Below are 57,671 nucleotides of genomic sequence, written 5' to 3'. Positions count from 1 at the left end.
AGTGTTTAAATGCTTCATTTAAAAAATGAACAGCATCGGCATTGGACTGCAGTGTAGCCACGCTATCCTTTCCTCCAGGTATATATATGGCGTCATACAGCACCGATGCTCCCGTTAAAAAGCTCTCTTCAACAGGGATCTTCTTTTTGTCCGTGCCCGTAACCTGCCCGAGCTTAGGTGCGATAACATCGACAATTCCACCTTCAGCACGGATCGCATCTGCCACGGCCTGAAATGATTTCGTATCTACTCCATCGGCAGCAAGCACGGCGATCTTTCGACTCTTGATCGTATCTTTTATCGTATTTTGCATACTTAAAGCCGCCGATTTTTTTAATTGCTCCTTGACTTGAATAGGCTCATAATCGGAAGGATCAGCATCTGCTGGGAGGCTTTTATTAATCGGCTTTTCAAGTTCTTCTTGCACCTGCAATCCCAGGGCAAACGCAACTTCAGCTGCCAACCCCTGATCGACCAACGATAGTATACCGATCATGCGCTGCCTTACCGAAACGGCCTTCACTTTACCCAGCTCAAAACTGAACGCATCGACAAGATGATTTTTTTCCGGCTCAGACTGGCTATTATAAAACAGCCTTGCTTGACTAAAATGGTCGCGGAAGCTATCGCTCCTAGCTCGCACTTTTCTGGCATCAATACGTTCTTGATAGCTTTTAAAACCACCATCTGCCTCGCCAACCTGCGCAGGATCATTATTCCCCAATGAATTTGGTCCATAGCTCGTTTTACCTCGATCAATCCTTTGTCGCATAAATCCGTCACGCTGGTTGTTGTGCGAAGGACAGATGGGCCTATTAATCGGAATTTCATGAAAATTAGGTCCGCCTAAACGAATAAGTTGGGTATCTGTGTAAGAGAACAATCGGCCTTGCAACAACGGATCGTTTGTAAAATCAATTCCTGGCACAATATTGCCAATATGAAAGGCAACCTGTTCCGTTTCGGCAAAGAAATTATCTGGATTGCGATTTAAGGTCATTTTTCCAATAGGCTGAACAGGCACCAACTCTTCAGGAACAATTTTCGTTGGATCTAGTAGGTCGAAATCATACTTAAATTCGTCTGATTCGGGAATGACCTGTACGCCAAGTTCCCATTCCGGAAAGGCACCGCTTTCAATGGCGTCCCAGAGATCCCTTCGATGAAAATCTGGGTCTTTACCGGATATATTTTGGGCTTCATCCCATGCGACTGAATGCACACCAAGCAGTGGTTTCCAATGAAACTTAACAAAGTGCGATTCACCATTGGCATTGATCAACCGAAAAGTATGAACACCAAACCCCTCCATCATGCGGTAACTACGCGGTATTGCTCGATCACTCATCAGCCACATAATCATGTGCGTCGACTCGGGCATTAAAGAAATGAAGTCCCAAAATGTATCATGGGCAGAAGCCGCTTGTGGAATTTCATTGTCGGGTTCGGGCTTGACAGCGTGAACAAGATCGGGGAACTTCATTGCATCCTGAATAAAGAATACAGGCATATTATTACCCACCAGATCGAAATTACCTTCTTGTGTATAAAATTTGACGGCAAAACCACGAACGTCGCGGGCAAGATCCGTCGACCCCCTCGAACCAGCAACCGTAGAGAAACGCACAAACACTGGGGTTTCAGTTTCGATATCATTAAGAAAACCCGCTTTTGTCCATTCAGCTAAGGGCTTGTATAGTTTGAATACGCCATGCGCGCCCGAACCTCTTGCGTGTACAACACGTTCGGGAATGCGCTCGTGGTCAAAATGTGTGATCTTCTCTCGGAGAATAAAATCTTCCAAAAGCGTAGCGCCCCGGTCTCCAGCACGCAGCGAATTTTGGTCATCATTGATCTTGACTCCCTGATCAGTGGTCATTTGCTGTCCTGTGGCGTCCGCCGTATGTGGTCTTAGGGCGTTGACCTTTTTATTTTCCACTGGATCAACTTGTTCAGTCTTCAATTCTTTTTTTTTCATTATAATCGATTTTTGGGTTTAAACATCGTTTGTTGTATAAACTTTGAAGAAAATTCAGCTATAACTTTTGCATATCCATCTGGACGGGCAATATTCACCATTTCATATAGGAACTTTTCCAATCGACTAATCGTTTGTTTTAATTCTAAAAGTGTTCTTAAATTTTCTCTCCAAGAAGATCGGATGGCCCATTAATAAGGGAAAGTATAGACTGGATGAACCTTGTTTAAAGTAGGTAGGGCGGATAGCAACTCTACCGCTGTTAAAGGTTGCTGCTACGTTCAAACAAAAAAAGGAGCTTTAGGGCTCCTTTTTTTGTTTATCGAATTTTTATATGTCTATCAGACTTTAAATGTTATACAAAAAGTTGTACCTATATTAAGCTCGCTATCGACGGTGACTTTTGCCTCGAGACGATCTACGATGCGTTTTACAATAGAGAGCCCAATTCCCGAACCTTCAAATCCCTGCGAGTTCGGCAAGCGTTTAAAAATATCGAATATATTACTATCATCCTTAATATCCATTCCGATACCATTGTCTTTAATATAGTAGTTAACGAAATGTCCCTGCTTTTCACTATATACCTCGACTCTCGGGCGATCTTTTTTACTGCTATATTTTATGGCATTGCTGATCAGATTTAAGAACAACTGGTATAACAGTGTTCTTTCCCCTAAAATCGGCAAAGTTTCTCCCAAAACAAACTCAAGATGGGCGCTTTCAAACTGCTGCTTACAGCTTTCGAGAATGTTAAGGATTTTATTCCGTGGATCGATCAATTCCGTTTTAAAGGCAACATAATTCGATTGCGTTAGCTGATACACCTTGTCCATCATTTCAGTGATCAGCGCGGTAGCATCCATAATATTTAGTGCCATTTTGCGTAACATATCCTTCGGAAGATCATCTTTCATCAACATCATCTGGGCAGCAAGCTTTATCGATGAAAGTGGATTTTTAAGATCATGGGTTAATGTATAGCCAAATGTATCCAAGGCATTGTTGGACCTGACAAGTTCTTTATTGAGCTGAGCAATCTCTCCGCCGCGCTGGGCAATAGCTTGTTGGGTTATTTGTGCGACTTTCTCCATAAAAGAAAGCTCGGCACTTTTCCACTGGATAGACTTGCCTTTCATCTTTTCACGCCAAGCTTCAAAAGATGTCCGTGGAGATGGAAATTCAACTTTCTTTTCAGGATCGTAATGATATATTTTTTCGGGTTTTCCAGCCCATACATCTTCGTAAACATGTTCTCTGCGGAATAAATAGATGTGCCATTTATTGCTGGGAAGGATATTTATCCGCAAAATGCCAGGCAATATAACCGCTTGCGGGGGTTCACTGTCACCATAGACAAAGTTTGATGTAAAAAATAAATCATTTTGCCCCTCTTCTTCTATAAAGCGATCGATCTCACGCAACTGCAATTCAGTGGGTACATCGCCCCAACTTTTAGAACCCCGGTCGTGCTTGATCATTAGTCCATCTGCGCCCGCAATTTCTAGAATTTGTGGTGCAAAGCGTTCAAGCACAATTCCAATATCGCTATTAACTAATAACTCAGACTTCAGATCACGTTCCATAACACCCATAATGGTTTGTGCTACCAGGTTTTCTTTTTGATGTTCTGAAAGATAGTAGTTTATAGCGTATTGCGTTAAAAAAGCGCATAAATGACGTTGGGCGAGATCAACATTCAAAGGCTCGCTATTCTGGCACGCCACCAAGCCCCAAAGTTTTCCTTCGATAACGATAGAAAAACTGGCACTGGCCCGTGCTCCTGCGTTTTTAAGATATTGTAAATGTACTGGAGATAATGCTCTGAGGCTACAGCGTGTCAAGTCTACCTCAGCAGCCTCCAAACCCTGTATACCAATAGTCGGACCATCAACATCAGCTACGTGGCGCGCAAGAAACTTCACATAGAGTTCGCGTGCTTGCGCCGGAATATCAAATTCCGGATACCGGTAGCCCATCAATGGGGTCATTCCATCTGCGATGGACTCTGCAATGACCTGTCCGCTATTGTCCTCCTCGAAACGGTATACCATAACTCGGTCAAAACCAATGATCTGACGGATCAGTACAGTCAATGATTGCCAAGCATTGCCATGACGTTCTTCAAGGTACTTCGCATAATAAAATAATCGCGTCGCTTTTAAATGATTTTCATTACAGATTTCTATTTCAAGGTATGTCCGCTCGTCGTACTGGTAAATACTCAGGTAATAGTCTACATTTTTAATGCGGATACGCTCCACAAAACGTGTAAAGATCTCTCCTCTAATTTGCGTTTCAATCTCTTTAAGATTCAACTCCTTTTCGGACGATAGCAATGGTAATAGCTGAGCAATAGAGCGTCCGAGGATTTCCTTCATGGGAATATCAAGGACGATAGTTAAGTTTTCACTTGCGGCAATACATCCGCTCTCATCAAAAATACAAAGGAAACCGAAAGACTGGATCTTACCGCATAGGTGGATTTTCTCTTCGTGACACTCCAGTTGACGCATAGTTTGCTAGTTTTTAATCATTTAATTCGCTAATAATAGGAAATTCTCGAAAGAGATAATTTGCCATACATCATAAATCTAGCACCCCTCTTCAAACATGTCATATCTTAGGCTAAGATAAAAAAAAATTGCGACGAATAACAGAACAAACGTTTGTTTAAAATTTATTCTGAATAGCTGATCGTTCAAACCACTGGTATTCAAAACCATAAGCAATTGTTCCTTTTAAAAATAAAAAAGCTAGGTTGGAAAGGACCTAGCTTTTAAAACTTTCTTCACGACTGGACAAGCCGTATTTAAATAAGGAACAATACTTTTAACGAAGTTGTTTGAATAATTTGTTTTTATCTTTTAATAGCTTTCATTCCTGAAGATCAACTCACTTAAATCTTTCCAAAACGATCTATTTCGAAGTGTAAGCATACCCTGACCATGGTAATAAGGAACAGCCCTGCACTGCAACAGCGTCAGTCTCTGCCAAAAGGTCGGCGTCCGGTACACTGGTATCAAATGACAAGGTCCATTGCACAGCTGCTGGTAGATTGACATGTTGTAAATGAGCTGAAAAGTTCATCAGGATAATCATTTGCCTCTCCTTTTGTTCCACATAGATACTAAGTACCTTCTTATCACAGAGGCACTCAGTCCTGATATCACTTCGTTGCATATTTTTTAACAACGGATTGCTTTTCCGAAATGCGATCAACGATTTATAATAGGACAACTGTTGCTGATATGGTTGCCTGTTCAATTCGTCCCAATCCAACACAGCTTGCCTAAATATTGTTTCATCCTGTGGATCGGGAACCTCGTGATCTGTGAGAAAATCTTCAAACTCCCGCTTGCGGCCCTGCCGCACCAGCTCTACCAGCTCTGGATCACTGTGACTGATAAAATACGGAAAAGGTCGCGCTGTCCCCCATTCTTCGCCCATAAATAGTAGAGGAAGATAGGGTGACATGAATACAGCAAAAGTCATAAGACGTGTTATTTCTCTGGCGTAAAGCGAGGCCGCACGATCACCCAGCATCCTATTGCCGACCTGATCATGATTCTGACTGAAAACAATGAAGCGATCGCCTGGAATACCCGCCGTATCTGTTCCAAAAAATTTCTCGCGATGAAAAGAATAGTTCCCATCAAAAACATAGGCCTTCTCGTAGGCTTTTGCGAGATCTTCCACGCCATTAAACTCCCGATAATAACCTTTCTTCGGCTCACCTACGGCTACGCGTAAGGCATGGTGAAACTCATCTAGCCACTGCGCATCCATCGCAAAGCCATTTTTTGCCAAGGGGTCTAAAAATCTTCTGTCGTTAAGATCGCACTCAACAAAGAGATATCGATTTTTCCCTGTTTTAGCGATCACATTATCCGTTTCCGCACGGATTTCCTGAAGGATGTGAATTGGACTAAAATCCTTGATCGCATGTACTGCATCCATGCGCAGCGCATCAATGTGAAAGTCTTCAAACCACATCCGTACATTGTTGATTACCAAATCCCGCTGTCCGTGACAGAAACGGTCGTCATAATTGAGTGCATCGCCCCAGGGCGTTCGATATTTCTCAGTGAAATAAGGACCATACTGCGCAAAATAATTTCCTTCGGGGCCTACATGATTATAGACCACATCGAGAATTACAGCTATACCAGCCTCATGACAGGCATTAACTAGCCGTTGTAATTCGGAAGCGCCACCATAAGAATGCTGTACCGCGAATGGAAATACGCCATCATAACCCCAATTTCTTTCTCCGGGAAATTGAGCGACCGGCATGATTTCTATAGCAGTTATTCCCAAATTTTTCAGATAAGGAATCTTTTTGATAACTCCATCAAAGTCATGGGACGACGAGAATGTACCTACATGAAGCTCATAGATGATAAAATCTGATTGTTGCGGCGGCTGATAGTCTTGATCGGTCCATGAAAAAGTGAGGTCTACAGCTTGAGACGGTCCATGAACACCTTCCGGTTGTGAACGAGAAAGCGGATCAGGGTATTCGTTGTCGTCTACCCGTATTTCATACAAATCGCCCGCACGAATTAAATCACTTTCGGCATACCAATAACCGTAGGCTTGCTGCTCTAGCGGTATTTCGACACCCATATTATAAAGCATGCAATAGACATTCTTTGCATTTGGCGCCCATACGCGAATCTCCCATAGCGCACCATTGTATTGAACTCCTAATTGTCTAATTCCTGTTTTGCTCATAATCCAGTGGTCGCTCTATTGTGATTGAAATAAAAGAATCGAGCGCGAGGGAACTAAAACCGTATCCCCAGCTGGAAACTCCCCAAAATTACCTATCCTATCGCTATTCGTATCTATGATCTTATTCCAGGAAGCCCCATAGATTTCACTAGGGAGTTTATAGGCGACATCTTCCCAATGAGCATTAAATAAGAGGTAAAAATTGGCATCCACTATTTTATTACCAGCGATGTCTACCGATCGAATTCCCTGACCATTGAGAAATACAGCAAGGGAACGGGCATAATCCTCCTGCCAATGATGATCGTCCATCTCAGATGCATCTGGGAGAAACCATACGATATCCTCGACACCCGTACCACGAATAGGTATACCTTGAAACCATTTGCGGCGGCAGAATACAGGGTGTTCACGGCGAAAATGAATTAATTTTTTAGTAAAATCCAATAAAGTTCCATCCACGCTGGTCCAGTCCAGCCAAGAGATCTCATTGTCCTGGCAATACGCATTATTGTTGCCTTGCTGTGTTCTGCCCAGTTCATCGCCAGCAACGAGCATAGGCACACCTTGCGACAGGAACAAGGTCACCAGCATATTTCGTTTTTGTTTTTGTCTTAGCCTATTTACTGTAGCATCATCTGTCGGTCCTTCGGCCCCGCAGTTCCAGGAGCGATTGTGACTTTCACCATCTTGATTATCCTCGCCATTGGCTTCGTTGTGCTTATCGTTATACGATACGAGGTCATGAAGTGTAAATCCATCGTGGGCCGTAATAAAATTAACGCTGGCCGAAGGTGTTCGATTATCCCCCCTATACAAATCGGAGGATCCTGTAAGGCGATTGGCAAATTCAGCAATCATGCTGTCTGCCCCGATCCAATAATCGCGGATACAATCACGGTATTTTCCATTCCATTCGGCCCAGCCGGCAGGAAATTCGCCAACTTGGTAGCCCCCTTCTCCGATATCCCAAGGTTCCGCAATGAGTTTAACCTGTGAAATTATGGGATCTTGATGAATAACGTCAAAGAATGAACTTAATTTATCGACCTCGTGTAACTCCCGTGCCAATGCTGATGCCAAATCAAAGCGGAACCCGTCAACATGCATTTCCTCAACCCAATAGCGCAGACTGTCCATAATCAGACGTAATACATTGGGTTGACGTGTATTTAAGGTATTGCCAGTTCCGGTAAAATCCATATAATACCGTGGATCTTCCGCCAAGCGATAATAAGAAGCATTATCAATCCCTCTAAAAGACAGTGTTGGCCCCATTTCGTTACCTTCGCCGGTATGGTTGTAGACAACATCGAGGATCACTTCGATACCGGCATCATGTAAGGCCTTGACCATTTTTTTAAATTCCATAACCTGCTCACCATGTGTACCTGAAGCGGAATAGCGCACATCGGGAGCAAAAAAACCGATGCTATTGTATCCCCAATAGTTATTGAGTCCTTTGTCCTTTAAATGACGGTCAGTCAAAAAATGATGGATCGGCAACAATTCGACGGCAGTAATACCCAGTTCTTTCAGGTAATTTATAGCAACAGGATGTGCCAAAGCAGCATAGGTTCCTCTTATTTCTTCGGGAATGTCAGGATGTGTCGCTGTAAAACCTTTTACGTGGGTTTCATAAATCACACTCTGATGCATCGGTACCCGCGGCGGCCTGTCGTTCCCCCAATCAAATTTGTTATCAATAACAACAGCTTTGGGGACAAAAGGAGCGCTGTCCGTTGTATCGAAGCTCATATCGTCCTCCCCTATAGTGTACGCGAATAAAGCATCATCCCATTGTACAGTACCTGATATTGCTTTTGCATACGGATCAATCAACAATTTATGGGGGTTAAAACGGTGTCCCTGCGATGGATCGTGCGGACCATATACCCGATAGCCGTAGCGTTGTCCTGGCTTAATTCCCGAGAGATAGATATGCCACACTTGGTGCGTCTTCTCGGTTATTTTAAATTTTGCGACTTCCTCCTCATCGGAACTAGTATAGAGGCAAAGTTCAACAGCTTCAGCATGTTCGGAGAAAAGGGCAAAGTTAACCCCTTCCCCATCGTAAGTAGCTCCTAATGGATAAGGGCTTCCGGTATAAATTTTTGTTTCCATCTGTATGTTTAACGGTTGTATAATTTCGTGTAGTAAGCTAATTTCTCCTGGTGGTTTGCTGCAAATGCCCCTTTTTGCATACGCCATACCCAATTGCCAGCTGTGCTAGCGGGACGGTTCATGCGGCAAGATCCATCAAGATTCAGGATATCTTGCATCGCGATAATGACGCTGTCTGCAACGGATGCGTAGAGTGAACGTATGAGGACATCATTTAGATTTGTATTTTCAACGATTTGCCCATAGTAATTATTGATCCTTTCTTTGCCCGCTCCATCGAGATCTTGATTAAACCAAGACAGCGAAGTATTATTGTCGTGGGTGCCCGTATAGGCGACAGTATTGCGGTTATATTGATGCGGGATATGAGGTGAATGGGGCATATCGTTGCCAAAAGCAAATTGTAATACAGCCATTCCCGGAAAATTATATTCGTTACGTAGCTGATATACCTTAGCGTCTATGTCACCAAGATCTTCGGCGATAAAAGGCATATGATCCAACGTAGTTTTCACATGATCAAAAAAATCCGACCCTGGCCCTACAACCCAGCTTCCATTTTTTGCGGAAGTTTCTTCGTGGGGCACTTCCCAATAGGAAGAAAATGCTCGGAAATGGTCAAGCCGTAATGTATCGAACAGCGTACAGTTGTGTGACAAACGTTCCACCCACCATTGATAACCATCTTTTTGAAGTGAGCTCCAATTATAGGTTGGCATCCCCCATAATTGGCCGTCGGCGTTGAAGTAATCGGGTGGTACCCCCGCAACATGATTTATAGTACCGTCTGCTTTTAAAGAAAAGTACTGCGGATTGACCCATACATCGGCAGAATCATAGGCAACATAAAATGGGATATCGCCTATAAACCTAATCCCATAATCACGCGCAAAGTTTCTTAACGCACTCCATTGCCTAAAAAACAGGAACTGAAACCATTTTTCCTGTTGCAATTCATCTGCAAATCGAGTGGCGAAATCTTCCAGCGCTGCGCTATCGCGAAGCTTATAAAGCGCTGGCCATTGATACCATGGAAGATCGTCATGTCTATTTTTCAAAACTTTGAAGAGTGCATAATCATCAAGCCAGGAAGATTCTCGATCTATAAACTCGGAAAATTCATGCGTAGGCTGCGCTGGAAGACGATGGAATGCCTTTTCAAGGAGCCGATATTTTGAGCTGTTTATTTCCGCGAAATCTATTGTTTGCAAGCTCTTCTTTTTCAAGATCTTCAATTCATCCTTATTCAGCAAGCCAAATTTTAATAATTCCTTTAAATCGATGAGTAAGGGATTTCCAGCCCTGCTGCTTAAGGTGCTATAAGGCGAATAACATTGTGCTAAGTCTGTAGGCCCCAATGGGAGGATCTGCCACCAGCTTTGGCCACCACGTTGGAGCTGTTTAACAAAACGGCGAGCTTCATTCCCGAGATCTCCGATCCCATAAGATGACGGTAATGAGCTTATATGCAACAATACACCGGAACTCCTTTTCTGAGTGGAATCTTTATATTTTAAGATCGCCATGGGAAGATCCTTAAAAATAGCATTGATGGAAACTTCTGTGCCTTCGCCACTGCTATCCATCAAAATATGCTGCCAAGTCACTGAACGATGAGTTAAGAGCTGAACTTTTGTATCGGACCAATCAAATGAACAGGGCACAAATTTTGAGATTTTACCAATAGCGGCAAGATGTAGCGGTAAAATCACCACTAACCACTCATCCCCTGACCTACGTGCGAAAGCCAATATATGTTTCCGATATCGACCAGTCACCTTCAGTGGAATATAGCTGCTATCCGGTGCAAGTGTATGATCGTCCTTTCTCAGTTTCACCAATTCCTTTACCAACCAAAGTTTTATTCTTCCATCGTATCTATTTCGCCATAAAAATGGAATTCGCTCTTCTTTGGCTGTCTCTTCGATAGTGTCGAGGAGACTTTTACTTAATTCATAAGCTATAGGTCGTCGGTTGTCGGGATCAACAAAGCTATAGTTCCAAAGTTCTGATCCCTGATAGATATCGGGTATACCAGGACAAGTAAACTTTAAAATTTGCTGAATAAGTGAATTCAATATCCCATAATCAGCGACTGCCTCAATAAATTGATAAAAGCTCGTAAAAAAAGGACGGTCTTTGTCCAGCAAAAAAGAAGCGAAGTCCCGAACTGAAGCTTCATAAACTAAATTTGGATTCTCCCAGCTTGAGCGTTCTTTACCTTCGCGAAGGTATTTAACCAAGTAGTCCAAAAAACGTTCTTCAAATGATGCTGTATTTGCCTTCGCATCCTGTTTCTCCATTGGATAAGAGGAGACCAAAGACTGGTAGATGAAATATTCATCATTTGGGTGCGGAAGGTCCTTTCGATATTCATTCCAGACCACATCCTGCCAAATGCGCAGTTGTTTTACCCACTTTTGCGCCATAGCAGTCAGGACCAAAAGACGGCTCCGTGAATCCTCCCCCCGCTTGGTGTCGTGTGTTGAACTGGCGTTGATTGACAGTCGCCAATCTTTTTGCCGATCCTGCATAAATCGGTGAAATTGCTTGATACTAAGCCCTAAATTCTGTGGATGGTCACCCACTTCATTATGTCCAATAAACCGGTTGTAGGTGTACATCAAGGTATCTTCCACCCCTTTTGCCATTACCGGCCCTGTCAATTGCATGCAGCGGAGAAAGAAATCCACCAAAGCAGTTTGGTTCGGCGATTGATAAGCTACCTGCGCTTGCTGAAACAGATTTCGGAATTGATCGACCAGCTCTTGGTCGAGCTCGGGGTTCTTCATCAACTTGTCAAAAAGTGAAGACACAAGTTCGAAGTTCGTTATTGACAATGGAAAGCAGTCGTCATAAAGCCGATAGACCGGAAAAAGTGCAATAAAGGACTTTAAAATGTCCTTTAGCGCATCCCGCTTCTCTTGGTCAGCAACACCTAGAAGCGATGCTAACGATTTGGCAAGATTGTCGACCTCTCCCTGCATCTGATCTGTAAGAATCTTACATTTTTTTGCATATTGATCTTTTTTAATTGATAAGTTTTCGCCAGTAACTTTGCGATAATAGTTATTCAATATTTTCTTTCCTGACTGGCAGGAACATACATTATTACAAACTGATAAAAAATCATAGCCCGTTGTTCCCTGTATGGGCCATTCGAGCGGGAGCTTCTCTCCTTTCTCCAGTATCTTTTCAGCGACGATATACGTTTTCGGACCGATATATTTTCTCAAATTGTAGAGGTAGGCTGTGGGATTATAAAGTCCATCGATATGATCAATGCGGAGTCCATCAATCAGCCCCTCGTCAACGAGTGTTTTGATTAGCTCATGAGACTGCTTGAATACTTCTTCGTCCTGCACATTTAAACAAATTAGTTCGTTGACCGTAAAAAAACGTCTATAATTTATTCGTTGATGTGTATGCCACCAAGGACAAAGCTCATAATTCTGACTAGTTACCAATGCAAGAATACGATCCGGGTCAGCATTAAAGCGTTGTAGCATAGACGTAAGTATATCATCCGAAAGATCTTTAAAGAGGTGGACACGCAATTGCTTCCACTCTTCGTTATCTCCATTGGCTTGAGCGGTATTTATCTGAACCAAAAGGCCGCTAAAATCGGCTTGTGTGTCCCGTAAATAATCGCCCAATATAAAGCCATAGGATTCTGGTGAAATTGGATAAACATTTCCTAGATAAGAAAGTCGAAGACTATCATCGGAAGAAACGACTGTAATTTCATTGTCTGATATTGCTTCATCCAAAGTCTTTGCTAATACAGGTACCATTAATTTTCCCTGCTCAAATAAATTCGAACTATAGCAGGTATCAAAAAAACGGCTAAATGTTGATGACTGTCCAAATTCCAGCAAATCCATGAGCCATTCGTTCGCTGGATGAAATGCCATGTGATTTGGAACGATATCCTGAATCCATTTGATATTGGATTCTCTTAATTGTTTCTTAATAGCCCTGAGCTCGTCGAGTGTGCCTAATTCTGGATTTATCTGATGCATATTAACACCGTCATAGCCATGGACACTCCCCGGCGTTGATTGTAAAATAGGTGCAGCATAAATCGTATCTATACCTAGATTAAGCAGGTAAGGAATTATGGCTTTAAAATCAGCAAAGTTAAACGCTTTATGAAATTGAATTCTGTAGGTTGTATTTGGCTTATTAATGGATACATTTCTATTCGTCTGCATAGCGCTGGATTTCATTTTAGTTCAGAACGCCAGCCAGCCATTTTAGTTCAATCGTTTTTCAAAAAAGGGAAGTTGAAATGAGATGGAAGGGTGTTGAAAATAATAAGGCAAAAAAATAATTTAAAATTAAAACGAATCTTTCTGAGCTGCGTTCTACCTGTACTTCTTCAATAATTGCAGTTTAAATTATTATAATATGAAAAAAATAGGAATTACGTTTTCCGCTTTTGATCTGCTTCATGCAGGTCACATTAAGATGCTCGAAGATGCCAAAGAACAGTGCGACTTTCTGATTTGCGGTCTGCAGACAGATCCAACTCTGGATCGTCCAGAAAAAAACAAGCCGACACAATCGGTATTTGAACGCTATATGCAATTAAAGGCATGTAAACATGTGGATATGATTATCCCTTACGCTACTGAGCAGGACCTAGAAGATGTTTTACGTTCATACAAAATACATGTTCGCATTTTGGGTGATGAATATATGGATAAGGCTTTTACAGGCAGACAGTATTGCGAAGAAAAAGGGATACGACTTTATTTCAATAGACGGGAAAACAGGTTCTCGAGTTCGTCTTTGCGAAGAATAATTGCATCGAAGGAAAACACTAGTAAGGGCGCCGTAGTCAGTATAAACGATGGGGCTAATTACGCGTTAAAGCGCATAAACGCATAAACTAATAGTAAAAATATGATTATAGGTATTATTTTCGGCGTATTTGACATGTTGCATGTAGGCCATATCGTTGCGCTACAGGAAGCGAAGAGTCAGTGTGATTATCTCATTGTGGGACTTAAAACTGATTCAAATGTACAGGAAGCTGATGGCCAGGACACGGCTCAGACCATGGTCGAAAGATTCATCAAATTGGAAGGCTGTCAGTTTGTTGATGAAATCATCCCTTTTGAATCGGATCACGACATTACAGATATGCTTCAGTCACTACCTGTCCACAAATTCTTTATAGGTGAAGACTATAAGATGGTTGATTTTTCAGGCAGAGATTATTGTATTTCAGAGGGAATTGAAATTTGTTATACCAAGAACAAAAACCGATTTTCAAGTCAGTCGCTTCGAAAAATTGTGAGTGAAAAAGAAATTGAGAAGGCGGAAAGGAGTTTTGGTGCAAGTTTAAAATGCCATTCCGCAAATATTATTTCAACTACACCCCAATAAAGGAGCAATGAATTATAGATACTGCAGGCTTGTAAACAACAACAATATCGTTCGTTATGGAAAAAATCAATATCGGTATTATTACGAGTTTGAGAAAGCAGTTGTTCGCCTATCGCATCCTTTTTTCTGAACATATACAAAGTCCCGCAAGGGTTGTCCTGGAAGCAGCATCTCTTGAATCTATTAGCAGCAATTCTCTCATTCATGAAAAGCCTGAATTGCTGCTGCTCGATTATCATTTGGTATTTAAAGATACCGCCCTTTTCTTTTCGCTTCTAAATAATCGCTATCCAAACCTGATCGTTATTGTTCTTGTGGATCAAACTCAGCTAAAAGAAGCGAAGCGATGTCAACGGTTTGTTGATGCCTATGTAGCCCCAAACATAGAGATTCTCCAGCTTTTTACACAGATTAGGAATCTAACAGTACGCTCTCCCTTCATGAACGCACATTAGTATAACAAGTGATGGCTTCGTTTTTTAATGAAACTACCTGAGATAAACGTATAAATAACGTGTACTTTGGGGCATTACCGAGAAAATTCCAATCGCAAAAATTTAATACGGTTTTAAATCCTTAGCTGATTATGTGGGTGCGACTCACACAGTGAATATAACATACTGATAATGAGCAATCATAACCAATGTTGAGTATAAATTACATCTTCCGTAATATTTACCTAAAGATCGTCTCAGCGTTCCAACACGCAGCATTTTGACTAAAATCTGCACTGTTGTTGTTCTATGATAGCCGTAACATTTAGAAAATAACAACATGCAGCACATCGAGATAAACTCATTTTTTAAAGAAAAAAGAAGCCTACTCAAAAATTTCGCTTCGCAATTTACTTCAGATCCGGAGATTAAAAATGATCTTATACAGGACACCATGGTTAATGCATTAAAATCCATCGAAAAGCTTATACATAATCCTAAGGTGGGCTCATGGTTGTATGTGATTATGCGCAACATTTATATTAACCATTACAGAAAAACAAAACGTACCGAGAACTATCACCATGAGTATGCAGCTTTAGCCAGTGCGGATTCTGTTTCAACAAATTTAAGCAGCAGCAAATTTATCCAGGATGATATCCAAAAAGCATTGCGTCAGCTTTCCGAAGATAATTATGAAATTTTCAACATGTTTCTAGAAGGTTATAAATATCATGAAATCGCTGAATATATGCAGATGCCTGAAGGTACTATTAAAACACGCATTCATTTTATTCGAAAGACCATGCAAAAGCAGTTAGCAATATATCATTAATATAGGGGATATATTAAACTATAAAAAAATAAAAATTAAAACTATTTACAAATAAATCTTGTTATTTAAATATTATCACTAAATAAATAAATATTATGATTTCAAACAAAACATTACTTGCTTCACTAGCTACCGCAGCGATTTTAGTTTCGTGTAATAATCAAACACCGCAGGAAAAGGCGGCTGAGAAGATGGAGCATGCGGAGGAAAAAGCAGCCGACGCCAATGAAGAGGCAATGAAAACTTCCGAAGATGCTGCGACGAAAGATGCAGAAGCTGTTGTTTATTCCGATAAAGCGGCGGCTAATGCAGCCATTGCTTCAGTGACAGCCCCCGTCCTTTCTAATGATAAAGCCAAGGAGCTTTATACAAAATTAGGTAAGACTTGGGTGGACCGCATCAATGCAGAGTCTGCAGATCAAGCGTTGGATAAAGAGAAATCACTGTTGGATATTAAAAATGAGATCGAAAAAAGTCTTGCTGATGGAAAAATATCTGCTTCGGATAAAGATAACATCATGAAATACCAATCGGATTGTTTAGCCGCTATTAAAGCTGCGCTCTAGAACATACGAGCATAATAATCAATAAATCATAGGATATTTTGCGATTCACTTTCAAATCGTAAGATATCCTATTATTTTTGTTGTTATCCTTGCGACTCCATTCGATTAAAGAAAAATGAAAATTATGAAAACCTATTCGACCAATTATTTTAACACATTGATTGAAGCTGCTGCAGATACCAAAGTAGTTAAAGGTACTATTCCACCATCAAAAAGCAATAAAACCGTTGCTGAACGACAATATGAATTAATCGCCTCTGCACCTTATCAGTATACATCTGACGATATTATTTTCCAGGTGTATGCGGAAAGAAAAGGGCTCAGTCCAGACGAGTATCCCGAAGCGAGAGCAGTTTTTTTCTCTAGAGGCCAAGCTTGCCTGCGAGCCTCTCCACTTACGAAGATATATGGCTATGGGATTCATAGTAATAGTGAAGGCAAGATCGCTCTATATGGAATGGAAACAGCAATTTATCAGAAGTTTGTAGCGGATGATAATACAGCGAAAGTTAAAGCAATGAGGTCTACTAGGTAGCACTTGCACAATAAAATGGTGTTGAAAAAATTAACATTTCTCATGAGCAATCACTTGCTCCAAAAAAGAAATCTGCCGTTCGTTTATTTTCTTCCTAGCTTCCGCAAATGTAAACCAACCTCCGCGATCTACTTCTGGATAAGTTTGCATTTTTCCGGATTTCGGCGGCCATTCCATTTCAAAGGTATTGCTTATCAGATCAGCAGGATCTATATCTCCTTCAATTGCCCAGCACTTAACTATTTTTCCTCCTTTCTGTTGAATAGCATGGAGCGCAATAAAATTTCCGCTGGGAAGATAGCCTGTCTCTTCAATAAATTCTCTTTTGGCCGCTTCAAGTTCATCTTCATACAAATCGATTTCTCCCTTAGGGATTGTCCAAGAGCCTTCATCTTTTTTCGTAAAATAGGGACCACCAGGATGTACTAAGAAAAAATAAATTTCTAGCGCCTCAAATTTATACAATAACAATCCAGCACTGGTATTTATCTTTTTAGCCATTGTTGCTGCTATTCCGTAATCTAATCCATGTAGGGGCATGATCGCTGCTTTTCTCCCAGCCGCGAACATGGCGATCAATACCGCCTTCAATCAAACGATTCTGAATTGAAGGGCTTAATAGGATATGATCTATACGCAAACCGGCATTTCGACTATAAGCCTGACGAAAGTAATCCCAGAACGTATACACCTGCTGATCCGGAAAAAGCTGACGAATCGCATCCTGCCAGCCCGCTTCAAGAAGTTGACTGAAAGCCTCTTTAACCTCCTTTCTGAACAATGCATCATTGACATATTTCTCAGGTTTATAGGTATCCATTTCGGTTGGAATAATGTTAAAATCGCCGATGAGTATCGCTGGAATATCTATGCTAAGCAACGTTTTGGCCCGCTTAGCTAAGCGCTCAATCCACTTCAATTTATACTCAAATTTGGGCCCGGGAAATGGGTTCCCATTGGGCAGATAAAGACAGCAAATCGCGACTTGCTGGATCATAACCTCCAAATAACGGCTTTGAACATCTTCGGTATCACCTGGAAGCGCTCTAGAGACTTCTTCGATCTCATATTTGGAAAGAACCGCAACCCCATTCCAGCTTTTTTGACCGTGCCAAACGGCATGATACCCGATGGCATTAATTTCTTTCAGTGGAAAACGTTCCTGCGGAGATTTCAACTCCTGGAGGCATACAACATCAGGCGATTCTTCGGCCAACCAGCGAAGCAAGACCGGTAGACGCGCATTGATACCATTAATATTATAGGTGGCTATTTTCATGAACTCATTTTTAACTTAAATAAACAACCAAAGGAACCTCTTTATTGTTTGAAACTGCTAAGAAAAATTTAAGCGAGGAAAATTGAACATCTTTAGCAAAACAGCACTTATTTATGAAATTCGTATGGGATTAAATGACTATTTAAGTGATACGACGATAAATTCATTTCTCCAACGCTATAAATACGTATTTAACCTGTATTTTTCGGAAGTTCCTTAGCTACCCTACGCTATTTCTATTCAAAAACTACGGTTAAAGCTTCATAAACATCCTTTAGGTATAAATTTTGTTTCAATTACATCAAAAGAATTTACACTCAAATAGCGTACGGATATGGAAAATATTGAAAAGAAAGCAAAAAAAATAGGTTTGGAAAAAGGCTACTATTTATTGCTAATGGCCATTTTGGATCTTCCAGTTGAAGAAGTACAAAATACAGTAAAGGAGGGTTAAATCATATGAAAAAAATAGCAATCATCAGTACTTGTCCGCCTCAAGAATGTGGGTTAGCAACTTTTACGAAAGACCTTAAACAAGGTATGGAATTCGATCCTACTGTACAAATTGACATCATCGCTTTATCTAAACAGGGGTTAGAGGATTTTAATGAATCTGTACGCTTTGTCATCTTTCGGGATCGACTTGATAGTTATCATCAAGCAGCTCGTATCATCAATGAGGAATATGATTATTGTATTGTGCAACATGAATTTGGAATATTTGGTGGTGCCGACGGTATTTTCATCACACAAATCGCCAACAATCTTACTATACCATTATTAACCGTATTTCATACTATTCTGCAAACCCCTTCATTGCAGCAGAAAGAAATTATGGAATTACTTCTGGAAAAATCTCAGGTGGTTGTCAGCCTATCGCCAAAGGGAGTAGAATTGTTAAAGGAGCAATTTGATTCGGCTCTTACGGATAAAATTAAAGTTATACCGCATGGCGTGCCGCAGTTTGACTATAATCAGGGGTTAGCCAAGTACAGGTTGAATTTACAGCAAAACTTTGTGATGATGACTTTTGGTTTAATCGGAAGAAGTAAAGGGCTTGAATATGCCATAAAATCCCTGTCGGGTATCGATCTTCCTGGATTCAAATACTTGATTGTTGGAAAAACACACCCCAATGTGCTTGCCCATGAAGGTGAATCTTACCGATTCGAACTTCAAAATTTAGTTAATCAACTAGGTTTACAGGATAAAGTTGTTTTTATTGATAAATTCTTAACGGATGAAGAACTTAAAGAGTATCTGACAGCATGCGATATATACTTATCCCCATACCCTCACGAACAACAAATAAGCAGTGGAACCTTATCTTTTGCAGTAGGCGCGGGAGCTGCAGTTATCTCCACTCCTTACTGGCATGCCAAAGATCTATTGAAAGATGATCGTGGCATTCTCACCCCGTTTAACGACATAGAATCCATGCGTGGCAACATCAAATTATTGTATACCTCCCATCGACTACTCGCTTGGCATCGATTCAAAGCACGCAGCTACGGAGAACAAACTGTATGGAAAAACGTAGCAAAAATGTATATCGAACTTCTAAATGGAGTAACAACACCGGTAAGATCTTTAATTGATTATGAAAAATACCTCTCTTTTGATTTGAAAAGAGAAGCTTAAAGTTAAAGGGCTGTCCGAGGAGTCTAACTTTTCAGGGCAGTGATTAACATGGACAGCCCTTCCTTTTTACTATTTTATGTACATCCCATCCAATTCAACAGCCTTTCGGATAATCAATTCTCAAACGGATTGGCTTGACTTTTTACTCTCCCTATTTAGTCGTAATAGCCTATTTAAAGTTTCGAATGCCTTTATGGTATAAATGGCCTGCGCTTCTTCCATTTTGAGGCTCGATTGAAGTTCGATTTTTTCGGTAGATATAATCTTGTCCTTTTCAGCAATTGAAATATAAGCGAACAATTTACCAGCTGATTCGGGCACGGCTGTTGCATATCCCGTTGTGGCAATAGCCCATGTTGTACCAAACAGGTTGCTTACTGCAAGTGCCATTTCTTCGGTAATTTTCGGAGATACGCAGTCGCATCTTTCGGCTTCCTTTGCATCCACCTTTAGTATTTTTATCTTAGCATTAATCGTATAGGTGGTCACTCCCCCAGCGAAAACTTCCATTGCTCCCTCCATCTGTGAACAGGCTAACTGCAACAATCCCGCTGTCACACTTTCAGCAACGGCAATACCATCTTTAGCATCTTTGAGATTTTGAGCGACTTCGCGCAGTAACAATTCTGGAAACTCTATTTTCATTATATATTAATATAAGGTCATTTACATATGAAGGCATTGCCTACGCTATCTTTATGCCACATGGTATATTTTAATCTCAGGATTATTGCTTATTAGTGGCTTTAGTGCAACGAGGATGATATTATTGTATAATTCTGTTGACAAAAAGGCCTCAGCATCTTCATAAGTATCAAAGCCATATAAGAGCTGTATATCCTCATCGCTGAAGAGCAACTCTTGTGTTTTCGCTCCTTTTATTTGTTCTCGAAATAAATCTTTGAACTTATTATATGTACTTGTCAATTCCCCCCTATTGGAAGAATTCATTTTTAATACAATTTGCAAATATGCTGTCGTCATTTGTTCCTTATTTTTATTGTCCATAATGGTTTAAATTTCCCTGACCCGGTACGAATGGATTGGAATTGCCCAATCCAAATCTCTCTAAAAACCAAACAGCTTCTAGCTAAAGATCGTTTGTAATAAATTAATATTCTTTCGTTATCTAAGCGAACTTTAAGTAAGCATAAACATTTTAGATGATATGCATGTTAAGTAAAAGGACGATCTTTGCACACTAACATTGAGATAAAATCTATCAGCACATGATATATTCAAAAATAGCGCTGTCAACTGTTCTTTTCGTATTAATGGTGCTCACTTGTACAGGCCAGAGTTTTGATCGCCAACTGAGGAATCAAAAGGAAAAGACGCAAAAGGAATTTTTGAAGTTTATTACTGAAATAGGAAGTAAAATAACGGATTCGACCTTAACGACCGAACAGCAAAATGCATTATTTAACCCGATCGTTGCATATGCTCATAAAGAACATACTGGCTTAACACGATTGCGCAAAAAATATTTTGAAAGAATACAGGCTCCACCAACAGCACTTAATGCATTTATTTTTGATAGCAAGCCTCCTGAGGAACTGTCAAAAATGTTGGAAACCCCACAATTCACGACAGTAACCTTGCTACAGTGTTATCGACCTATCGAAATAGCGCGACTTATCAGCGGAATTATACAACCTATGATTTACCAACAATCGAACATAGGAACAAACGAATCTACAATAGCTTATGCCTTTGGAAATCAAGTCTTCGCTAAACAATTAAAGGAGGATGTTTGGCAAATTTGGCTAGTAAATAGGCTTTATATGCTTAAGTTCAACCTTAATCTACAAACGATGGTTATCCAAAATTCGGAATATACGCTACCCAATAAAGTGGAATATTTACGACTTGGGATCCCGTTCGTGATTCAGAAACCAGCCAATGAATTAGAGAAACTCTATCAGGCAATGGATGAAATACGCTGGAACAGCTATTCATCAACTTGGATACAACAACTCAGCCCTCAAGAATGGCTAGATACTATTGATAAGCGATTAGGTACATTTTACCTAAAAAATCAGCCCCGCTTCATAAAAGTTCAAAATGAAATACTCAAGGCTCTGGAAAAAGCAAGCGATTTGGATACGAACTGGCAAGAATTGCACTTATCTTCTGATGAAAATATACAATTGACAAAAACCTTAAAAAACCATATTTTGCAACCCGATGAAGTTGCACAGCAACTATTTTCATTTTCAAACGGCATTATCCCCTTTAATCAAGATGTTGAAGAAATTGGAAAAAATGCGATGTCAGGGTTTTTACACTATATCGTTGGACATGAAAAAGACCAAGTTTGGAAAATTAGATCTTTAGGTTATTCCATTGCATTCGAATATAAGTGGGACCTAAAGCAAGGCCGGTTCTCTGAAATAAAAATCTTTCAGAGACCATCCTAGTGTAAATTTCCATTGTGGCTATACTAAACTTTTTTGAATTAGATATCGATAAAAAATCAGTGCTGAAAACAAAGCCGTCTTTATGTTATCATTTTATGCTTGGCGCCCCATTTTTCCAACTGACACCAAATAGGGATAAGTTCTGCCGCAATTTCAGTCAATTGATATTCCACTCGAGGGGGCACTTCCGCGTAAGCAATCCTTTTAACTAGTCCTTGTTTTTCCAGCTCTTTGAGCTGCAAAGTGAGCATGCGATCTGTAATCCCTGTAATCAATTGTTTAATCTCACCAAATCGCAGCTTGCCATGCTGTAATTTAGCAAGTATCAACAGCTTCCATCGGCCACCGATCTTACATACAGCGTACGCTAAATCACATTCAATAATATACTGTTCATTAATCCTATTGGTCGAATTTTCTTTTCGTTTTCCCATAATTTAAAATCTCTTTAATAGCATACAATCTACTGCAAATAGGGACAAATTTAAGACTTCTATTGTACATCTGTGGCACCACAATCGTAAATAATATGACACAAAGCGAAAGGAGGTTATAGCTCCAAAGCTAATAGTCATCAGCTTTGCAAATAATTTAAAACTGAAATTATGATTATGGAGAAAAACAGCTATTTTAGATTTGGTAATCCAATTATTCATTCCAAATATGCCAGATTCAAATTTTAGACTTCGAATATGATCCAACAATTCTATGCCTATCTAAAAATTTTAATGCTATTCATTTTTTTAGATCTTCTAATATTTTTAAGAATACAGACATTATCAACTTGGAAATCCAATCGAAAGCTACTAAACATAGTCTGGTGGTCTATCAGTATACTTTCCTATCTATCCATATTTCTTAATTTATTTTTTAGATGGACTAGTTTTGAATCTGCCTGTTTAGTATTTTTTCCAGTTTCGTTGCTATTGGGTAAGATAATCTGTCTTTTTTTTATTGGTATTGATGCGGTTGTGCATATTTTCAACGTAATAAACAAACGAATAAAAGAAACTAAATCGTTGCCGAAACAAATTGGAAATTTACCCTCCATAAAAAGATCAGACTTTATAGTCAAAAGTGGTCTCCTGTTAGCCAGTGTCCCCATCGTTGCACTTACACGTGGATTTGTCTTCGATTTGTATAAGTACCAGGTCAACCACCTCGATTTAATTTTACCTAATTTACCGAAATCATTTGAAGGAATTACTATAGCCCAAATTTCCGATATACATGCAGGTAGTCTATTTAATTCAACTGCTGTAAAAAGAGGGATTGACCTTTTGTTAGCACAGAACCCTGACATCATCTTTTTTACAGGGGACCTAATCAATGATTTTGCTGCTGAAATGGAAGATTATTTATCCATATTTGATAAAGTGAAGGCTCCATTAGGTACATTCTCTATACTTGGGAATCATGATTATGGAGATTATCATTTTAACCGATATCATTTCTTTGATCAGAAGCATTTGACTAAAGAACAAAACCTTTCAAATCTCAAATCCATTCATCAACGATTGGGCTGGCAATTACTTCTCAATGAATCGAAAGAACTCGTACTGAATAACGAAAAGATTACGATTATAGGCGTCGAAAATTGGGGCGCAAATAATCCACAAAATTATGGGAATATCGATCTGGCCATGTCTAAAGTAGATAAATCCTCGCCTATCAATTTGATGCTTTCACACGATCCCTCCCATTGGCGAGCAGAGATCCTACCCAAATATCCCACAATCGACGTCACTTTCAGCGGGCACACGCATGGGGGACAATTCGGCTATAACAACCCGAATTATCAGTGGAGTCCGGTCAAATATGCTTACCGCGAATGGGCAGGCCTGTACCGTGAAAAGCATCAGGCACTGTACGTAAATGTTGGCTTCGGTTATCTAGATTATCCAAGCCGAGTTGGGATACTACCGGAGATCACCATATTTCACCTGAAGAGTAAAGGTTAAATACTGTCCCTGATGGATTTTTAACCCAGTACATATTTTCGGGTAACTCTTTAAATTCATTACAGATTTCACCACTATTTGAAATCGAATTTCCTATCAGACGGCCTGAAATACCAAGAAGTAGCAATTAGAATAATGTATAATAGTGCCGGAGCCATTAAAGCGAAGGAATCTCCCGATGCAATATGCGAATACAAGGCACCAGTAGCCGTAAAGAAAATACCCGCATATGCCCATTCTTTCCAAAGTGGTCTTTTAGGCCAAAGCAAGGCAACCACAGCTAATAGTTTCCAGATTCCTAGTAAAGGAAGTATATAACTCGGATATCCCAAATGGTCTATATTTTGTATCCCACCTGCTCCTTCCGTTTGAATTTTAAAAATCTGTATGATAGCAGTTGACAATAACCCTACAGCCAACCATATGGTCGCTATCCAATAAATTATCCGATTTCTTTTCATAATGCATTGATTTACTTATTATCCTGTTAATTACTTTACATTCCTAGCCACCTCTCCTATCTTCAACACCCGGTATTATCCTTGCCACCCAAGATAAAGCAGCTCTTTTACTGACCGTCCTTTATTGTGTAGCTATTTGACTACAAATATAAATGTAGTTATGTAACTACGCAATATTATTTTCACTTTTTTAAAGCGAGGCATTGAATACAACGGCTATCCTGCGATACCCCAATTAAACCTGCTAATTATTTTTTCATTTATTTGAGTTAAGATCAATCCGACGTCACATAGTAACAACAAAATAACCGTAGTTACTATTCATCGCTGCGGTGGGCCGGAAATTCTGGAAGGATGCCGTAACATTGTGGCTAAACAAGGAGGCTGCAAGGTAGGTGAAGCCGTCATCACAACTGCAGGCAAGCTAGCCGCTAAATATGTAATTCATACAGTTGGACCAGTGTGGAATGGTGTCATTACACCGTTTCTGATGGCCGATACAACACTTAAGCAGATCAAAATAGTATGTTTGACGATGATACCTTTCTACTGATCAATCAAATAGTAGTATAAACCTAGCATAAAACTAAGACTACTCCGCTTCAAATTCCCATCTATATTCATAGGAAGGAACAGGCTTATCAATGTGTGGAAATTGCAGTTTTTTGAGTTCCCTAATATGTTCAAAATCTTTATTTAGAAGTAAATATATACCTGCGTTCTTACCTATTTCTCTTAATATTTCTGGGGTAATCTCTTTTTCTCGACTGTTGGCAGATATGATCATTTTTACAAATTGCTTGCCCGATGAAGTTATATACGGATTCAGCTTATAGGGCCCCGGAATACCATCATTTTCGTGAGATTGTCCTGCCAATACATCATTGATATAGATCGCATAGTCTACATTTTTTATTTCATGGTAGAGAAAGTATGATTTTACGACCGAGGCTATTCCGCTATGAGCAACCTCAGCAACCTCATCATTTTCCCTATCTCCACCGCCATTGTTACACGACATAAACAACACAACACAGTACATAGCAATGACGATAATTTTTTTCATTTCGTATTTTCTCCTTATTTTTAAAACTGTCGCAATATTCCTTTGATAGCGATTCTAAGCCAATACGACCAACAAGTTAACAACCCAATTTAAGGCCTTAAAACAAGAAATTGCGGATGGCTATACAGCTTATTAAGATACAAATTAGTCGGAATAAAATGGGCTATACAGGTTATTTTTTTACAGGAGAAGTAAGAAAAGTGTAACCATATATCAACCTCTTGGCCGTATTTAAAAGAAAGAGAAACGTCCATCTTTTTAAAATTTCTTTGTAAATCACTAGAATTCACGATATTTGGAAAAATAAACACCCTACCAGTATCTGTTTAAAACATTGGTTATCCAATAGCTGGATAACCTTTTTTTGTAAGAAGCTATCCTGAAGTTGCCCCACTCTCAATATAGCATGTCGAACAGTATGCAAACACAGCTTCACGATTGTTCGGCTGTCATCTATCTCGGTAAACTTTCGGGACGGCGCATACGATAAGAAGTCCCTGTGATGGCATGCAAAAAGGCCTCAATATCTTTTATTTCATCTTTTGTCAGATTTAGGGGTTGCATCAATGGATCAGTTACAGGATAAAGTGGATCTTTTGCTTTCTGTTCAGCAGTAGCGGAATTCATCTGCATACCACTATTGTACATATTCAATAGACCGGTCATATTCCAAAACAATCCGTTGTGCATCCACGGATCGGTATTCATCACGTCACGTAGGGATGGTGTACGGAAACGTCCTACATCAGCAGGATCCTTTGTAATCTCGTATCGTCCCAGGTCCTGATATTTCCGTTTGTAATAGGTGAGACCAATATTGTGATACAGATCATCGGTAAAAAATTGACCATTATGACAATTCATACAGCGCGCTTTGGTGCGAAATAAATGAAGACCGCGAACTTCCTGATCAGACAACACTTTATAATTGCCATCTAAAAACTCGTCAAAACGGCTTCTTCTACTTGTTAATGTCCGTTGAAAAGCACTTAAGGCTTTCAGTACCTCCAGCATCGAATAATCGGCTTCCCCAAAAGCATCCGCAAACAATTTGTTGTATCCGGGGATGGCCTTTAGCTTGGGAATCAGTTTTGTCAATTCCATATCCATTTCATGATGAGCTTCAATAGGACCCAACGCTTGTTCCTCCAATGAACCAGCACGACCGTCCCAAAACAATTCCTTGCGTGCATACACATTGAGCAAAGATGGCGTATTACGCGTGCCTTCAAGATGATCATTACCAACTGGTACGGTAAGCTTGTCAGCCCAGGAAGTCTGGGGGTTGTGGCAGCTACTACAGGATATTTGATTGCTTCCCGATAGAATGGGGTCAAAAAAAAGATATTTCCCCAACTTCACATCAGGCTTTTCCATTAAAGAAAAATAACCGGTATCGATCTTGGGTAGAGACTTAAATTCATTCCAATGAGCCCCGACATCAATTGTTGGTTTTGGCCATTCGCTCACCGGCCGTCGATAATAAAGCTGTATCTCATCATCAAAGGCTTGCTGTTGATCTTTCATAGAAAGCAAACCCACAAAACCAACAATAGTGGCCAATACACAAAACTGCTTTTTCATTCTCTCTTAATTATGCTTATAAACAAGTACGATAACTATTTTAAAATATATAAGAAACCCCCAATTTACCCAGAAACCAATTTTTACCCGGTACACTTGACAACGTATAGTCTATCGGTACCAAATTACCCCTACACTGATAATCCATCTGGAGCTGTATGCTCCAATTGTTCTTTGCATGATGCGTGCCCCATACCCAGGACATATTCCAGCTATTACGTGGAGCGGTGTCGTAAAGATAATCTTGATACAGTATCTGCTTTCCAAAATCCCCTGTATTCAACTCAGATACGTAGAGATTATGGCTTGGTGACCATTGTTTAGTATAGCCGATTGTTCCTATTATATCGGCCGACTGGCCGAGCCGGAATGTTCGATTCAGTCCCAATCCCAGTTTAACTTGATCAAATTCCATTTGGTTACCACTAACACCATCTTTTTTCTCGGTCTTATACATACCAGCATGGCCTTCAAACAAATACTGATGTACGGCTAATTGAGTTTTAAACGAAATTTCGTGCCGACGATAGGTGTAGTTATTTGCTAGATAACTATAATTAAAATCCTGTCCATTTTCAATTTGTCCCTGCAGCGCTACTCTTAGCAATCGCTTACGATGCATCTGCCGGCTCCATAAAAAATCGATTGATCCGATATCTTTTTTATAATCATTTAAGGACAAATAGGTCTGTTTTGAGTTATCATTTCGTCTGAATGATTGTTCTTCATTTAGATAGCGACTATTAAAATAGATCTTATTCCTATCATTGGGTTTCAGCAAGATATGCGCGCCGACGCCTTTACGGTGAATGATATCGTTGTAATTGATCTCTTTTAGTCGCTCACTCGCACTTCCAAAACCGTTCATCATCCAATTGACATACAATGGGTCTTCTGTATTGGTTGTATACTTGTCATTTTTATAGCCCACGTTGACCCGTTCAGAACCATATCCCCAAATACCAGCAATATGGTAAGAAAATGTTGGCAGATTGTGACCAACACTCAATTCAAACTGCAGGTTCATGTCCTTGATATCGCCTCTTGGATCATTATTGGAGTAGTGAGAGCCTAATCGATAATCGATGCCAAGGGAAATCGGGAGCTTAGCATCGAAGAATGCTCTTTGGATTCCCGCATCGAGCTTATAGGTCTCTCGACTGTATTTATTTTTTCGCAACGAACCAAAATACAATGGCGCATCGACATTCCATCGTGACTGATGGCGCAAAGCAGTACTGTCTTCTGCGGAGCGATCATATGAAAATCTCCCCCAAAAGCTAGTTTTACGCCAATCGGTCTTCCCTTCCGTATACAATTGGGATTGAATGAGACCATCAGTTCCTTGCGCCGCCTTAAAGTCTCCTTGCCCCCTGCTGTGCCGAATACCAAATAGAGAAGATCTATTTTTGACTTCCTCAGGAATCCATACCCTATTTCGTATGGCCATATCATGCATTATCACAAATGATGGCTGATACCAATAGGTCAAAGCTGCTGTTGAATCTAAAGAATTAGACGTACTCTGCCCGAAGACAGCGTGGTAGGCTAAGAAAGCCCCCCAAAATAACATGATGTATCTCACACTTTTCATTCAGGTATTTTTTATAAAATACCAGCTTTCCAACGAAAAAGCTGGTATTGGGAATAACCGTTTTTCATTAATCACCAAATCCAAATGGATTTGCTTTTATCGCGATAAAATCTTCTGTGGAATTATTTGTATCTTTTAATTTACGAACTCCATTGTTCGTTTTTTCGGTTTTGCGAATTACAGATTGCGATGAATAGCCACCTAATGGTGCGAAAGTAAAACCTGCATCCTGTGACGCCGTCAATTTTTTAGGAATTCTCGCGTCCTTGGTGTTTGGCTGTACTTCTACGGCATCCATAATCCAACCGACAGGTAACTGTCTGTATTTTTTTGCGGTGGAAGTCGGAACACTGATGGACGGTTCCGCATAGCTCTTCAAATTCTCCACGTCTGAACGATTCGCGTGCTTAAAAATAACATAAGCATCCCGCCCTAAATTATCCAATATCCAGTCATTCCCCGCATAATCCAATATCTCCACATTGGGAACAGCCGGATTGTCAATATCTGTTGCAAAAGGAGTTTTACCAGGGATATCTCCAAAATAAACCTCAAAATTAGCTTTGCTCAGGTCTACTGTAAGATCCGGATTCTTGATGGCTACTTCTTTTCCATTATTACCAACAAACGGTGCTTTATGGTTTAGCGCATTTTGCGCAATTACAATGCTTTTGCCGGGTTCCACTGGATAGGTCTTTCCATTGCCAGGAATCATAAATAAATCTCTTAAGTAAACATAGTCTGTATTTGCTGATTCGTAGCCGCCCATTCCTGAAGATTTACGCCAGTCCAATTGGCCATTGGATTGATAGTAATCGGATTGACTGGTCGGAGATTGCCTTCCCCATAACCGGCCAAAGTAAAGACTATCGGCATATAAAACACGCTCTGTATTATTGTAAACTTCAAAAAACTGATCCCTGAATACCGCTCCTTCTTTATTATCAGAACCTGCATAGTAAATCTGCTTGATGACAAAGTCGCCCAATAGACCTGCAACCAATTCCATATCCAAAGTCGTAGAACTGGTTAAACTGATTTTTTTCAGCGAAGCATTGAATGTCACGTCCTCAATACTTGATTCTCCTGTCAAACTGTTGTATTGTGCTTTGGGTATCGTAATAGAAGCATCAATATCATATTCACCCGGTATAATAGAAGTCAGGTTGACCACACCTTGGGACGAAGAATATGTAGCACTGGTTTTTGTTGCCAGATTGGTTATCTTAACAATAACCTTGCTTAAGTCCAACTTGGTATTAAAATTTTCAGAAGCATATTTTAAATTCAGCTTAATATCCAGCGGTTGTACACCGGGTGTATTATCTTTTTTACAGGAGATAAAAGGTAAAAAGAGAAAAGGAATTAAGTAACGAGTTTTCATTGTGTTTAGTTTTTATGTTAAAATTTATAAGTCAGTTGGGCGCCATAGTTGGGAGATGAATTGGGGGCTTGCACTGAAGAGGCTCCTTCCCTATAAAAGCGCGGTTGGTAATCCAGAAAATTATAGACGTTAAATGACAGGTAAATATTCTTGCCTATTTCCTTGGCCATATTGAGACCAAAGTTCCAGTAGACATAGTTGTTTTCAATATTTGCCAAGTCAGCTTCATTTTTCCTTGCTGTGTATAATTCGAGATGCTTCGCATTGTTTATATCAAATTGATCAATGGTATGATATGTATAATCACGTGTATAATATCCTACAGGAATAATATCTCGGTAATTAGATTTATTGTAGTTTAATAATTCACAGTCTGCACTCAGTTCAATAATCAAACGCAAAGCCGGAAAATGAGTTGAACTTCGTAACTGCGCTCGACTTAAATAGTTCTTGGTAGATTTGGACGGAAAAAATCCAAGGATAACGTCATCTAACGCTGTCTTTTCGGCATTAAAATTCAAACGGCTCAGCGCACTTGAACTAGAATTGGCTAGGGTAAATGCGGCAGTAGCGGAGAAAGTTGTCATAATCTGTTGAATTCTAGGTGTAGAATACATGACTTCCGCACCAATATTGGACGATTTATTACTATTGGCAAAGTACAGATTGGACATTAAATAGCTTCTCGTCCCCGTCTGTTCAACTATTGGTTTACCCCCGGGCACCACAGTAGCCGTATAGGTAGGCAAGTCAATGAGTTGATCAGCCGTAACCGTGTTGATTCCGCGCGTATTTTTCTTATAGAAAAGATTCGTACGTAGCTGATGCCCATTCTTATGCCATGAAAACGATGATTCCAGCGTTTGCCCTACACTACTTTTGAGATTGCTATTATCTTTTTCATAACGCCGCAAGTAAATCAATGCCATACTTTCGTCAACCTTACCATTATAAGAGTTGAGCAATATAATTTCATCAAAAGTAGGCCCGGGATATAGTTGTGCTAATCCAGGAGATTTGAAGGACAAGCCGTATGCTAGCCCAATCTGAGTTGATTTAGAAAGTGAATAATTGATGTTCGTTCTTGGAGAAATAGAATAGTGACCATTCATAAGATCCCAGCGAACGCCCGCCCACATGCTAAGATCCTTTCCCCATACTTTTGTCCGCATAGCATCCTCCGCATACAAGCCCAGATTTTGCAAAGCGTTTGTTAATGAAAAATCATAATACCTATCCGATCTCGCTCCAAGATCCTTTTTGGGAATAGAAGGATCTGCAATTCTCCCCTTTCCACGGTTGATGTCATAACTATAGTTACTTCCAAAGTTTATTTTGTGGATAATATCGCCGGTAATTGCGATGGCATTTCCTTCCAATCGGGCATTTAAATTCAATGGTCTATTATCCACATGATCTAGCGCAGTATACTGACCCGGTGCATATTGTCCCTCTACAATTCCAGTTTGCACAGAATCGGTATAAAGCACGACTGCACCATTATAGTAATACTCCCGATAGGTTTTCTGCAGTGTTGAACTTATTCCTGCATTGAGACTAATGCTTTTAAGGAATTTATGGTCCAATTTGTAACTGGTTCGGCTAGCAGCATTCCAACCCCAGCCGCCAAAAGAAATGGCATTCGAGAGTGGATCATCTGGATCTTTTCGGACCTGATCAATAACTTTATTGTAAGAGCCTGAGAAGGTTTGTTTCAGACGCTTATCTGGACCAAAATAGTTTGTCCATATCAAAGTTCCGTTTACGCGGTCGTATTGTTTCAGCTTATCTCTATTGTCTGCGTAAGACTGCACATAACCTAAATCCACATTAATTGTCCCAAGCTTTTTTCCGAGCTGCATTCCCTTAGACAGACCATATGAAGTTGCATTGCTCCGCACTTGAAGCCTAAAAAAAGCCGGAGTCTTGCCTGCCTGCCTTTCGATAATAACGGCACCATTTGATAAATCGCCATAGCGTGCCGGTGCTACGCCAGAAATAACTTCCAAATGTTCGATATTTTCTATCGGAATCTGACGCAGATCCAGACCGCTAAAAACATTTTCTCCAGAATAGAATTTTCCCGTTGTCGGTCGACCAGTTAAACCATAATCTGAAGGTCTAATTGCATTCGTTGAGGAAGACATACCAAATATTCCAGCATTCCGCCCTTGCATATTTCCATTGTTACCCAAAACCATGTCATCCATTATAATAGCGACACCAAAGGAGTTATTCAGTTCATTCGCGTCTCGCGATCGTCCCGTAGTCTCACTAAAAGCACCTCTCAGCGTCAGATTTTGCATCTCCTGCACAGAAGGGGCTGTATTCTTTCGGTTTGGCAATCGGTTCAGCGGATCGTTTAAACTTAGCGCCGGATAACGTTCAATCATTTCGCGATCAAATACGAGTGATGAGTTGCTCAACTCCCCTCTCTTCGCCTGTACCCCAACTTCTTCAAGAGCAAGACTCATATCTTGCAACAAAAAATTTTCAATCTTTTGCATCGAATCTAACAGGACTGTCCTTTCAACCTTTTTCTTACCAATGTAGGAAACCGATAGCGTAACAAGTTTGCCATACTGCTCTTTAGGGATGGTTAAACGATATTCACCACGGCCATCGCTCATACTGGAGAGTCCTAGTTGATCCAAAATAACAGTACTTCCCAATAGGACTTTCTTATTACTATCAGTGATCTTTCCCCGGATGTATATCGACTGTGCATGCGCAACTGCAATTGTGTAAAGTAAAATAAAACTAGTCCAATAGAGCTTTTTCATAAGTGAGAATAAAAGCGCACAAAAAGGCACATCTATTTAAAATGATTCTAAACAGATGCAAATGTAACGTATTTTACCGCAGTATTTCAAATTATTTTTAATAATTCTAAATAAACTACTGCATAAAAAATTAAATATGAACTAGAAAGACGCAAAAAACAGAATACTGACACGGATAATTTTTACTTCGAAATTGTGCGTAATGCTTTTCGAATGATGTAGTGTGTTTCCTTGGTATTACTTTCTTCTTCCCAACGATGACAAAGTGCTCTAACAAAACCAGGTTGGCTTTTGCTTGCGTCATTCAGCCAATTTGCGACGCTATCCCGAACATATTTTGAAGGATCGGATTTTAGGGGTTCTAAAATAGGCAAGGCTAGACTTGGTTCCTGCTTCAACCGATCGATGTGCTTACACCATACGCCCCTCGGTCGGGTCGACTCCGAAGCAAAACGCCTCACATTTTCATCCTTCTCCATCGCCCATAGGTTCAGATAGGTAATGCTCCTGTCCAAATCAAAAGCTATCCTATTACGGATGGCCATCCAGCTGATTTCTCGTACACCAAAATGTGTATCTGCAGCAAAAGGACGTATTGATGAAAGCAGTTCCTCAATTTCAAGCTGTTTATCATTTCCAATCGCGTAGGTCGCCCAGCAACGCACGAGATCTGCAGGATGATTGGATAATATTGTCAGGAAGGTATTATCACGATTTTGTGTGATCATGTCGAACAGCGCACGTCCGATCGTTTCATTGATGGAATTTACCGTCGGTTTCTGTAACTGCTCCAACAGCAACAAGATTGGCTTTAAGTAGTGAATGCGCGCATTCTGCTGAAGAATGTGCGCAAGTAAAAGCCGTTGGTCAACAGCTAGCCACTCTACAAGATTTGCAGTTTCAATTTCACCGCGGTTCAGACTGGCTAGGCAGTCTATTGAAATATCAGCTGTCCGCCTTGCCCCTTTACGTTGTACTTTGCTCATAGCTGTATGATTAACGCATCAATATTAGTCTTAGCTCGAGATTACAGTAAGGACACCAGTTGCCGCGGAAAAAGGCCACGCTAACCTTTCCATTCTCCAGAAGTTTTCCGAGCTCAATTTCGCTATGCAGCGAATTCATCAAACTAAAATTCGGGACCTTGTCCCCGATCTGCAGGCTCTTTTCGGTTAGATCGCCAGACTGAAGATCCTGAATGGATCTGCCAAATATTTCCTTTATTTCAAGACGAAGATTAGCTAAATTCGCATTTAATTTAGCAATTTTGTGTTCTAAATTTTTCATGATGCTGTACGTTATTTCTGCAAAGTTTTAAAAGTAAATGCACAATCACAATACCGCATATTATTATCCCTATGGGGCAAAAAAGTCAATTTTATGAGTATAACAGAGAAAGCAATAAAACAAAAAATATGTCCATTGGAATTTGCCGTCAATGCAATTAGTGGGAAATGGAAAATTCCGATTGTCTGGCGTATCAATGAAGGGGAAAAACGCCCAAGTGAAATGCTTCGTGGTATTGCAACAGTTGATAGACGGGTGCTAAACCAACAATTGGCCGAAATGGTCAATGATGGTATTTTAAGTAAACACTCTTTCCATGAGCTTCCTCCCAGAGTAGAGTATTCATTGACACCCTTAGGGAAAAGTTTAGTGGAAGTACTCTGGAAATTAAATGCCTGGGGAGAACTTTTATTGGAAAATTCCAATAAAAATTAGCACAAAGGGGCAGATTCGATTCACACACCGATGCGCTATTTGTACGAAATGCGTTCACCCCTGCTATGACATCTATTTACGAAAACTGCAAAACACAAAATGCTGTTTCGTGTCGAAGGGTGTTATATGGTCAATAGTCATACATTCAATTTTCCTAAAACATGTCTGGAATAAATCGCTTATTGATTGTGCTGAATACTGTTTAATAGTAATGCCACTACATTTCTTTGGCCCCTGTTCAGAAAAAGTTCCAACAACTAAAATACCTCCCACCGCAATTGATTGATCTGCGATTTTGATGTAACGATCAATCTCCTGGCGAACAGTCAAAAAATGAAAGGTGGCCCGATCATGCCAAAAATCATAGGTTGCGTCGGGAACGAAATCCAAGATATCCGAAACAATCCATTTGACTTTAGTCGCCTCATCCCCTAATCGCTTCTTCGCTCGTTCAACTGCCGCGTTGGATATGTCCAATACAGTAATATCTTCAAATCCTGCTTTCAGCAAGAAATCAACCAGGAAACTGTCACCACCACCTATATCGATGATTTTCGCCTTTTTTGGGAGGTTAGCTTGCTCTATAAAATGTAGCGATGCTTCTGGATTGGGCTGATACCAGCTCACTGATTCCAGCGGCTTGTTTTCGTATATGTCTTCCCAATGCTTCTTTCGATTAAAATTTTCCATCTGTCTATTGTCCTGGTAAAATTTGATGATTGATATCTAATGCCTAAGGTTTAGGGCAAAATTTTTAGCTCCTTAAAGACTTTCCGCGTATCTCTTTGCGGCAGCGCGAGAAATCAGGACGATTGAACTTGCGGTCCTGAATAAGCCGCGTTGCATAGAAATAAATCTTTTCTTTTTGCTCAACATAACCTATCCACCATTCGGTGTTGATCTGATTGGCCATAGTCCAGCCCGTTTTAGACCAAACTGTACCCAGCAGTCCTGTCTATTCGAAAATATCCATATTTTCATCATAAATAGGGCTTTTCATATCCAGAAATTTCAACACACTGTGAAATACGTGATTTTGGGTCAACGTTTTATTTGGTTTCAACTGTTTTGAATGATCAGACACCCAAACAATAAAGGGAATCTCGTATTGCTCTTTTGGTGCAATGCTCATCGGCAATCCGTGCATATACAGGTTATTTTCACCCAGCGATTCGCCATGGTCCGAGACGAACAACATGGCACTCTTATATTCCTTCAATTGTTTTAGATCCTCAATCAGATTATGTAAAATATAATCTGTATAAACCACGGTGTTATCATAAGCATTGATCAACTCTTCTTTAGAACAGTTCCCGAGTTCAACACTATTGCATACAGGTTTAAACAGTTCGAATTGAGCGGGATATTTTTTGCTATATGTTGGCCCATGGCTTGTACTTGTGTGGAGCACAACAAAAATTTTATCTTTTTTACTGGAGGATATTCGCTCCTTTAGACCTGTTAAAAGTACCTCATCGTAAGCACATCCTTCACCCTTACAATTTGTGGCAAGTTGATCATTTGTTTCATATTCTTTAATATGTACAGGTGGCTCCCCCCAATTACTTGTTCGCCAGATCACATCGACATCATTTCTATAGAGATAGTTCGGCAGGATTTCGTACAAATCATCTGTATTTTTATGTTCCAATATACATTTTACCCCTGCCGTCGTATAGGTAGAGCAAGAAGTTGCGTCAAAATGATAAAGGTTGGGTGTTTTGGAAAGTAGCGGATTTGTATTCTTTTGATAGCCATATAAGGAAAAGTTATCCCTTCGAGCAGATTCACCAATAACAAGGACAACCACTGTCTTTTTGTGGTCAGTTATCGTCGCATCTGGCAATAAAATCTCTTTTTTATTTTTTTGATGTTCGTGAATGTAAAAACGCGAAATATTGACGGTATAAGACCACGGCATGGCAAGTGCGCCCAAAGTCTTCGAATTCTTGTCGATCCATAACCAATTAGTCGCATTGGCGAATATTAAAATAACGATAAATAATAGCGAAAGTGACGAAGTGATAAAGAACTTCTTTGGTTTATCCTTTATTATTTTTGCTTTAATAATGAAGATACTGGGAATAATACCGAGAAAAACGAGATAAACGATCAATTTCAGGGAAAAGAAACCGCTGGACTCGGAATAACGGGTATTCAAGATATTGCCGATCATGGTTTCATCCAAAATAACGCTATAGGTATTTACAAAATAAACGGCTACTGAATTGATCAGAAAGAACAACACAAGTATCGATTTTCCGAAGCGACGCGAGGCTGAAAAAAATAGATAAAGTACAAAAGCATTCATCACCAGCATCAAAATCATTAGACTGCCGATCAGAACAATGCCCCCAAAACTCTTATAATCAACATTTTTAAAAACAAAAGTATAAAATGGAAAATGGAAGAATATAAAATTCAACACACTCATGAAAAGGACAAAATGAACTAGTTTTAAGCTATTTTTTAGCATAAACGGTAATGATTTTATAAAGTGTACTAATTAAGCAGATAAATGTAAAATAAAATATTAGCAAATTATCATTAATTATTCTATTGACCAATACTATACTGAAAACGAGGAATAATAAAATGAAAATTGGATAATACCGTTGGTCGTTGACCCAATTCCATAATTTAAATTCCCTGCTAAAAAAAATTCCGAGCAGCCCCGAAACATATCCTATAATACAGCCACTAACTACATCTAATGGATAATGTGCCCCCAACGCGACGCGAGATAAAGCAAGCATTAACCCAATACATGTTAAACCAAAAAACCACATTATTTTATAACTCAATCGTTGCGGCATAAAAGCATACATGATAACGGTCAGCGTTGTAAATATCGTAATGGAATGGCCCGAAGGCAAGCTATTGTTACCAAGAAGCATCTTACCAGTAATCAAAAAACTCGTTTGATTAAACACCGCTGCAGGTCGTGGTACAGCAAATGCCACTTTTAAAACAATGGAAAAAAAAGCTGAAATTAGCGATGCTGATATCAATGCTTCCCATAATTTAGGCGCATATAATACAAAAACACTCAATAGTGACAGGCTAATTAAACAATCTCCAAACTGTGTAAAATTAGACTCAAGATTTGGATATTGTCCGAGGTAAGCATTTATTGTGAAAAAGCTATTCTTCTGAATGACCGTATAGCCATATACATTCAATGCATGATTAAAATAGAGAAATAGCATGAGCAGAACTAATAGAAGTATAGGTAGAAAGAACAAAGGTTTTCTAAGCCTAGCATAATTATGGGTTATCGTCGAATTCATATTCATCGTCTACTCGTCTTTTAATCGAGTAAAGAACGGTTCGAATTCTGTAGAAATTTAGAATTTTAAGCTTGAACATATTTTGTTTAATCTATTGGATCCCTTTGCCGTTAGGTCAGGAACGTCCTATATATTGATAAATGCCAAATCGGTCCATACGCATGGCATATTTTGACGGGTGCGTTTTTTCCATTTGCCGGTATCCGTCGCTTGATATTGTTATTACGGATGTTGCCATGGACTGCGATACCCTCTCTGCAATAATTGAGTTGCTTCAGGGTCATTAATACATATTTTTTGCGTAGGATCATAAACCAGGGGCCGATTCAACTGCATCGACAAATTGGCTAATATGCAACTTGCGGTGGAGATATAGCCTTCTTCAATATCGGCTACAGGTAGGTGATTATTTTCAATTGCTGATAAAAGATCAAGCATATGTCGTCGCGTTGCCGGAGCTGTATGCAGTTCTATTCGATGCTCTTCCAGATCTTTAGGAAACGTCTCTTTTTCTAAGATAACATCCTTTCGGATAGTCTCACCTTCTCCGATGGGAATGAACTCATATTTCATCACACTTCCCTTTAAAGTACCTTTGTCACCGTATATAACAAATGCCCAAGGATATTCAGGGTCTGTTGCTGCTCCCCATGTCCTATGTTGCCAGACACAGTTAAGATCTTCGTATTCAAATAGAGCGGTCTGCGTATCTGCAATCGTCGATTTGCCTTCTTTTTGGACATAAATACCGCCTTTGGCACTCACGCTTTTGGGCCATTTAAGTTGCAAAAGCCAACGTACCGTATCAAACATATGCATCCCCATATCGCCGGTTATCCCATTTCCATAAGCCATAAAGGTTCGCCACCAGCTGCCATGCGGTAAACCATCGTAAGCTCGTAAAGGTGCCGGTCCTGTCCATAACTCATAATCTAAGAACTCTGGAACTTGTTGTGTAGGCGGGTTACCATTTTTCCGCATATGATAGTAGCAGCACATCTCCACATGCGAAACCTTACCAAGCAGGCCGCTATCGACCACCCGCTTCTTAGCGTCGATGAGATGCGCCGTACTCCGCCGTTGGGTCCCTACCTGCACTTTCCGGTTGTATTTTCTTGCCGCGCGCCATATGGCATCGCCCTCAAGTACATCCACACTGATGGGTTTCTGCAAATAAAGGTGAGCCCCCGAACGCATCGCGTCTATAGCCTGTCTTGCATGCCAGTGATCCGGTGTGCCAATAAGGATAAGATCGAATTTATGGTTAGCGAGCATCTCCCTATAATCTCTATAAAGCTTTGGAACCTTTTTTGAAACCTGGCGCTCAGCAGTTAATCGCCCCGCCTCCTGCAAATGGTTGTCGTCAACATCACATATGGCGATAACATCAACATCCCGAACCTGCATTAAACGGAACAAATCACTCTTCCCATACCAACCCGCACCGATCAATCCGACCCGAAAATTTTTAATCGCATCTTTAAACGACAGACCTTTAACTTGCAAAGCGGATAAAGTTAAGACTGCTCCCGCTCCTTGAATAAATTTTCTCCGATTTAGATTGAACATAGACACAATTTGCTGGTTTATTACCTAATATAAGAAAAATAAGCAATAAACAATAAAATATTGCATCAACAAGCGCAGCTATAGAGCGGATAATCTGGGAAATTACGGAAAGAAAGGCTCGGAAGATATAGATATTTAACGACTATTAGCAGTCGGGGAATGGATTAAATCCGTTTGATGGACTGAGTCCCGGCTTTGATTAAAGGTTCCGGGACTGTGCCAATTTTCTTATAGACTAAAACTATTCAAAAAACTCTCTAATTCTTCAATTGCTACATTATTTGCTGAAGAGACAGTTGCAAATCGATTTGATTCGAGATATTGAATGCTAGTCAAACCATCATTTTCAAACATGCTCCAGTCAAAAGACGCCAGCCAACCTTTATAAGGCTTAACCTGCATTTTGGTTCCTAGGTCTTCAATTGATTTTAGGTCGATATAGTTCATCAAATTTAACTTTACCTGATCCGAACCTGGACCGGCTCCGTCGGTAACCATCAAATAAATATTTTGCTCTCCCTTCACATAGTTTGCCGTTGCGTAAGATCCTGTCTCCGCATCCTCGAAAGCCGTCACCTCTGTGAGCTTAAATCCGTTGATTTCCGGTTTGAACTTTGCCTTAAAATCAGCCGAACTGATAGGCTTCACCTTTCTCAGCGCTGTTGCTAATTGTTCAACCTTCAATGAGTCTGAATTTACCTGCACATATTCAATGTGTTGAACAGCTAATTGCTCTCCGGCAAATACAGCCCTTGAATTGGCCATGCTCGCTAGGGTCGCACATACCATACTAATTCCTAAATAAGGATACTTCATATTATTATTTCTCTAATCTTTCTCCCCTATAAACAAAAAGCACACCACTCTTTCAGATAACCTTCACTATTTCTTCAAAAATAGTGTAAATTCACGTTTACCAAACAGTTAGGAAATGAAAAGAGAAACCATATACCTAAAAGTAATATTATTTTACGTGGCTTCGCTGGTGTTGTTTGCTTTCGCTGCCGCTGTGACCAAACAGACAGCGTTGCCTGATTTACTTTCACTCTGCCTCGCGACATTCCTTAGCTTGGCTTTAGTTTACCTGTTTAAAGCTTGGGATAAAATTAGTTTTTCTCAAATTGGGTTAGGGTTTAACAAAAAGAGTGTGCTCAATTTTAGCGCTGGCTTATGCTTAGGTTTTGTTATGGTCGGCCTTATGGCTATAATACTAACAAATTTTGCCGAAGTATCTTTTAAAAAACAGGTATTTATCGACCCAAAAATACTGACAATACATATTCTTCTATACTTTTTCGTCGCCTGTCGGGAAGAGTTGGTCTTTAGAACCTATTTCTTATGGCGATTGAAAGATAAACTCGGCACTGTTGTGGCCTTCTCAATTATGGTACTTGTTTTTATTTTAGAACATTTATTTACCGGTTTTACACTAAAGGCGGCAGTACTGGGTTCAGGACTTGGAGCTGTACTTTTTGGTCTCGCAGTACTAAGAACCCGCAATATAGCACTATCTATCGGACTACACTTTGGCTGGAACCTGACCCATTGGGCGTTTGGATTTAAAAACAATACAGGTTTATGGGTAGAAAGTGTTGCAAAGGGTAGCGAAAATCAGTCTGAAAACATCGCGTTTATTGCCTATACGATTGTAATGCTTTTGGGTATTCTCATCGTCTATAGACTATCAAAAAAAACATCGTTTCAAAGGAACAATAGGAACCAGATCCATTAATCCCATAATCGATGCACAAGGCGTCGGCAAAAGCTTTTTCAAACATATCTTCTCTTATTCATATCGACATCTTGTAGATACGAAGCTACAACGATCAGACTTACTGCAAGTTCTAAAAATAAAGGCACGGCTTTTGTAAACTACTAAGTAAAAAAAAGTATTATGAGAAGAACGCCTTACACCACATCTGTTATTATACTGCTCGTCTTATGTGTGATTATACTAATGACCACATGTTCAAAAATTGCCTAATTTATTTCCAGTTTGGGCAAAATTGCAAAACTAGTGATAACGACGAGTTCATCGCTGAAAACAGCATCTAAAAAATAGATTCTTAGGCCCTCCTCATGGCTTTCATTAAGCAGCTAAATTTCGCTTTATTGATCAGGAAAGAACGCGATCCAAACAGATTGTACAAAATTTCGTTATTCCCGGACGTATAATTACAAAAAAGCCCTAGAGCGGGGAACTCTAGGGTCTTAGCCATATATTAACCTATTTTATGAAAAGTATTTGTATCAATAACGTCTTAGTTTCCTATTTATTTCGTAAAACATAGAAATTTCTCAAATTTTCTTTTTTCGTACAAAGATTCAATTCCTATCACTTGCCTTGTACCTATTCCTATAGGTGTCTTTTACCAGATCTATCAATTACCTTATAGCGGTTGTGCTAAACCAATCAATAATCCCTCTACTCCCCTTAGATAACAGAGACGATACGCATTTTCATATTGTACAACCTCCCCGACCAGCACAGCTCCATGATTGTCAGTTAGCCGCCGCAGTACATCATCTATATCTTCAACGGTAAACATTGCCCGCAAATAACCCAAGGCATTGACCGGAGCGTTTCTATGATCTGCAATTATCGCTGGATCAATAAATCTTGAAAGCTCCAATCGGCTATGCCCATCTGGTGTCACCATCATGGCGATCTCCACATGCTGAGCACCGAGACCTGTTATTCGACCTGCCCATTCCCCTTTAATCTGTCCCCTTCCCTCCAAATGTAAACCAAGTTCTGAAAAAAACGAAATCGCGTTGTCCAACGACTCCACCACGATACCCATATTATCCATTCGAAGTAACTTACTCTTTTCCATAATACATTATTTATAAGGACTTATAATTCCTATTAAAGATACAAAGGAAAATTTTAAGGCGACCACTTTACCCAGTCTTTAGAATTTATAGGACAGGCCAGCTTTTACCATAAAAGGTGTTCCAGGGGTGAAATGCAATTCAGAAACGGGCTGTTGTTCATTTCTTAATCGAGTCTCGGTCTCAAACTGTGCTTCATTCCATTTGGTGTCAAATACGTTTTGGACCTGCAACAAAAAATTCCATTTTCCCACTTCATAGTTCAGCAGGAGATCGTTGACCAAATAACCTTTAGCACGTACCGAATTATCTTCTATCGCTGGTTTTGTATTCATATAACGATAGCGCAAGTTGGCCGAAATGCCGAGCGGTAGCTTCACAGATACTCCCCCTGTACTTGTTAAAGAAGGTACCAGCGGGATATAGTTTCCGCCTTTTGGTTGGTCAATTGCCCGCGCGTAAGCATAGTTGATGTCGCCATCAAAATACAACCATGGAGTAGCTTGATAGCGTAGACTCAAATCAGCCCCCAGACGTTTCGTTTTGCCTGAAGGCTCTACAACAGCTTCATCCCCGACGTACACAAATTCTTGCTGCAGGTATACCCCCCATAAAGCAGGCTGAATAAAGAGGTTATCAGTTGGCTTCCAGATCAAGCCAAGATCTGCACCAAAGGAAATGGGCATAATATCTTTTCCCTGTTGTTCCATCACCACCCTGATATCGTTGGAATGAAATCCCATACCCGTTTTCAAATAGATTTGGGCGCTATGATTGAACGTATATCCAAAGTTCAGCTTTGGGCTGATTCTTGTTGCAGAAGCCTCTTGCCCTGCAGGATCACTTTTCAGCTTATCATGCAAGTTGAAAATCAAGTGATCGACACGTAATGCAGGATTAATCGTCCATTTTCCAATACGCCAATCCAGATTGCTATAGGCATGAAGATTCATTTCTACACCCGAAATATGCGAAAGCCGATCCAATAATTCGTCGCGCTGATAGACATGGTTCAGTTGAAGATCTTTGATATCATCCACTCGGAGCCCAAACCCCGATGTCCAAGAAAGCTGACTATGATCAAAATGAAATTGGCGATTGTATTTGTTTTCGATACCGTACAAGTATCGATTATCAACCTGCTCTATTTCATCGCCATGAATGGGGTCTTTCAGAAAGAAAGTAAAATCCGAAAATAACTGAAAGTTATAGCGCGAGAAGTAAACATTGCTTTCCCAGCTTTCCTGATCACTGATCAGCGCACGGTATTGCATCGCCAAATTCATGCGGGATGTATTCCCGCCTTCTGTAGAATCAATCGACCCCCAACGGCTAATCAGTCCCTGACGAACAGCCCGCTCTGGAATCTGACCCGATGCATTCCAACCCGAACTGAATATGGACCCCTGGAGATTGATATAATGTTTCTCATCGATCCACTGATTATATTTCGCAAATAGATTGACACGGCTAAAATTTTGCTTGATGTCAAAAGGACCATTCGAATAATTGAACTCTCCTGCGGCATAGGCATATTTATTCTGCTCATGGTTATTCAGCAGATTAAGCATAGCCACCGTGCGCCAGGAATCAAAAGAACCGCCTTCAACCTTAAAAAGATTATGATCCAAATGATCCAAGGTCGTAAAATTAACATAACCCGATGTGTTCAAATCGCCTTTGTCTGCATAATAAGCACCCTTGCCAAAATCAATGTCTTTTACCGTTTCAGGAATAATAAAATGGAGATCTGCGTATCCTTGACCGTGCGCATGAGAGACCATATTAACGGGAATGCCATCTGCAGTAATGGCAATATCTGTACCGTGATCATTATCAAATCCACGCAAAAATATTTGCTCAGCCTTTCCACCACCGGCATGCTGTGCTATAAAGAGCCCAGGAACTTTTCGTAACAGATCTTGCGCCGAATTAACCGGAATCTTACTTAAATCAACTTTGCTCAATGTTTTACTGCTAACGAATGCATCCACCTGAATTTGACTCAACTGCACTTCATTTTTTTGCATCTCGATTTCAATCGGAGACCTCGCTTCTTTTAGGATGTATACCTGATCGAGATAGCCAATCCGGCTCAACAATAGAGTATCCGGAAATGTTCCCGGCTGTACGGAAAAAGTACCATTCGATGCTGTATGGCTATGTTTTATTCCACGTTGGTAACGTATATTGACTTCTTCTAATCTCTGTTTACTATCCTTATCTTTCACAGTTCCCTGAATTACATGTTGCTGGGCATAACTGTGTGTAGTAGCCATTAGGCTTATAAAAAAGGTGATTTGATGTTTGTTCATATCCTATTTAAAAAATTACCATCCCAGAAATAACATCCCCGCACCGCAAATTGACAGGACAGCACCACTAATAGCGTGTACATAGCGATCAAGTTTTTCGGTGTTGAGCAAATTATAACCATAAATTCCCAACAAGACCATCCCGACCATGGTTGCCACTGTTGTGATGGTAAAAGTGCTGATCAGTGTAATCACCTCTGGCATTGAGCGGTGAGCACCTGAAAAAAATAAAAGTGGAATCAATGGTTCCGATGGTCCCATGACGAAAATTGCAAATAATACCAAAGGCGTTACCTTCGTTTTTTGATGATGGTGATGATGCCCTGATGTGCTTTTCCCATGCGTGTGTTCATGCACATACACCTCATCACCCATCACATCAAAATGCTTATGAGAATGCTTCTTTGACATTTTCCAGATCCCGTAAATCAAATATCCAAGTCCAAAAATAAATAGTGCCCAACTCGAAACATTGCCACGCACGTCTTGTAACCAGCTAATCTTATTGAGCTGCCATCCAAGATAAACGCCAATAATCCCTAGTATGACCGAACTGAAAACATGCCCAAGCCCACATATAATGGTCCATAATATGGTTTTCCCCAACGACCATTTTTTCGATTTGGACAATACAATAAATGGCAGATAATGGTCTGGCCCCGATGCAGTATGAAAAAAACTGATCGTAATAGCTGTAATAGCTAATGCGTAAAGTGTTGTGTTCATATAAATGATTTAATAGCAAAGCAGCTGATTAAGCCGCTTTCTTCAAGCAATGATTTATTAAATCGGTTTTATAGCCGTCTGTCGACCCAACCGATGATATTCACGAAAAGGAAAAGGGATTTAACCGAAAATTTTAAAGGAATGGTATAGGATACACCTGTCTGGCAGCCTGTTCGATAGATATTTATTTTGGAGTTCATAAAAACTATGCCATGACTTCTTATCCGCAAATAGCAAGAAAATTGGTAGAATCAGTCCCAAGGTACAGAGCCGAACGGCATATGCTAAATGTTGATCATAACGCCATTCGAACGAGCATTCTTCGATCGATCCGACATAAAAATCGAAATGGGATTGTGAAGAAGTTATTGCCGTTTTTGACGTGTTTTTATAGGCCGTATGTGAAAAGACATCCTTGTTTATTTTACCTGTAAAAAACATACAGAAAAAAACAATGGGCAAAACCATTAAAAGTTGTCTTAAATACCTATACATAGCATGTAACATCCCTATGGGATTGATAGATCAAATGTATTATAAGTTTGATCGTGTAGAGTAGCACAAATCTTGAATTTTATAGCCTTTTTCTAACCTACTAAAAAATGTATATCTAAAAAAAACAATGCAAAAACTTTACTTATACAAATAAAACGCAATAAAACGGTAGAAAAACAAAATATCCCAGCATAAACCAACAGAGTTAAATTAGCACAAATCACGATTTACAAGCGATCAAGTCGTTCCTATATTTTCGGCTATCGACCGGCTTGCCATACCGCTTATAATTGCAGTCTATCACATTATTTTCCCTCTTGCATCTCCAGCGCCACTTGCTTCCGGATAAACATAGGATCATTAGAAAATTAAGCCATAAAATAATCCTAATTTTCTAATGATCACGCTAAAGCTGACGCAGGATTTAAAGTATAATTTTAAAGGTTTTGTCTGTGGCCAACAGCACAATACTAAGTACACACATCAGCAAGGAGTTGTAGAAATGATGATACTCTTGATGCGCCATATGTGCCGTAAACGCCGCAACCGCAAATGGAAACAACAGCAGTACTGCAGCATTCTTAAATTGTGGGTTATACAAACCTATTAAGAGCAATACTACCCCCATTAGTTCCCCTATTCCGATAATGATCGTCCAAGTCTTATTAAAACCCAGGGACTGCATGCTTTGCATCATGGCGCTCTTTTGAAAAACTTTGAATAATGATGCATATCCAAATACATAAAGGTAGTACGCATAGCTCAACCAATGAGCGACTGATTTAATCGTTTCCATGTTATACTTTTTGTTTTCCTACAAATTTCTTTATTAATTTGCAGGAATAACAGTACATACTAGATTGTATGATACCAACAAAAAAGTTTGTATGAACCCACGAAAAGAGAATTCAACCAATCACATTAATGAGCTATACTGGAAAGACCGTTGTGGTATTGCATTTACCTTAGCCGCCATAGGCGGTAGATGGAAAATCAATATCCTTTCCTATTTGCTAAATGAAGGTAAACTCCGCTATAGTGAGTTGCGGAAAAGACTCGTGGGAATATCTGAACGTATGCTGATTGCTAAACTAAAGGAGCTGGAGCATGACAAGCTGATTAATAGACTTGTATATCAGCAAGTTCCACCAAAGGTTGAATACGAATTAACAGCGCTCGGACGGTCGCTCGAGGAAATATTAACCCTCATGGATAAATGGGGAGAAGATAATCTCCCCGAATCAATGCTTTGATAGTGCATAGAGTGCAAATGTACCTAACCAATGCGACCCCATGTAGTCGTCCTTGGTTGTGATATTGGGCAAAGAATACTTTAAATGTTTATTTGCCAACCTATGCAAGTAACTTAACTCAGGCAGCGCTTTGGCGATACCGTTTAAACAGTTTGCGCGACTAAAATTAAGTCCATCCAGATGGACCAAATGTCCGTCTGTTCGATCTTTCACGATACCCGGTTCTAAATTGAACTCGGGATTAAACAGATCTGGCATAAAATCCTTTAACCATTTACGGTAATCCTCCTGTTGCAACACCAAACTCATACAGAGGGCTTCTTCAAGACAAGGAGAAAGAAAGTCGCTTCCACTTGGCTCAAAAGAAATGTTGCAGCTCTTATCCTGACTGTATAAACGAGAAGCATTCGTCATTAATGATTTTTCAAACGTCACATTTCCCGTGCTTCTTGCATAGTCCAGGGACAGCGAAAGGCCGAAGGCCGAATTATCATGATAGCCTGTCCTGATCGGATAGACCAATTTGGGCAAATATTCCTGATACGATTTCACCACATGTTTCACCAACGGTTCAAGATTCGATGCCCAGCGTTTTGCATCGGCATCTTCCCAAGTTAATAATTCCTTCTGCAGTTGCAACAACCAGGCCCAGCCATACGTACGCTCAAAGTTCTTATTGTTCTTATCTTGAAAGAAATCTAATTCAACAGCCACATTTTCGGCTGTGATATTTCGGTTCAATTGGCGCCGAATTTCACCCGAACTGTCCAGATTCGGAAATTCCTTCAAAATATGCACAATTGACCAATACCCATGTACAGAAGAATGCCAGTCAAAACAACCGTAAAAAATTGGATGCAATGTACGCGGTGCTTTTAGATCACCATCACTACCGAGTACCTGTCCCAACTTATTGGGATATTCCACTTCGATGCAATGCAGTGGCAAACTGAGCAGATGCTTGGCCTGAACGCTATCCAAGGTTAAAGGCTGGTCATTTGAACTCGTATTTACTTTGATCGCTGAATTATTTTGACATGCAACAAAAGCAACTGACATGTAAAGAAGCCCTATTATTTTCTTCATAAAACCTTATTTTATAAACGACTATATAACATTTAATTAAGTAATTGTTCTACCAGTTCAGGAACAGCTATGGTCGCCGATTCTTCAAAACACTGTATATTACGTAAAGCGTTGTCATGAGGAATCTTTTTGTCAATTAAAAACGATTTACAGTGACTAGGCGCAAATTCTTTAAGTCCCGCAGCGGGATAAACCTGTAGGGAGGTTCCCACAATAATCAAAATATCGGCCTTCGAAACCAGGCTTATCGCTTCCTCAATGGCCGGCACAGCCTCTCCAAACCAGACTATATTTGGCCTCAGCTGACTACCCTTCTCACAAAGATCGCCCATCTTGATCTCATCACCAACAATGGGATATACCAAACGGTCATCGACAGATGACTTCGACTGGTCCAAGCGTCCGTGCAAATGAACGATATGGGAGGATCCTGCCTGTTCATGCAGTAGATCAACATTCTGCGTCACAATACTCACCCGGTATGCTGATTCCAATTTTACCAGCGCATAATGAGCCGCATTTGCCTGTGCGACCAAAGCGGCTTTCCGTCTTAGATTATAAAACTCCTGCACCAAGGCTGGATTTTTATGCCAACCTTCAATGGAAGCAACTTCCATGACGTCATGTCCTTCCCACAATCCATTGGCATCCCTAAAGGTAGGTATACCGCTTTCAGCCGAAATACCGGCCCCCGTCAATACAACGATATTTTTCTTTTCCATCTTAAATGTATTTGTTACACCATTGTATAGTTAAGATTGACTTTTGATATGACCTTCATCATGTCTGTAGACCTGATCTAGCTCATTCGTTAATCAACAAAGATGCATAATTATCCGGCAGCTCGAGTCGGATCGAGTCTCTACTCAAGGCAGCCTTGCGGTTCATATCATCAAAAGAACGTTGGTAATACACAAAAGCGCTATTTGGTATATGTAGTTCACTGGCTTTCTGTACGTTGAACACGTAGCGATTATTTTTCAGTCTGACATGCTGATAAATCCGATAAGTAACAACTTGAATCTGTACCTTATCAAATTTCGGAATGACCTTTAAATCTGCCGGTTCATGAAAGTATTTATCATTGAAATACATAAATTCATTTAACTCTGCTAATGTTGCTAGAGCTAACCTTCCATTGACCACTTCATTCACTAACGAATCTGCCCGCAATCGCTCGGATTTACTTCCGTCACCGGAAGAACAACAAACACAAAGAAGAGCAAAAATTGGGATCAAAACAGCTTTGATTGGATTCATAGGCCTAAGTTATAATAAAAAATGCTTTTGCGCCACAATTCAGGAGAAAATGCACCGAATACCGAAAGAAAATGGATCAGAATTAATAAATCAGCATAGTTTATATCTCGCAAAAAAGCCCAGGATATTTTGTTATCCCAGGCTTTTTTTCAACGCTAATTGCTATCCGACCTCTTAAAGGTTATTTTCGATAGCCCCCACTTTCTCGCGATATAGTTGTATTGGCGCATCCAACAAAACAGCAATAACTGTCATATTTTTATCCAAGCGCTCTGCTGGTGCCTGAATGTAGATAATACCCGGGATGCTACTCCAATAAAGCTTATTGAAAATCTCATGATTTATCATGGAGCCCTCACCGACCACGCGGATCCTAGCGACTCCATTTTTAACACCTTTTAATGCAATTGGACCCGTAGGTTTTCCCTCGACAAACAGATACAATGTCTGGCGATCTTTAGAGAGCGCGCTTAGTCCTTCATAATGTCCTTCAGGTAAGCCTTTTCCAGTCTCATAAAGTGCTTCGGCATGATCCTTAATCCACTTTAATACCGTTGGATTAGTCGCATTACTACTAGGCAATTTGGTCTCTAAGCCATCCACAGTCAATCCGGAATTATCAAAGATATTTTTTCCGGCATGCAGTGTTGAAGCGATCTGACCTAAAGCACGACCTGTCAACTTATTATCCAGTACAGATTTCAACGTAACTTCAGTATCTTGCGGTGCAGTCCAACGAAGCGCCTCCGCAAAGTTAAGTGCAATCACAGTGACGTCCTGATCAAAGTTTACTTTCGTTAAATCGACTTGAACGGTTCCATTTTCCGACTTAACATTCACTTTCGCAGATGCGTCGCCGACAACTGAGACTCCTTTAATGGCCGTATGATTAACCAAACCTCTGAGCTGCAATTCGGGTTTCTGTTCATACACGTACAGATAAAGTGTCTTTCCGTCCTTTGATAAAGCAGATTTCCCGCCGTAGTTCACAAATGGAATACCGGCTCTTGTACCGTAGATCGCAGCCGCATGCTTATGTGTCCATCGCCCCAGCTGTTTCAAAATATTTAATTGTTCCTCAGGGATTGTTCCATCTGCCTTTGGACCGATATCCAACAATAAGTTTCCGCCCATGGAAATACAATCTACCAACGTTCGAATGATCATATTGGGAGATTTGTACTTTTTATCAAAGGGTTGATAACCCCAAGAATCATTCATGGTATAACAGAGTTCCCAAAATTTAGCATCAGGACGGGTTACTGGAATCCCTTGCTCAGGTGTATCGTAATCTCCATGATGATTCAATCGCGAGTTTATAATAATATTCGGATTATATTTCCGCAAAAGATTCAAGGTCTCTTTAGCTTTCCACTCCTCGGCACTATGCTCCCAATCCCCGTCAAACCAAAGTAATTCCGGCTTATACTGTTCGGATAGCTCAGTCAATTGCCTCTGGTAATATTTTACATAATTATCCCAACGAGAAGGCTCACTTTTCAATTCATAACGCTTTCGATTGCGCGTAAAAACATCGTAATAAGGATGGCTCCAATCGGGCAAAGAATAATACAGTCCAGTATGCAAGCCTTCTTCTTGTATGGCTTTCACAAATGGTGTGATTACATCCTGTTTGGCAGCTGCGTCTTGTAATGTCGTGATCGCTTTATCAGCCTTCGTATTCCACATCGAGATCCCGTCATGGTGTTTGGTTGTAATCACCGTGTATTTCGCACCAGCTTCTTTGATCAATTTGGCCCATTCCTTCGGTCTATAATCCTTTGCTGTAAAACCATTCAGTTGCTTGATATAATTGTCATGATTGATGTAATTATTGAAGAATGACCAAGATTCTGATATTCCATCGACAGAATAAATCCCCCAGTGAATAAAAATACCCAGTTTGGCATCTTCAAACCAATCCATTTTTTGCGGTGATACATTGTTCTGCGCTGAAACGTTTAAGCACGCGGACGCCAAAAGAACAAAAAGAGAAATCTTTCGAAACTTCATAAGCTATTTTATCGATTACATAACGAGTTTAAGCCGGCAAAATACACATAAATCAGCACAATCCAACTATGTAAGGGATAAATTACGTTGGAGAGCAATTGAAATCTAACATTGTATTTTCTCTCGCTCAAACTAAAAACACGCAGGGAATAGTCGTATTACTTAAACGGACCTCATAGGGACTTTATAGGGACCTCATTCGGATAAAGCTGTGTGAAGTCCCTTTTAAATCCCTGTTAAATCAGTTGTGGGTACCTATTAAATTTGATGCCTATAGCGGTGTGCCATATCGTTCAATTTATTGAAGGTGCAACGGTACAAATTCTTCTACCTCGAGCATCAAAATATGCACTAGTCTGGATCATTTTTATCCGTTTGTATGTGCTTACAAAAACTTCATGTATATTTGGCCGGTATGATCGAATTATATACAGATGGGGCTTCAAGTGGAAATCCGGGCCCTGGAGGTTACGGAACCATCTTAAGAACTATTTATACAGGCGATAATGAAGCCTTTAAAGGTAAACTGATCGAAAAAGAGTTTTCGGGCGGTTACCGCAAAACGACTAACAACAGGATGGAATTGATGGCTGTGATCGTCGGCCTCGAGGCACTGAAAAATCTACAGCAACATGTTACCGTGTATTCTGACTCCAAATACGTCATTGACGCCATTGATAAGAAATGGGTATATGGTTGGATACAAAAAGGTTTTGCGGGAAAAAAGAATAAAGATCTTTGGTTGCGGTTAATGAGCGTCTATAAGCTCCATACCGTACGCCTTGTATGGGTAAAAGGCCATGCTGGGCATCCCTTAAATGAGCGCTGTGATCGTTTGGCTGTCGCGGCATCCAAAGATAAGGCAAATTGGAAAATCGACAGTGTTTTTGAAATGGAAGAAGGCAAATAAAAACGGGGCATTGTACAATGCCCCGTTTTTATTATTTCCATGCGATTATTCGCCGCTTTCTTTAGCTGCTAAGTATCTTTCAGCTTCCAAAGCTGCCATACAACCTGTACCTGCAGCAGTGATTGCCTGACGGAAGATGTTATCCTGAACATCACCACAAGCAAAAACACCCGGGATATTTGTTGCAGTACTATCTGGTTTTGTAATTAAATAACCTGTTTCATCCATATCCAATACACCTGTGAAAAGCTCCGTATTAGGCTTATGCCCAATAGCAACGAAGAAACCTGTTACTTCGAGATCTTTTTCAGACTGGTCTTTATTGTTAACAACGCGGATTCCGGTCACTACCTGACCATCTCCTAGGACCTCTTTTGCCTCAGAATTGTAGTGAACTTCGATATTTGGTGTATTCATAACACGATGTACCATTGCTTTAGAAGCACGAAACTCGTCACGGCGAACCAACATATGTACTTTTGAGCATAATTTTGCAAGATATGTTGCTTCTTCTGCCGCTGTATCCCCAGCACCTACAATAGCAACCTCTTGGTTTTTAAAGAAGAACCCATCACATACAGCACATGCTGAAACACCAAAACCATTGTATTTTTGTTCAGATTCCAAGCCTAACCATTTTGCTGTGGCTCCTGTCGCAATAATCACTGTATCTGCGGTAACTTGTACTGTTCCATCGATCTCAACACGGTGTACCTCACCTGTAAAATCCACTTTAGTCACATATCCAAAACGCACTGAAGTTCCGAAGCGTTCAGCTTGCTCGCGCAAATCTTCCATCATCACTGGTCCAGTGATACCTTTTGGATAACCAGGGAAATTGTCCACCTCAGTTGTTTGAGTCAACTGTCCCCCTGGCACAATACCGGTATAAACGACTGGTTTCATATCCGCACGGGCTGCATAAATCGCGGCAGTATAACCTGCTGGTCCCGAACCAATAATCAAACACTGTACATGTTCCACTTCTTGTTTGAATTCCATAATCCTTTTTCTAAGCTATTAATTAACGTTATTTTTTAAATTTATCTTGCAATCCTTTCAGCATATCCAAAGAAATGTTCTGCGGCGCTTCTTCTTTTTGTTGATTGAATTCCTTTTTCGCAAGTTTTTTATCTTCTACAGAATGGGTGGCTGCAGCTGCTTTTGCTTTTTGCTCACTCTTTTCCTTTTTATACCGATTCCAGATATTCTCCAAGACCTTCTTGGTATACAATGGAAAATCACCATTCTGCATCCATGCGTAGTAACTGGGCTCTTGCTCAAATACTTCTATAACAGGTCTTCCTTTATGTTTACCAAAATTGATCGTTTCCAATCCCTCGGCATTATAGACGAGACGTCCGGCAAAATCTACAGGCTTACTTAGGTTGGTAAACGTATGTAGCGCCTCAACATCGTTTACGACAGGATAGGACACTGTCCCATGTTTATCTTCGAATGCTGCGCCTTCATATTTTGTCAGCTGTGCTTTCAAGACCTCATATGTGGCACGAACATCCGCTTCCGCTGTATGCGCATTTTCAAGATTTTCATTGCAATAAAACTTGTATGCAGCTTTCAGCGTACGTTGTTCCATCTGATGGAAGATATTTTGAACATCAACAAATGCTCTACCCTCCAATGAAAAATCAACACCTGCCCGTAAAAACTCTTCCATAAGCATTGGAACATCGAATTTATTGGAATTATATCCCGCGAGATCTCCATCGGCAATAAACGCCGCAAGTTCCACTGCGATTGCTCTAAAATTAGGAGCATCCTTCACATCTTCATCATAAATGCCGTGAAAAAAAGAGGATTCCGCAGGAATAGGCACTTCTGGATTGATCTTCTTTGTATAGACTGTTTCTTCACCACTGGGCATCACTTTCAGAAATGATACTTCCACAATACGATCGGTCGCCACATTAACACCTGTAGTTTCCAAATCGAAAAACACCAATGGTCTTTTTAATTTTAATTCCATGCTGGATAATACACTTTTTTATCAAAAACCAAAAATACAAAGTAGTATTCGATTTTTGTAGTCTAAGAAATTTAATTTACAACCGCTTGATGAACTGGTTCTACTTGACTGATTTTCCCAACAACAACCTTCACCATGGCATCGTAGTCCAAGTATTTATTGGCAAGATACTGCACCTTCTCGGGCGACATATTTCTGATCTGTTCCATATAATAGGAATAATAGTTCAATGTCATCCCATTTAACAAAACACTTTTGAACTTGTCGGCATGCGAAAAGATACTTTCCAACGAACCCAACATAGAACCTTCCATATAGGTCTTCACAAGATTGACCTCATCCTCGGAGGCCAATGTAGTTTTCAACAAATTGATCTCCTTTTCTATTTCAGTCAACGTGGCCTGTGTTACATCTACCCCAACTTCAGTTACAATGGTCATAAAACCAGTATGTTTCAAGGTAGCAACAGCCGAACCAATGCTATAGGTATACCCTTTTTCTTCTCGGATATTGCGCATTAGACGGGAACCGAAAAAACCACCTAATAATGTGTTGACAAATTGTAATGCCGGATAATCGGGATGTTCCCTTCCAATCGTCTGACAGCCCAACCGAATGGCAGACTGCAAGGCATTATCTTTTTCCTCATAAGCCAGGTTATTTGAACCTTGCACCAAAACAGGGATTTCCGAAGGAGAGACAGCAGCTGCTCCTTGCCACTCGACACCGAAGATTTGCTCCAACTCCTGCAAAAGCTCTTCAGAAACATTACCCGAAACAATTAATGTACAATTGGCAGGAACAATTTCCCTACGGTACAATTCGATCAGCTGCGCACGAGTAATTGCATCGTAATCTGCTAGTTTTGGTGTACGCCCATAACGATTATTCTCACCAAAGATCAAATTGTAAAATTTGCGTCTCGCCAGATAATCATTTTTCTGAATAGAGACTTGAAACTTTTGTTTGTTATTGCGCAAATAGGTATCCAATTCCTGTTGTGGAATCGATGCTTCCGTTAGAATATCTTTTACCAGCGGCAAGAGTACTTGACTATGTCTATTCAATGTGTAAAGCGACAGAGACGTTACGTCAAAAGAATATTCAGGAACAAGAAATGCTCCGTAGAAATCCACTTTATCTGCAATCTCTGCACTCGACATGGTCTTTGTCCCCTCCTTAAGCAATGCACTTAGGGTACTATTTAACAACGGATTTTCAGCCGATCCGTCAAGATAGGTATTCTCAAAGATCCATTCTATCCGTACCAGCTCCTGCTCGGGCGACTGGAATACATAGACAGGCAATCCGTTTGCAAACTGCTTCTTGATCGGTTCTTTCAAACTTATATTTCCAATTTCACGGAACTTGGGTGCTTTTGTCCTATCCAACATGTACAGCCTCCTCTTGTTTTGATTTATACATTAATATAGAAGCATTCTCCGGTCTAAAAATGAGCTGAGCTTGCTGTTGAACTTCCTCAGCACTCACCGACAAATATTTTGAGACCTCTGTGTTGATGCCGTCTGCATCACCCAGCAACTCATGGAAAGCCAAATTCATGGCTTTATCCAAAATAGATAGTTCTGCAAAAACATTTGTCGATTCGATCTTATTCTTCACTTTTTCCAATTCAGCTGCAGGTACCAACTCGGATTTTATGACCTCCAATTCTGCCCACACCGCGCGTTCAGCTTCCTCTAGCGAGATGCCTTCCGACGGTTTTCCTTCAATAACAAAGAGGTTATTGTCGATACTTCCCATCACATAAGCATTTATTTCACTAAATAACTGCCCCTCTTTTACCAATCGACGATACAAACGTGAAGAAGAGCCCCTCGATAAAATGTCCGACAGAAGATCCATTGCAAAATACCCCTCTTCCAATCGAGCAGGGCCATGAAATGCCATATAAAGCGCATCCAAAGGCACCTCTGCCCAAGTCGTTTCACGCCTAATCTTATCTTGCGCGGGTTCTTTAGGCAATTGGCGATTGTATTTCTCGCCCGCCTCGATATCGCCAAACCATTTTTCAGTCAAAGCTTTTACTTCCTCAAAATGAACATCTCCAGAAACAACCATAATTGCACTCTGCGGATTATAATGTAATTTGAAAAATGCTTTAACATCTTCCATTGTAGCCTCTTCAATATGGCTCAGTTCTTTTCCGATGGTTGCCCAACGATATGGATGTACCTGATAGGCCAATGGACGTAATTTTAGCCAAGCGTCACCATAAGGCTGATTCAAATAACGCTGCTTGAATTCTTCACTCACGACATTCCGCTGCACTTCGAGGCTTTGTTCGGAAAAAGCCAAACTTAACATCCGGTCCGACTCCAACCACAATGCCGTTTCTAGATTTGAAGAGGGTAAAGTGATGTAATAATTTGTAATATCGTTGCTGGTGAATGCATTATTCTCGCCACCCACTTTTTGTAATTCGGTATCGAAATTAGGAATATTGATACTTCCACCAAACATCAGGTGCTCAAATAAGTGCGCAAATCCGGTCTGTTCCGGAGATTCATCCCTTGCCCCCACATCGTACAAGATATTGACGCAGGCCATGGCTGTATTATGATCCTCGTGTACCAATACACGTAGGCCGTTTTCCAACGTAAATTTTCGATAAGAAACCATCTATTTTTTCTTCGATGTTTTTAAATCCAGTTAATACCTTTTCGCAATAAAGATAAGGTTTTGGCTTCTTCGGAGCCTTCTTCAGGACGATAATCATATGCCCAATTGGCTTGGGCTGGTAGACTCATCAATATCGACTCAATCCGACCATTCGTTTCAAGTCCAAATTTAGTCCCCGAGTCCCATACGAGGTTAAATTCGACATAGCGTCCGCGACGGATCAATTGCCAATTTTTTTGTTGATCAGTAAAGTTTTTATGTCGATTTTTCTCCACCAAAGCAATGTATGTTGGTGCAAACGTGCGTCCAAGGTCACAGGAAAAAGCAAAAATATCTTCCATGCTCACCCCTGTTTTTTCAGTATTCAACTTATCGTAAAATACACCTCCTATGCCGCGTGTTTCCTGGCGATGTCTGATATAAAAATAATCATCCGCCCAATTTTTAAATTTTTCATAATAGGATGAATCATGTCTATCACAGACATCTTTCAGCTGCTGATGAAAATAACGGGCATCCTCTTCATCGATATAATGCGGCGTTAAATCAATACCGCCGCCAAACCAACGAATCTGATCGTTCAGTTCAAAATAGCGGATATTCATGTGTATAATAGGTACGAAGGGATTGTTTGGATGGATTACAATGGAAACTCCTGTCGCAAAAAAATCATCTTCTTCCACCGCAAATGACTTTTTGATCGCTTCAGGTAATTTGCCATACACAGACGAAAAGTTAACGCCTCCTTTTTCAAAAATCTGACCATTTTGAATGATCCTGGTGCGACCGCC

50 protein-coding genes and 1 pseudogene (2 of these 51 running past the window's edge) are annotated in these 57,671 nt (G+C 40.2%); 14 read left to right on the top strand and 37 right to left on the bottom strand.

From position 1 onward, the window contains the following. The 5 genes from AAW12_RS24955 to treY form a co-directional block, all read right to left on the bottom strand. A protein-coding gene (locus AAW12_RS24955) for a catalase (protein ID WP_046676291.1) crosses the window boundary here: on the bottom strand, positions 1-1,978 show its 5' portion. The gene continues 212 nt to the left of window position 1, outside the view; the window shows 1,978 of its 2,190 coding nt (coding positions 1-1,978); it begins with the start codon at positions 1,976-1,978; its stop codon lies off the left edge, out of view. Positions 1,979-2,319: 341 nt separating this feature from the next. Next, on the bottom strand, positions 2,320-4,494 hold the full coding sequence (locus AAW12_RS24950) for an ATP-binding protein (protein ID WP_046676290.1): 2,175 nt from the start codon (positions 4,492-4,494) through the stop codon (positions 2,320-2,322). A gap of 403 nt (positions 4,495-4,897) precedes the next feature. Beyond that, on the bottom strand, positions 4,898-6,715 hold the full coding sequence (treZ, locus tag AAW12_RS24945) for a malto-oligosyltrehalose trehalohydrolase (RefSeq protein WP_046676289.1): 1,818 nt from the start codon (positions 6,713-6,715) through the stop codon (positions 4,898-4,900). A 15-nt stretch (positions 6,716-6,730) separates the two neighbouring features. Then, positions 6,731-8,839 (bottom strand): glycogen debranching protein GlgX, encoded by a 2,109-nt coding sequence (gene glgX, locus AAW12_RS24940; protein WP_046676288.1) that lies wholly within the window; start codon positions 8,837-8,839, stop codon positions 6,731-6,733. Between the two features lie 8 nt (positions 8,840-8,847). Then, positions 8,848-13,053: a malto-oligosyltrehalose synthase gene (gene treY / locus AAW12_RS24935; RefSeq protein ID WP_046676481.1), complete on the bottom strand. Its 4,206-nt coding sequence runs from the start codon at positions 13,051-13,053 to the stop codon at positions 8,848-8,850. Positions 13,054-13,249: 196 nt separating this feature from the next. Here treY and AAW12_RS24930 point away from each other — a divergent pair, with 196 nt between their 5' ends. From AAW12_RS24930 to AAW12_RS24905, 6 genes are all read left to right on the top strand, one after another. Next, on the top strand, positions 13,250-13,732 hold the full coding sequence (locus AAW12_RS24930) for an adenylyltransferase/cytidyltransferase family protein (RefSeq protein ID WP_046676287.1): 483 nt from the start codon (positions 13,250-13,252) through the stop codon (positions 13,730-13,732). Between the two features lie 15 nt (positions 13,733-13,747). Beyond that, complete coding sequence (locus tag AAW12_RS24925) at positions 13,748-14,233, top strand: adenylyltransferase/cytidyltransferase family protein (RefSeq protein ID WP_046676286.1); 486 nt, start codon at positions 13,748-13,750, stop codon at positions 14,231-14,233. 56 nt (positions 14,234-14,289) lie between these two features. Continuing rightward, complete coding sequence (locus AAW12_RS24920) at positions 14,290-14,688, top strand: response regulator (protein WP_046676285.1); 399 nt, start codon at positions 14,290-14,292, stop codon at positions 14,686-14,688. A gap of 319 nt (positions 14,689-15,007) precedes the next feature. After that, the gene (locus AAW12_RS24915; RefSeq protein ID WP_046676284.1) at positions 15,008-15,502 is read left to right on the top strand and encodes an RNA polymerase sigma factor; all 495 of its coding nucleotides are present in this window, start codon (positions 15,008-15,010) and stop codon (positions 15,500-15,502) included. 95 nt (positions 15,503-15,597) lie between these two features. Continuing rightward, complete coding sequence (locus tag AAW12_RS24910; protein ID WP_046676283.1) at positions 15,598-16,068, top strand: hypothetical protein; 471 nt, start codon at positions 15,598-15,600, stop codon at positions 16,066-16,068. A 124-nt stretch (positions 16,069-16,192) separates the two neighbouring features. Beyond that, a complete protein-coding gene (locus AAW12_RS24905) occupies positions 16,193-16,603 on the top strand; it encodes a DUF6157 family protein (protein WP_046676480.1) in 411 nt (136 codons plus the stop codon). A gap of 30 nt (positions 16,604-16,633) precedes the next feature. Here AAW12_RS24905 and AAW12_RS24900 read toward each other — a convergent pair whose 3' ends face one another. Both AAW12_RS24900 and xth read right to left on the bottom strand, forming a co-directional pair. Then, positions 16,634-17,104 carry an NUDIX domain-containing protein gene (locus AAW12_RS24900; protein ID WP_046676282.1) on the bottom strand — a complete coding sequence of 157 codons (471 nt, stop codon included), beginning with the start codon at positions 17,102-17,104 and terminating at the stop codon, positions 16,634-16,636. After that, the gene (gene xth, locus AAW12_RS24895) at positions 17,097-17,882 is read right to left on the bottom strand and encodes an exodeoxyribonuclease III (RefSeq protein ID WP_046676281.1); all 786 of its coding nucleotides are present in this window, start codon (positions 17,880-17,882) and stop codon (positions 17,097-17,099) included. Before xth ends, AAW12_RS24900 begins: the two co-directional genes overlap by 8 nt. Positions 17,883-18,341: 459 nt before the next feature. Between xth and AAW12_RS24890 the strand changes: the two genes are divergently transcribed. Beyond that, positions 18,342-19,523 (top strand): glycosyltransferase, encoded by a 1,182-nt coding sequence (locus AAW12_RS24890; RefSeq protein WP_046676280.1) that lies wholly within the window; start codon positions 18,342-18,344, stop codon positions 19,521-19,523. Between the two features lie 120 nt (positions 19,524-19,643). Here the strand turns inward: AAW12_RS24890 and AAW12_RS24885 are convergent, their stop codons facing one another. Both AAW12_RS24885 and AAW12_RS24880 read right to left on the bottom strand, forming a co-directional pair. Beyond that, positions 19,644-20,168: a CinA family protein gene (locus tag AAW12_RS24885; RefSeq protein WP_053003999.1), complete on the bottom strand. Its 525-nt coding sequence runs from the start codon at positions 20,166-20,168 to the stop codon at positions 19,644-19,646. A gap of 51 nt (positions 20,169-20,219) precedes the next feature. Next, positions 20,220-20,531 carry a hypothetical protein gene (locus AAW12_RS24880; RefSeq protein ID WP_053003998.1) on the bottom strand — a complete coding sequence of 104 codons (312 nt, stop codon included), beginning with the start codon at positions 20,529-20,531 and terminating at the stop codon, positions 20,220-20,222. Between the two features lie 221 nt (positions 20,532-20,752). On the opposite strand from AAW12_RS24880, the gene AAW12_RS24875 reads away from it, so the two are divergent. Next, on the top strand, positions 20,753-21,943 hold the full coding sequence (locus AAW12_RS24875) for a hypothetical protein (protein WP_156167772.1): 1,191 nt from the start codon (positions 20,753-20,755) through the stop codon (positions 21,941-21,943). A gap of 80 nt (positions 21,944-22,023) precedes the next feature. Here AAW12_RS24875 and AAW12_RS24870 read toward each other — a convergent pair whose 3' ends face one another. After that, complete coding sequence (locus tag AAW12_RS24870) at positions 22,024-22,377, bottom strand: winged helix-turn-helix transcriptional regulator (protein ID WP_046676278.1); 354 nt, start codon at positions 22,375-22,377, stop codon at positions 22,024-22,026. A gap of 585 nt (positions 22,378-22,962) precedes the next feature. Here AAW12_RS24870 and AAW12_RS24865 point away from each other — a divergent pair. Then, entirely contained in the window at positions 22,963-23,904 is a 942-nt protein-coding gene (locus AAW12_RS24865; protein ID WP_231585352.1) for a metallophosphoesterase, read from the top strand. 74 nt (positions 23,905-23,978) lie between these two features. On the opposite strand, the gene AAW12_RS24860 is transcribed toward AAW12_RS24865, so the two are convergent. After that, positions 23,979-24,365: a DoxX family protein gene (locus tag AAW12_RS24860; protein WP_231585351.1), complete on the bottom strand. Its 387-nt coding sequence runs from the start codon at positions 24,363-24,365 to the stop codon at positions 23,979-23,981. 274 nt (positions 24,366-24,639) lie between these two features. Between AAW12_RS24860 and AAW12_RS26130 the strand changes: the two genes are divergently transcribed. Beyond that, on the top strand, positions 24,640-24,918 hold the full coding sequence (locus AAW12_RS26130; protein ID WP_084823322.1) for a macro domain-containing protein: 279 nt from the start codon (positions 24,640-24,642) through the stop codon (positions 24,916-24,918). 39 nt (positions 24,919-24,957) lie between these two features. Here the strand turns inward: AAW12_RS26130 and AAW12_RS24855 are convergent, their stop codons facing one another. From AAW12_RS24855 to AAW12_RS24825, 7 genes are all read right to left on the bottom strand, one after another. Then, positions 24,958-25,431 (bottom strand): hypothetical protein, encoded by a 474-nt coding sequence (locus tag AAW12_RS24855; protein ID WP_053003996.1) that lies wholly within the window; start codon positions 25,429-25,431, stop codon positions 24,958-24,960. A gap of 453 nt (positions 25,432-25,884) precedes the next feature. Next, positions 25,885-27,015 carry a cytochrome-c peroxidase gene (locus AAW12_RS24850; protein WP_046676276.1) on the bottom strand — a complete coding sequence of 377 codons (1,131 nt, stop codon included), beginning with the start codon at positions 27,013-27,015 and terminating at the stop codon, positions 25,885-25,887. Positions 27,016-27,055: 40 nt separating this feature from the next. Further along, the gene (locus tag AAW12_RS24845) at positions 27,056-28,609 is read right to left on the bottom strand and encodes a DUF6850 family outer membrane beta-barrel protein (protein WP_156167771.1); all 1,554 of its coding nucleotides are present in this window, start codon (positions 28,607-28,609) and stop codon (positions 27,056-27,058) included. 67 nt (positions 28,610-28,676) lie between these two features. Continuing rightward, positions 28,677-29,993 (bottom strand): DUF4876 domain-containing protein, encoded by a 1,317-nt coding sequence (locus AAW12_RS24840; RefSeq protein ID WP_046676274.1) that lies wholly within the window; start codon positions 29,991-29,993, stop codon positions 28,677-28,679. A 17-nt stretch (positions 29,994-30,010) separates the two neighbouring features. Then, positions 30,011-32,776 (bottom strand): carboxypeptidase-like regulatory domain-containing protein, encoded by a 2,766-nt coding sequence (locus tag AAW12_RS24835; protein ID WP_046676273.1) that lies wholly within the window; start codon positions 32,774-32,776, stop codon positions 30,011-30,013. 182 nt (positions 32,777-32,958) lie between these two features. Next, positions 32,959-33,762 carry a DNA alkylation repair protein gene (locus tag AAW12_RS24830; protein WP_046676272.1) on the bottom strand — a complete coding sequence of 268 codons (804 nt, stop codon included), beginning with the start codon at positions 33,760-33,762 and terminating at the stop codon, positions 32,959-32,961. Positions 33,763-33,772: 10 nt separating this feature from the next. After that, the gene (locus AAW12_RS24825) at positions 33,773-34,063 is read right to left on the bottom strand and encodes a redoxin family protein (protein ID WP_046676475.1); all 291 of its coding nucleotides are present in this window, start codon (positions 34,061-34,063) and stop codon (positions 33,773-33,775) included. A gap of 93 nt (positions 34,064-34,156) precedes the next feature. Here AAW12_RS24825 and AAW12_RS24820 point away from each other — a divergent pair, with 93 nt between their 5' ends. Beyond that, the gene (locus AAW12_RS24820) at positions 34,157-34,498 is read left to right on the top strand and encodes a winged helix-turn-helix transcriptional regulator (protein ID WP_046676271.1); all 342 of its coding nucleotides are present in this window, start codon (positions 34,157-34,159) and stop codon (positions 34,496-34,498) included. A gap of 72 nt (positions 34,499-34,570) precedes the next feature. On the opposite strand, the gene AAW12_RS24815 is transcribed toward AAW12_RS24820, so the two are convergent. The 6 genes and pseudogenes from AAW12_RS24815 to AAW12_RS24795 all read right to left on the bottom strand — a co-directional run bounded on the left by AAW12_RS24815 (position 34,571) and on the right by AAW12_RS24795 (position 40,173). After that, the gene (locus AAW12_RS24815) at positions 34,571-35,188 is read right to left on the bottom strand and encodes a class I SAM-dependent methyltransferase (RefSeq protein ID WP_046676270.1); all 618 of its coding nucleotides are present in this window, start codon (positions 35,186-35,188) and stop codon (positions 34,571-34,573) included. Between the two features lie 50 nt (positions 35,189-35,238). Beyond that, positions 35,239-35,429 (bottom strand): annotated as a pseudogene (locus AAW12_RS26410) (class D beta-lactamase); the annotation flags it as partial. A 24-nt stretch (positions 35,430-35,453) separates the two neighbouring features. Then, positions 35,454-36,974, bottom strand: coding sequence for a phosphoethanolamine--lipid A transferase EptA (gene eptA / locus AAW12_RS24810; protein ID WP_046676269.1), 1,521 nt, complete (start codon positions 36,972-36,974; stop codon positions 35,454-35,456). Continuing rightward, a complete protein-coding gene (locus AAW12_RS24805) occupies positions 36,961-37,707 on the bottom strand; it encodes a phosphatase PAP2 family protein (RefSeq protein WP_231585349.1) in 747 nt (248 codons plus the stop codon). The genes eptA and AAW12_RS24805 overlap by 14 nt, the downstream gene beginning before the upstream one ends. 303 nt (positions 37,708-38,010) lie before the next feature. Beyond that, a complete protein-coding gene (locus AAW12_RS24800; RefSeq protein ID WP_231585348.1) occupies positions 38,011-39,357 on the bottom strand; it encodes a Gfo/Idh/MocA family protein in 1,347 nt (448 codons plus the stop codon). 228 nt (positions 39,358-39,585) lie between these two features. Beyond that, a complete protein-coding gene (locus AAW12_RS24795) occupies positions 39,586-40,173 on the bottom strand; it encodes a hypothetical protein (protein ID WP_046676267.1) in 588 nt (195 codons plus the stop codon). A gap of 115 nt (positions 40,174-40,288) precedes the next feature. Between AAW12_RS24795 and AAW12_RS24790 the strand changes: the two genes are divergently transcribed. Further along, a complete protein-coding gene (locus AAW12_RS24790; protein ID WP_046676266.1) occupies positions 40,289-41,089 on the top strand; it encodes a CPBP family intramembrane glutamic endopeptidase in 801 nt (266 codons plus the stop codon). Positions 41,090-41,747: 658 nt separating this feature from the next. On the opposite strand, the gene AAW12_RS24785 is transcribed toward AAW12_RS24790, so the two are convergent. The 4 genes from AAW12_RS24785 to AAW12_RS24765 form a co-directional block, all read right to left on the bottom strand. After that, entirely contained in the window at positions 41,748-42,194 is a 447-nt protein-coding gene (locus tag AAW12_RS24785) for a VOC family protein (RefSeq protein ID WP_046676265.1), read from the bottom strand. 78 nt (positions 42,195-42,272) lie between these two features. Continuing rightward, on the bottom strand, positions 42,273-44,471 hold the full coding sequence (locus tag AAW12_RS24780; RefSeq protein ID WP_156167769.1) for a TonB-dependent receptor: 2,199 nt from the start codon (positions 44,469-44,471) through the stop codon (positions 42,273-42,275). A gap of 51 nt (positions 44,472-44,522) precedes the next feature. Continuing rightward, positions 44,523-45,233 (bottom strand): membrane protein, encoded by a 711-nt coding sequence (locus AAW12_RS24775; RefSeq protein ID WP_046676263.1) that lies wholly within the window; start codon positions 45,231-45,233, stop codon positions 44,523-44,525. Between the two features lie 919 nt (positions 45,234-46,152). Next, complete coding sequence (locus AAW12_RS24765) at positions 46,153-46,524, bottom strand: DoxX family protein (protein WP_046676261.1); 372 nt, start codon at positions 46,522-46,524, stop codon at positions 46,153-46,155. 91 nt (positions 46,525-46,615) lie between these two features. Between AAW12_RS24765 and AAW12_RS24760 the strand changes: the two genes are divergently transcribed. Further along, positions 46,616-46,981, top strand: coding sequence for a winged helix-turn-helix transcriptional regulator (locus AAW12_RS24760; protein ID WP_046676260.1), 366 nt, complete (start codon positions 46,616-46,618; stop codon positions 46,979-46,981). Here AAW12_RS24760 and AAW12_RS24755 read toward each other — a convergent pair. The 4 genes from AAW12_RS24755 to AAW12_RS24740 form a co-directional block, all read right to left on the bottom strand. Beyond that, the gene (locus AAW12_RS24755) at positions 46,970-48,067 is read right to left on the bottom strand and encodes a DUF2891 domain-containing protein (protein WP_046676259.1); all 1,098 of its coding nucleotides are present in this window, start codon (positions 48,065-48,067) and stop codon (positions 46,970-46,972) included. The genes AAW12_RS24760 and AAW12_RS24755 overlap by 12 nt on opposite strands. A gap of 32 nt (positions 48,068-48,099) precedes the next feature. Then, complete coding sequence (locus tag AAW12_RS24750) at positions 48,100-48,789, bottom strand: SIR2 family NAD-dependent protein deacylase (RefSeq protein WP_046676258.1); 690 nt, start codon at positions 48,787-48,789, stop codon at positions 48,100-48,102. Positions 48,790-48,871: 82 nt separating this feature from the next. Beyond that, a complete protein-coding gene (locus tag AAW12_RS24745) occupies positions 48,872-49,327 on the bottom strand; it encodes a hypothetical protein (protein ID WP_046676257.1) in 456 nt (151 codons plus the stop codon). A gap of 174 nt (positions 49,328-49,501) precedes the next feature. Next, positions 49,502-51,340 carry an alpha-L-fucosidase gene (locus tag AAW12_RS24740; protein ID WP_046676256.1) on the bottom strand — a complete coding sequence of 613 codons (1,839 nt, stop codon included), beginning with the start codon at positions 51,338-51,340 and terminating at the stop codon, positions 49,502-49,504. Between the two features lie 415 nt (positions 51,341-51,755). Here AAW12_RS24740 and rnhA point away from each other — a divergent pair, with 415 nt between their 5' ends. Next, the gene (gene rnhA / locus AAW12_RS24735; RefSeq protein WP_046676473.1) at positions 51,756-52,250 is read left to right on the top strand and encodes a ribonuclease HI; all 495 of its coding nucleotides are present in this window, start codon (positions 51,756-51,758) and stop codon (positions 52,248-52,250) included. 45 nt (positions 52,251-52,295) lie between these two features. Here the strand turns inward: rnhA and trxB are convergent, their stop codons facing one another. The 5 genes from trxB to hemF form a co-directional block, all read right to left on the bottom strand. Continuing rightward, entirely contained in the window at positions 52,296-53,252 is a 957-nt protein-coding gene (trxB, locus tag AAW12_RS24730) for a thioredoxin-disulfide reductase (RefSeq protein WP_046676255.1), read from the bottom strand. A gap of 28 nt (positions 53,253-53,280) precedes the next feature. After that, positions 53,281-54,237 (bottom strand): 3'-5' exonuclease, encoded by a 957-nt coding sequence (locus tag AAW12_RS24725; RefSeq protein ID WP_046676254.1) that lies wholly within the window; start codon positions 54,235-54,237, stop codon positions 53,281-53,283. A gap of 71 nt (positions 54,238-54,308) precedes the next feature. Further along, positions 54,309-55,631, bottom strand: coding sequence for a M16 family metallopeptidase (locus AAW12_RS24720; protein WP_046676253.1), 1,323 nt, complete (start codon positions 55,629-55,631; stop codon positions 54,309-54,311). Then, positions 55,621-56,880 carry a M16 family metallopeptidase gene (locus AAW12_RS24715; protein ID WP_046676252.1) on the bottom strand — a complete coding sequence of 420 codons (1,260 nt, stop codon included), beginning with the start codon at positions 56,878-56,880 and terminating at the stop codon, positions 55,621-55,623. The genes AAW12_RS24720 and AAW12_RS24715 overlap by 11 nt, the downstream gene beginning before the upstream one ends. Positions 56,881-56,900: 20 nt before the next feature. Then, positions 56,901-57,671 carry the 3' portion of an oxygen-dependent coproporphyrinogen oxidase gene (hemF, locus tag AAW12_RS24710; protein ID WP_046676251.1) on the bottom strand. The gene runs 126 nt beyond the window's last position, so only the last 771 of its 897 coding nucleotides appear in the window; its start codon lies off the right edge, out of view; the stop codon is at positions 56,901-56,903.

Source organism: Sphingobacterium sp. Ag1, assembly GCF_000988325.1.
In the GTDB taxonomy this organism is placed as follows: domain Bacteria; phylum Bacteroidota; class Bacteroidia; order Sphingobacteriales; family Sphingobacteriaceae; genus Sphingobacterium.
This window is presented reverse-complemented; position numbering and strand designations above follow the sequence as displayed.

What these genes read in the sequence shown, in the direction of transcription:
- AAW12_RS24905 (WP_046676480.1), top strand. Translation starts at nt 16,193, where the DNA reads ATGAAAACCTATTCGACCAATTATTTTAACACATTGATTGAAGCTGCT.
- AAW12_RS24850 (WP_046676276.1), bottom strand. Translation starts at nt 27,015, where the DNA reads ATGAAAAAGCAGTTTTGTGTATTGGCCACTATTGTTGGTTTTGTGGGT.
- AAW12_RS24785 (WP_046676265.1), bottom strand. Translation starts at nt 42,194, where the DNA reads ATGGAAAAGAGTAAGTTACTTCGAATGGATAATATGGGTATCGTGGTG.
- AAW12_RS24760 (WP_046676260.1), top strand. Translation starts at nt 46,616, where the DNA reads ATGAACCCACGAAAAGAGAATTCAACCAATCACATTAATGAGCTATAC.
- AAW12_RS24950 (WP_046676290.1), bottom strand. Translation starts at nt 4,494, where the DNA reads ATGCGTCAACTGGAGTGTCACGAAGAGAAAATCCACCTATGCGGTAAG.
- rnhA (WP_046676473.1), top strand. Translation starts at nt 51,756, where the DNA reads ATGATCGAATTATATACAGATGGGGCTTCAAGTGGAAATCCGGGCCCT.
- treY (WP_046676481.1), bottom strand. Translation starts at nt 13,053, where the DNA reads ATGCAGACGAATAGAAATGTATCCATTAATAAGCCAAATACAACCTAC.
- AAW12_RS24860 (WP_231585351.1), bottom strand. Translation starts at nt 24,365, where the DNA reads ATGAAAAGAAATCGGATAATTTATTGGATAGCGACCATATGGTTGGCT.
- AAW12_RS24750 (WP_046676258.1), bottom strand. Translation starts at nt 48,789, where the DNA reads ATGGAAAAGAAAAATATCGTTGTATTGACGGGGGCCGGTATTTCGGCT.
- glgX (WP_046676288.1), bottom strand. Translation starts at nt 8,839, where the DNA reads ATGGAAACAAAAATTTATACCGGAAGCCCTTATCCATTAGGAGCTACT.
- AAW12_RS24855 (WP_053003996.1), bottom strand. Translation starts at nt 25,431, where the DNA reads ATGAAAAAAATTATCGTCATTGCTATGTACTGTGTTGTGTTGTTTATG.
- AAW12_RS24780 (WP_156167769.1), bottom strand. Translation starts at nt 44,471, where the DNA reads ATGGCTACTACACACAGTTATGCCCAGCAACATGTAATTCAGGGAACT.
- AAW12_RS24790 (WP_046676266.1), top strand. Translation starts at nt 40,289, where the DNA reads ATGAAAAGAGAAACCATATACCTAAAAGTAATATTATTTTACGTGGCT.
- AAW12_RS24815 (WP_046676270.1), bottom strand. Translation starts at nt 35,188, where the DNA reads ATGGAAAATTTTAATCGAAAGAAGCATTGGGAAGACATATACGAAAAC.
- AAW12_RS24880 (WP_053003998.1), bottom strand. Translation starts at nt 20,531, where the DNA reads ATGGACAATAAAAATAAGGAACAAATGACGACAGCATATTTGCAAATT.
- AAW12_RS24755 (WP_046676259.1), bottom strand. Translation starts at nt 48,067, where the DNA reads ATGAAGAAAATAATAGGGCTTCTTTACATGTCAGTTGCTTTTGTTGCA.
- AAW12_RS24720 (WP_046676253.1), bottom strand. Translation starts at nt 55,631, where the DNA reads ATGTTGGATAGGACAAAAGCACCCAAGTTCCGTGAAATTGGAAATATA.
- AAW12_RS24835 (WP_046676273.1), bottom strand. Translation starts at nt 32,776, where the DNA reads ATGAAAAAGCTCTATTGGACTAGTTTTATTTTACTTTACACAATTGCA.
- AAW12_RS24840 (WP_046676274.1), bottom strand. Translation starts at nt 29,993, where the DNA reads ATGAAAACTCGTTACTTAATTCCTTTTCTCTTTTTACCTTTTATCTCC.
- AAW12_RS24795 (WP_046676267.1), bottom strand. Translation starts at nt 40,173, where the DNA reads ATGAAGTATCCTTATTTAGGAATTAGTATGGTATGTGCGACCCTAGCG.
- AAW12_RS24740 (WP_046676256.1), bottom strand. Translation starts at nt 51,340, where the DNA reads ATGAAGTTTCGAAAGATTTCTCTTTTTGTTCTTTTGGCGTCCGCGTGC.
- AAW12_RS24820 (WP_046676271.1), top strand. Translation starts at nt 34,157, where the DNA reads ATGAGTATAACAGAGAAAGCAATAAAACAAAAAATATGTCCATTGGAA.
- AAW12_RS24745 (WP_046676257.1), bottom strand. Translation starts at nt 49,327, where the DNA reads ATGAATCCAATCAAAGCTGTTTTGATCCCAATTTTTGCTCTTCTTTGT.
- trxB (WP_046676255.1), bottom strand. Translation starts at nt 53,252, where the DNA reads ATGGAATTCAAACAAGAAGTGGAACATGTACAGTGTTTGATTATTGGT.
- AAW12_RS24800 (WP_231585348.1), bottom strand. Translation starts at nt 39,357, where the DNA reads ATGTTCAATCTAAATCGGAGAAAATTTATTCAAGGAGCGGGAGCAGTC.
- AAW12_RS24885 (WP_053003999.1), bottom strand. Translation starts at nt 20,168, where the DNA reads ATGAAAATAGAGTTTCCAGAATTGTTACTGCGCGAAGTCGCTCAAAAT.
- AAW12_RS24830 (WP_046676272.1), bottom strand. Translation starts at nt 33,762, where the DNA reads ATGAGCAAAGTACAACGTAAAGGGGCAAGGCGGACAGCTGATATTTCA.
- AAW12_RS24890 (WP_046676280.1), top strand. Translation starts at nt 18,342, where the DNA reads ATGAAAAAAATAGCAATCATCAGTACTTGTCCGCCTCAAGAATGTGGG.
- AAW12_RS24825 (WP_046676475.1), bottom strand. Translation starts at nt 34,063, where the DNA reads ATGAAAAATTTAGAACACAAAATTGCTAAATTAAATGCGAATTTAGCT.
- AAW12_RS24715 (WP_046676252.1), bottom strand. Translation starts at nt 56,880, where the DNA reads ATGGTTTCTTATCGAAAATTTACGTTGGAAAACGGCCTACGTGTATTG.
- AAW12_RS24775 (WP_046676263.1), bottom strand. Translation starts at nt 45,233, where the DNA reads ATGAACACAACACTTTACGCATTAGCTATTACAGCTATTACGATCAGT.
- AAW12_RS24875 (WP_156167772.1), top strand. Translation starts at nt 20,753, where the DNA reads ATGATATATTCAAAAATAGCGCTGTCAACTGTTCTTTTCGTATTAATG.
- AAW12_RS24930 (WP_046676287.1), top strand. Translation starts at nt 13,250, where the DNA reads ATGAAAAAAATAGGAATTACGTTTTCCGCTTTTGATCTGCTTCATGCA.
- AAW12_RS24900 (WP_046676282.1), bottom strand. Translation starts at nt 17,104, where the DNA reads ATGGCTAAAAAGATAAATACCAGTGCTGGATTGTTATTGTATAAATTT.
- AAW12_RS24805 (WP_231585349.1), bottom strand. Translation starts at nt 37,707, where the DNA reads ATGCTATTTCTCTATTTTAATCATGCATTGAATGTATATGGCTATACG.
- AAW12_RS24925 (WP_046676286.1), top strand. Translation starts at nt 13,748, where the DNA reads ATGATTATAGGTATTATTTTCGGCGTATTTGACATGTTGCATGTAGGC.
- AAW12_RS24765 (WP_046676261.1), bottom strand. Translation starts at nt 46,524, where the DNA reads ATGGAAACGATTAAATCAGTCGCTCATTGGTTGAGCTATGCGTACTAC.
- AAW12_RS24870 (WP_046676278.1), bottom strand. Translation starts at nt 22,377, where the DNA reads ATGGGAAAACGAAAAGAAAATTCGACCAATAGGATTAATGAACAGTAT.
- AAW12_RS24725 (WP_046676254.1), bottom strand. Translation starts at nt 54,237, where the DNA reads ATGGAATTAAAATTAAAAAGACCATTGGTGTTTTTCGATTTGGAAACT.
- AAW12_RS24915 (WP_046676284.1), top strand. Translation starts at nt 15,008, where the DNA reads ATGCAGCACATCGAGATAAACTCATTTTTTAAAGAAAAAAGAAGCCTA.
- treZ (WP_046676289.1), bottom strand. Translation starts at nt 6,715, where the DNA reads ATGAGCAAAACAGGAATTAGACAATTAGGAGTTCAATACAATGGTGCG.
- xth (WP_046676281.1), bottom strand. Translation starts at nt 17,882, where the DNA reads ATGAAAATAGCCACCTATAATATTAATGGTATCAATGCGCGTCTACCG.
- AAW12_RS24845 (WP_156167771.1), bottom strand. Translation starts at nt 28,609, where the DNA reads ATGAAAAGTGTGAGATACATCATGTTATTTTGGGGGGCTTTCTTAGCC.
- eptA (WP_046676269.1), bottom strand. Translation starts at nt 36,974, where the DNA reads ATGCTAAAAAATAGCTTAAAACTAGTTCATTTTGTCCTTTTCATGAGT.
- AAW12_RS24910 (WP_046676283.1), top strand. Translation starts at nt 15,598, where the DNA reads ATGATTTCAAACAAAACATTACTTGCTTCACTAGCTACCGCAGCGATT.
- AAW12_RS24920 (WP_046676285.1), top strand. Translation starts at nt 14,290, where the DNA reads ATGGAAAAAATCAATATCGGTATTATTACGAGTTTGAGAAAGCAGTTG.